Source organism: Burkholderia sp. HI2500, from assembly GCF_002223055.1.
GTDB lineage: Bacteria > Pseudomonadota > Gammaproteobacteria > Burkholderiales > Burkholderiaceae > Burkholderia.
Genome location: NZ_NKFL01000004.1, coordinates 1,362,584 through 1,420,254, shown reverse-complemented (window position 1 = coordinate 1,420,254; position 57,671 = coordinate 1,362,584). Strand labels below are relative to the sequence as shown.

Here is a 57,671-nt window from a genome sequence, read left to right as displayed (position 1 = left end):
CGCCCTGCGCGCCGGGCGCGGCGCCCCTCGAGGATCAGCAGCCCGAGCAGGTACGGCGCGCCGATCAGCGCGGTCAGCACGCCGGCCGGCACTTCGCGCGGCGCGACGACCGTACGCGCCGCGAGATCCGCCGCGCCGAGGATCAGCGCGCCGCACGCGGCCGCGAGCCACAGCCGCGTCCGGTGCCGGCGCGCGCCGAGCATCGTCGCGACGTGCGGCGCCATCAACCCGATGAAACCGACCGGCCCGACCGCCGCGACGGCCGCGCACGCGGCGAGCGTCGCGATCGTCAGTGCGAGCGGCCGGAGTGCCGCCACCGGCAGGCCGAGCGCGGCGGCCTGGTCGTCGCCGAGCGCGAGCATGTCGAGCGGTTTCGCGAGCCATGCGAACACGGGCACCGCGAGCACGCACCACGGCAGCAGCATCGACACTTCGCCCCAGCTCCGCCCATAGGTACCGCCGACGAGCCATACGACGAAGCGCGCGGGCTGCACGCTTTCCTGCGTGATCAGCCATTGCGCGAGCGTGGTCCACAGCGCGCCGATCACGATGCCCGTCAGCGCCACCGCGAGCGGCGCATAGCGATGCCGGTGATTCAACGCGAGCGTGACCGCGAGCGACAGCCCGCCGCCGATCAGCGCGGCCGCCGCGAGCGTCACATGACCCATCAGCGGCCACGTCGACAACGCGAACAGCGTGACGAGCCCCGCGCCCTGCGTGACGCCGAGCACTTCGGGGCCCGCGAGCGGATTGCGCACGACGCTTTGCATCGCGACGCCGCTCACCGCCAGCAACGCGCCGGCAAGCAGCGCGCACAACAGGCGCGGCATGCGCAGGTCGATCAGCATCCGCGCGAGCGCATCGTGGCCGGACAGCGCAGCGGACCAGCGCGCGATCGACAGCCACTCGGGGCCGGCCGACACGCCGACGAACACGATCAGCACGCCCGCCGCGACGAACAGGGCCGTGCGCAGCGGCCAGCCGAGCCGTTCGAGCCAGCCGACGAGCCGCGTCGAACCGCTGCCCGACGCGCGTTCGGCATCCGCGTGCAGCACGCCCGACCACGCGGCACCGCGCCGGATCATCGCGAGCATCAGCGGTGTGCCGACCAGCGCGATCGCGACGCCGGTCGACAGCGTCGCGTCGAGACCCGACGCGAGCACTGTACTGTCGGTGACGAGCACGAGCGCACCGCCCGCGAGCGCCGACAGCGGCACCAGCACGCCGAGCCGCGCGGCGCGCGCGCCGCGCACCTGGCGCAGCAGGTTCGGCGCGACGAGGCCGACATACGACAGCGGGCCCGCGATACTGACCGCCACGCTCGTGAACGCGACCGCGACGATCGTCGCGGCGAGCCGCGTCGCGTCGACGCGCACGCCGGCCGCCGCCGCCGCATCGTCGCCGAGCGTGAGCGGATTCAGCGGCCGGATCACGAACGGCAACGCGACGAGCGGCACGACGAGCCAGCGCGCGGCGAGCGCGAGGCCCGTCGCGCCCGGCTGGTAGAGGCTGCCGTTGGTCCACAGCGCGGCGCCCGCGATGTTCTGCTCGAAGAACGCGAGCACGAGCGTCGACAGCGCCGCGAACAGCAGCATGCACACGCTGCCGGCGAGCACGAGGCGCAACGGCGTCGCGCGCCAGCCGCCGGCCGCGACGATCGCGCCGCCGGCCGCGGCCAGCCCGCAGACGAACAGCAGCGGCACCGATGCGACACCCGCCAGCGCCGGCACGAGCATCGCCGCGAGCAGGCCGAGCTGGGCGCCGCCCGTCACGCCGAGCAGGTCGGGCGACGCGAGCGGATTGCGCGTGAGCGACTGGAACAGCGCGCCCGCGATGCCGAGGCAGCCGCCCGCGACGAGCGCGGCCGCGACGCGCGGCAGGTTGAGGTCGAACAGGAACACGTGCGCGAGCGCGGCGGCATCGCTGCCGGGCACGGCGCTCCACCACACGCGCAGATCGGGCGCGACGCGCAGCACCGCGAGCAGCGCGATCAACGTGACGAGGCCGAACGCGATCGCGCCGGCCCGGCCCGACGCCGTGCCCTTCCCCGCCGCCGCGAGGCGCTTGCGCATCGCGAACGTCGTCATACGGCGAGATCCCGGTCGAAGACGCCGGCCGCCTGCGGCGCGCCGTCGGTCGTCGGCCCGTAGGCCGGCACGCACATCGGCGCGCCCGTCTGCGGATGCGAAAGCTTCAGCATCTCGACGCCGAACGCCGCGCGCAGCCGCGCCGGATCGAGCATCGCGTCGGGCGTGCCCTGCGCGACGAGACGGCCCGCGCGCATCAGCACGATCTCGTCGCTGTACGCGGCCGCCTGGTTCAGGTCGTGCAGCACCCACACGATCGTCAGCCCGCGCGTGCGGTTCAGCGTGCGCAGCGCATCGAGGATGTCGAGCTGGTGATGGATGTCGAGATAGGTCGTCGGTTCGTCGAGCAGCACGATCGGCGCCTGCTGCGCGAGCGCCATCGCGATCCACGCGCGCTGGCGCTCGCCACCCGACAGCGCGCCGACGTCACGGTCCGCGTCGCCCGCGAGGCCGCTCGTCTCGAGCGCCTCGTCGATCGCCGCGTGATCGGCCCGCGACAGGCCGCGCAGGAAGCCGCCGTACGCATAGCGCCCGTACGCGACGAGTTCGCGCACGGTGAGGCCCGATGGAATCTGGTTGAACTGCGCGAGCATCGTCAGCTCGCGCGCGAGCGCGCGACGGCGAAACGCCGCGAGCGGCTGGCCGTTGACTTCGACATGGCCGGCACGTGCGGGCTGCAGGCCCGCGAGCGTGCGCAGCAGCGTGCTCTTGCCGCAGCCGTTCGGTCCGCACAGCGCGGTTACGCGGCCGGCCGCGATCGACAGGTTCAGCCCGTCGATCACGACATGGTCGCGATACCCTACCGACAGCCCGCGCGCGGCAAGCGCGGCGGTACTACGCGTCATCAATCCTCCGTTCGGCCGCGCGGGACCGTATAACTCTGCGCCATCGCGACGACGACCTTGCGCGGCCCCTCGAACGGGTCGCGCGCATGCGCGGTCAGCATGTTGTCGAGCATCAGCACGTCGCCCGTGCGCCACGGGAACACGATGCGCTGCTGGTCGAGCACGCCGCGGATCTCCGCGAGCGCGTCGGCTTCGAGCGGTTCGCCGTCGCCGTAATACACGTTGCGCGGCACGTTCTCGAGCCCGACCGCGTCGACGAGCGCTTCCTGCATGTCGTCGTCGAGCGCCGACAGGTGAAACAGGTTCGCCTGGTTGAACCACACGCGGTCACCCGTGCGCGGATGCCGCGCGACGGCCTGGCAGCGTTCGCGGGTGCGCAGCAGCAGCTCGCCGTCGTCGTCGGTGCGCCATGCGCATTCGATGCCGCGCGCCGCGCACATCCGCTCGACTTCGGCCGGCTCGTCGGTGCCGAACGACTGCTGCCACGGCAGGTCGAGCCCCTGCCCGAAATTGCGCACGTACAGCAGTTCACGTTTCTCGAAACGCGCAATCAGCGCCGGATCGAGCGCGCGATAGACGGCGCGGCTGTCCGCGATCGGCGTCGCACCGCCCTTCGGCGCGGCGAGCGCGCAGTGGAACCAGATCCGCAGCGGCCATTCGCGCGTATACGACTGCTCGTTGTGCAGCGGAATCGCGCGGTGCGGCGGGTATTCGGTCGACGTGTAGACCGCGCCCTCGACCTGGCTGCGCGGCGTCGATGCGTATTCATAGCCGATCAGCGGATCGCCGAACGATGCCGCGAACTGCTGGAACGCGTCGATCGACGGCACGTGAAAACCCGTGAACAGCACGCCGCCCGCCCGTTCGAGCGTGTCGGCCGCGATCTCGCGCGCCAGCGGCGCGACGTCGTCGATCGACATGCCGTCACTGCCGCGCGGCGACACGACGGTGGGCAGCCCCGGCTCGATACGCAGGTCGTCGAGCGTCGGCAACGAAAGCAGGGTCATGCAACGTCCTCTTCAGGTGGCGCGCCGGATCACGGCGCAGCGGGTCACGACGCGCGCGATGCGCGCTCGCCGTCCATCGCGCGGCGCAGGCTCGCGGGGCGCATGTCGGTCCAGACGGTCTCGATGTGCGCGAGACAGTCGGCTTTCGGGCCGCTCACGCCGATCTCGCGCCAGCCGGCCGGCACGGGCCGGAACGTCGGCCAGATCGAATACTGTTCTTCGTCGTTGATGACGACCGTGTAGACGAGGTCATCGGTGTCGGCGGAAGGCGTCGTGGCTTGCGTCATGATCGGAAATCGCTGAGGCGGTTGAAGGTGGCGAAGCGGCGGTTTCGGCCGCTCCTGTCTGATAGACGTTTGGCCGGCGCGGTTTTTTACCGGCGCCGTGCGCGGCCGCCCAGGAACACCGGGCACGCGACGCCGCGATGGCACGCGTCGAGGCATTCCGCGCAGTGGCGCTCCGCGTCGCGCACCATGAAATGCACGAGCGTCTGCGACACGTTCAGCGCGCGCGCCGCGGTCTGCAGCGTCTCCTCGCGCAGCCGCACCATCTCGAACGCCGCGCGGCTGCGCGCCGGCAGGTCGTCGAGCGCCGCCCACACGCGCCGCAGCGTGTCGCGCGTCAGCAGCGCGGCTTCCGGCGTCGGCTCGGGCGACGGCACGTCGAAGCCGTCGTCCTCTTCCGTGTGATAGACGTTCTCGAGGCTTTGCCGGCGGCACGCATCGATCGACGCATTGCGCACCATCCGCGTCACGTACGCGACCGGTTGGCGCACCGCGTCCTGGTTCGGAAATTCGACGAGCTTCACGAACACGTCGTGCACGACGTCCTCGGCGCGGCTCGCACAGCCGACGAAGCCGCGCGCGACATTGACGAGCATCGCCCGATGCGAGATCAGCACGTCCAGCAACGCACCCTGCGCACGGGGCTCCGCGGTGCGGCGCGCACGCGGCGGCCGGTCGGGATAACTGCCGAGGAACGGGTTTGCCGCTGCCGCCGCCGGTCGGTCGAGCACTTCCGCCATCGCCATCGATCTGCTCCGTCAAATTCCGAGATAGCGAAATTTAACGTAAACGCAAATCATTCTCAATACGATTACGAAATGACCCTTTCGGTTGTCAGGATTTGTCTGAACAATCGGCGGAATCGTTGGCGGGGCAGATGGGACGCATGCCGCCGGTCGTGGCAGGCGGCATCGACGTGTCTGTCCGGCGGATACGGCTGCCGCTGCTTTCACGGGGTTCCGACGAAACGCCTGGGGCGTCGTGTCATGCGCGGTAGCAACTTCTTACCACGTGAAATTTTGAGGGCCCGTACGATCGACGTGCCGTTTCCCCAGGGAGAACAAACATGAAATCCATCGTGCTATCCGCTGTCATGCTGGGCGCGCTGTCGAGCGTGATGCTCACCGGATGCGTCGCCTATCCGGGCCCGGCCGAAGTCACGATCGGCTGGCATGGCGATCGTTACTGGGACGGAAATCGCTACTGGGAGCGCCGCGACTGGGAGGCTCAGCATCGCGGCGGCCATGACGACCGCCGCGACGATCGCCGGGACGACCATCGCGACGATCAGCGGCCGCAGTGGTAACGCGCCGCCGCTCCCGTGACCCACTATTCAACGACAGGACCTCAAACATGAAGACGCTACTCAAGACCCTGACCGTCGCGGCGCTCGCCGCCGCCGTGCTCGTGCCGGCGATCGCCGAAGCCCATCCGCACCGCGTGTGTCACTTCGAGCATCACCATCACAAGGTTTGCCGCTGGGTGCGGTAAACGACACAAGGCGTCGGGGAACCGGCGCCTTGCTTCATCGCTTTACCTGATTGCGACCGTGATCGCTAGCGTGCGGCCGGCAGCAGCCGGCATTGCACCAGCCGCGCCGGGGTGACCGGCATGCGGCAGACATCTCGCTGCATCGCGGCGTTCGGCTTTGCCGCCAGCATGCGTGACATCGCCTTCGGCTGCGACGCCCGTACGCGCGATGCGTCCGCACCCGGGCTCGCCGGCCGCAATGCGCGCAGCGTCGCCGCATCGATGTGCACTTGCCAGAATTGCGGCCTCCCGTCGGGGTCGTCTTCGCGATAGCCCTGCCCCGTGATGGTCTGCCCATCAGGGCTCACGCCGATCACGCGGCTCAGATTCAGCGTGCCGGCCGACAGGCCGGCCGCTTCGAGCAACGCAACGAGGCTGCGCATGCCGCTTTGCGGCGTCCAGACGAAGACACGCGCGACACCGGTCTGCTCGTTGCTCGAGCCACCGATGACAATCTGCCCGTCCATACTGATCGACAACGCGTAGCTGCTGTCATCGCCTTCGAGAAAACCGAGCCGCTGGATGCTGTCGCCGCCGTTCGTCCACAGCACGGCTTCCGAATCGAGCCGTTGTCCATCCGGCGTGTCCACGAGAGTGCCGAGCGAGCCGGCGATCGTCCGTTCGTCTTCGGTCACGCCACGGGCCATATCCATTCTGGCCGCGCCCGCGTTGATCGTCGGCAACAGTCGTTCGCCGGTTCGTTCTGTCCAAAGGAGCGCGCGCGAACCATACACGCCGTCGACATTGCCGGCGAACCCGGTTGCAGCATTCCCGGACGAGGTCATCGCGAGCAGTTGCACGAGATAGTCGCCGCCCGGCGGCAACTCGCGGAAACCCCTCGGCTGGTCCCACATGAACCGTGCATTCCGGCCGCCTGTCGTCGTAAAACTGCCCGCCATCCTCGTGCCGGCGAGGTTCGCAACGTCGACCCTTGCGCCCCGGCCGGCCGTATCCGGAACGAGTTTCTGTGTGCGACCGTCGCCGGGCCATCGCACCGCCCATCGATCGAGGTTGCTGCTGTCCGCCTGGCGCGCGCTGATCGAGCCGCCGATTACCTGCCCATCGGCCGACACCGTCTGTGCCTGCGAGTCATAGGCGTTCGCCGGCGCGGCCAGCCGCTGCCAGCCCGTCGCGGCCGACCAAGAGAAGGCCATCGAGCCACCGGGCTGCGCTTCGCTCCAGTAGGAACCAATGATCGTCTTGCCGTCCGCACTGACGGCATTGCCGTTGTACTGCACGTCGCGCGGCCCGCCCAGGTCTCCAATCACCGTCAGCGAATAACCGCCGGCCGATACCGTCTGCGCGTGAACCGCGCTCATTGCCGACACGGCCAGCACGGCCGCGACGACACTGCGTCTCGGATGCATCCCCTTCTCCTCCGTCCGTACATCAATGAAAATTCAGTGCACGCAGCATGTTGCGCGGCGCACGCCGCTCACACCGCACCACGCTCAATACAGGAAAATCCGGATCGTGGCGGCTGCGTCAAACGGCCCGATCTTCGGTGGTCCGAACGACTTGAGCACCGCATCGAGCATCACGGTCTGATTCGCAACGTTGGCCGCAAACTGCGTGAGCGTGAACTGCTTGTTGAACTCGATCGCCTTGCCCTGACTATCCTCGAGGCCGATCCCGAAATTGCTGTTCGCTGCCGGCACCAGCAAACCGTTCTGTACGGTGCCCTTGGTCGCCTCGAAATAGCCGTCGACGCGAATCGGGATGCTGCATTTCTTCGTCAGCGACAACGAGAACCGCCGGCGCGGCACGGCCGGCAGGAAGCCATTGCCGGACGCCTGCACCTGACCGAAATTGACGATGCCGGGCTCGGGCGTCACCAGCACGTCGACGAGGCACGGTGTCGGCTTCAGGCGCGACAACCCGCTCAGCCGGTACTGAAAACTCGATCGGGCCGCGTTGAGGCCGTATTTGCCGTCGAACTGGAAGACCGCATAGATATCGTTCGGCGGCTGCATCCATTGACCCTTCTTGCGCACCACCACCTGATAGGTAATGCTGAGTGGCACCTTCTCGCAGCGCCCCCATGCAAAGTCCCGGGGCGAACACGGACCCACTTCGGTGGTGGTTTCCACGCGCGCGCCCAGCCCGCTACCCAGGCCGAAATAGTCCCGGCCACCATAGCGAATGCCGATTTCCAGTCCCCATGCGGCGGGATCCTGCATTCTCGGGTTCGCGTAGAAGTAAACCTTCTCGGAAAAGGCCAGTGCGTCCCCGCCGTAGTCCTTGTAGCAGTACCCCGTCGTCGTGCGCGGCGGCGATACCCAGATCACGTACCCGTCCTGCGCGTCCGTCGGATACGATGCGACGCCGCCGATCGGCTCGGTAAGCGAATCCGCGCCGCCGTCGCTCAGGCAGCGCAGCGCCCATGCCGGCTGCACCACCGCGATCAGCATCGCGAGCACGACCCAGCGCAGCCATGCCGCGAGCGGCGACAGGCGTTGTCTTGCGCCCCCGCTCATTTCTTCACGCTCTTGCAAGCCCCTGCCTCACACGCATACTCCACCGCCACCTGGCCACCGTAATCATCGACATGCGTGACGAACAGCGTCGACGGCGTCGCGGCCTTGAACGGCACGTCCGTCCTGCTCATCGGGCTCACCATCACCGGCTCCAGCGGCACGGGCGTCTTCTGCGCCCCCGAAGCCAGGTTGACGATCGTGATGTGATACGGCGTCGGATTGTCGAACACGAGCGTGTGCGCGGCCGAGTCGACCCGCAACGTCATCGGCAACGTCCAGTCCTCGTCACGCGCCGGCTGCACGGCCTTCGGGCGGTAGAACAGCTTCATCTGCGTATGCAGCGCGATCTGCAACGTGTTCGGCGTATCCGTCTTCGGCGGCACTTCGCGGATGTTCAGGTAGAACACCGTTTCGCGATCGGCCGGCAGCTCGGTGCCCGGCAGCTTCGCGATCCGCAGCACGTTGCGCTCGTTCGCCTCAACGCGCTGCAGCGGCGGCACGACCATCAGCGGCGACGTGATCTTGTTGCCCTTCGCGTCCTCGAGCCACGACTGCACGAGATACGGGTACGTCGCGCTCTTGTTGGTGATCGTGACGATCGCGGCCTGTTCGCCTTCGTTGAAGATCACGCGCGTGCGATCGGGCACGATCGCCGCCTGCGCGGCGCCTGCGAACAGCGCGCCGGCGGTCGCGAGCACGCACCATGCGCGCCGCGGAAAGGAAAGGGAGAAGGAATGTTTCATCGCGGGATCCGTGAATTCATCGTTCGACCCGTGCGGCCGCTGCATGCGACTCGCCGGGCGTCTGGCACGTCACCGGAATCGGCGTGCCTTCGAGTTGGAGCTGGTTCGGCAGCGTGTCGATCGTGCAGAGCGTGCGTTCGCCCGCACGCACCGCCAGCGTGGATTTCGGCTGAACCTGGGTCAGGAACGCCGCACCGCCCTCGCCGACGATGCCGAGTTCCTTGCCGTTCGCCACGTCCTGCACCGATGCACCGAACGGCAGCGGCTTGCCGGCCGGGTCGGTCAGCGTCAGGTACAGGTTGCTGCCGCGCGCGGCGGCAAACTTCACGAAGCCGATCGCGCCGTCGGTCAGCACCATGCGCTGGATCGGGTTCGTCACCTGCACTTCGAGCGGCAGCTTCTCGACGTTGACGGTCGCGTCGTACACGTTGTACGGCGAGATGCCGTCGAGCACCGCATAGCCGCGCGAATCGGTGTGCGAGAGCGTGCCGGACAGCGGCACGTCGGGCACGCCGTCGGTCGACACCAGCAGGCGCGTGTCGCCCGCATTGCCGTTCGCGTGCGCCGACACGCCGTATTGCGTCGCGACGAACGAACCGTCGACTTCGAGCGATGCCGCCGCATACGCATTGGCGAGCGTCGACGCCTGCGCGGTCAGCTGATACGCGGACGAGCGCTGGCGGTAGCTCGCGTTCGCCGATGCACGCCCGTCGGTCGCACCCGCGTTGACCTGGTAGGTACGGCCGTCCGGATCGTCGTAGATGTAGCCCGCGTTCACGCTCGTGCTGCCGCTGCCCGTCGTCAGGTTCGACGTGACGGTGTGACGGCCGCCGATCGGCAACGTCGCGGTGACCGAGACCTGGTTGCCGCTTGCACCGGCGCTCTGCGTGCGGAACGCCGACACGCTCACGTTCAGGTTGCGCAGCGTGCCGATCGAGAACGCCCGCGTGAGCGTGAGGCCGACGCGCTGCTCGTTCGCGCGTTCCCAGTAGGTCGTCTGGTCGTACGAGAAATAGGTCGAGGTATCGCCGAAACGCTTCGACAGCGTCGCCGAGTAGCGCTGCTTGCTGTTGGCGAGGCCGTACGCGGTCGGGTCGCCCGAGAACTGCGCGAAGTTCGTGTATTCGCGTTCGGAGAAGCGATAACCGAAGAAGCGCACGTCGGCATCGAGCCCGTCGAAGTGCTTCGAATAGTTGATGCGGTACGAGTTGCCGTTGCGCGTCGCGCCGTTCCACCACAGCTTCGCCCGCGCATGCGTGACGTCGGCCGACAGCGCGCCGAACGCGCCGAAATCGCGGCCCAGGCCGAGCGCGATCGACGTATAACCCGACGCGGCGATGAAGCCGCCGTACGCCGTGACGTCGAACGGCAGACCGTAGGCGATTTCACCAAAGCCGAAGAACGGCGTGATGCCGGCGCCGCCGAACTGGCGCGGCTTGCCGACGGCGGCCTTGTAGCGCAATTGCCCGGCGCGCGCGAGGAACGGCACGGCGGCCGTCGTCACCTGGAAGCGCTGCACGCTGCCGTCCTCTTCCTCGACCGCGACGTCGAGCGTGCCCTGCACGCTCGTATTGATGTTCTGCAGCGCGAAGGCGCCCGGCGACACGCGCGTCACGTACAACACGCGGCCTGCCTGCGACACGGTCACGGTCGCGTTGGTGCGCGCGACACCCGAGATCAGCGGCGCATAGCCGCGCAACGAAGGCGGCAGCATGCGATCGTCGCTGCGGATCGACGCGCCCGTCAACGCGAACGTGTCGAAGATGTCGGAAGTCAGGTAGTCGTCGCCGAACGTCACCGTCGACTGGATCGACGGCAACGCACGAAATGCGTAAAGCCGGCTGAAGCGGAACGTGCGGTCCGCGTAGGCCGTATTGCCCACGTTCGATTGCGCCTGGTAGTCGCCGCGAAAGCGCCATGCATCCCAGTTCGCGCCCACCGTCCCGTAGGCCTGGATCGAATTCGTCTGGCGGCCGCCCGTCCCGAAGTTGCGGTTCGTGTTCGCGATCACGCGATAGTCGAGCATCGCACCCGGAATCCCTTCGGACCAGCGCGACGGCGGCAGGTAGGTCGAATCGGTGAACTCGAGCGCGGCCTGCGGAATCGTGATCTTGAGCCGCCCGTCGCTTTTCACGTAGCGCACGGTCGCGCCCTCGATCGCGCCGAGGTCGACGCAACGTCCGCCCTGGAAGCGCGGCAGGTCCTTCAGGAGCGACGGCTTCAGCCCGAACTGCGCGACGAGTTCCGGCGGCAGGCACGGCTTGCCCGCCCCTGATGTATCGACGGCGATGAATTCGATCGCCTGCAGCCCGTAGAACAGGTCGTTGACCTGCACGTCGAGCATGTACTCGCCCGGCAGCGTGAAGTCCGCCTGCGAGAACTGCGACAGATCGACGTTGTTCGAACCGTCGATGTTCAGGAACGACGAATTGAATTCCGTCGCATGGCTCTGGCTGCCGACCACCAGCACGGAGACGCAAAGGAAGGAATGTCTGATTCGCACGCGGCGCTACCGGAAGTCCAGGAAGGGAGAAAAGGAGGAAAAGCGAACGAGGAAGGGTGCGCGCACCCTTCCCCGGCACGGCGGCTTACTGGTAGCGAACCGTGAAGTTCGCGACGCCTTCGGCGGTACCCGGCGTCACGCCGGCTGCGGTCGCTTCGTACATCGCAGCGAAGCGCGCGATGTTCGTGCCGTTCTGCAGCACGGTCGGCGCCTTTTGCTCGGCGCCGTTGTCGAGGTATTCACCCGACGCTGCCTGCAGGCGGATACCGACGTTGGTCGCCGAACCGATCGTCGCGAGCAGCTTCGGCTGGCCTGCGCTCGACGTGCCCGTGAACGTGAAGTACGCGTTCTGCGCGACGCTCGTGTCGCAGTCGGTCAGCTTGATGTCGAAGTTGGTCGGCGTGGACTTGTCGCCAGCCTGCTTGAACACGTTGGTCGGCACCTTGCCGAGGTTCACGGTCTGGTTGACCGAGCCCGAATCGATGCCGCATGCGCCCGCGACGATCTCGCCCGTGAAGTTGATCGTGCCGGTGCCCGCTGCGAAGGCCGAGGTCGACAGGGCCGCGAGTGCGACAGCGGTCAGGATGGATTTTTTCATGACGTTTCCCGTAAGGACTGCAAATGGAGTAGTTGACGTGGCGGACACAAACGGCAGCGCATGGTGGCTTCCGTCCGACACGAGGCGGCATTATCGAGATAATCGTGAAAGTTTTCTGTAAATCATTGTCAAATGCATCTGACAATGTCCGATTTACCCCTCTAAATCCACACTCTTTCCTGTCGATTTACAATCCTTCAACTTTTATCCGCAGTCCTTTTTTATTTTCCGGAAGCAATTGAAGATTAAGGAAATTTTCGATCGATAGCCGGAGCCGCCCCGCTCCACCTTGCTGGGATTGACTTCCGCGAAATCATCGTCGGAAAGGACAAAGCATTGTCCAATGCCGCCATCGTTGCAGAACGACAACGGCAATATCAAATCATTTTCAACAAACAGGAAATTAAACCGCGATTCAATCAATTCAATTTTTTCGCGCAAACGATTGCGGCAAGAATACAAACGTTTTACTGCGACACTTTGCCGCTCTCATTATTTCCAATATATTGATTAATTCGACCGTCAATTCCTGATCGTAAATCACATGCATGAGCGGTCGCCGGAACCCGTCGTCCGGTCCGTATCGCGGCAGCGCAGGAAGGAAAAATGGCCCGCACACGTTTGCGCGGAATCGCGACACGAGCGGTCGCACGACGAGGGCTGCCCCGGAACGCGCACGTGCGCGTTCCGGCAGGATGAAAACGTCCTGGCCAGCCTGTCAGTGAGGGGGAAGATATCGCCGGAACAGCGGTATGGATCGAAGAAAGCGGCAGCGGCACGTCGAAGCGTACCGCCGCCGTCATGCCGCCCGACGCGTTGTCGCGTCAGGCGACAGGCATCACGCGGATGCCGCGGCCTCCGCCGACGCCGGCGACCAGCCGCCGCCGAGCGCGCGGTACAGCGTGATCGCATTCGCGAGCCTGAGTTGCTTGAGCCGGATCAGCTCCTGCCCCGACTCGTACGTGCTGCGCTGCGCGTCGAGCAGTTCGAGATACGTCGCGACACCGCCCGCGTAACGGCGCTCGGCGAGCTTCAATCGCGCACCGTCGGCCGCATACACGTCCTGTTGCGCGGCAAGCTGGCGATCGATCCAGTCGCGCGCGGCGAATGCGTCGGCCACTTCGCGGAACGCGGTCTGCACCGTCTTCTCGTAATCGGCGACCGCGATGTGCTTGCGCGCGTTCGCGACGTCGAGGTTCGCCTGATTGCGGCCGCCCGCGAAGATCGGCAGCGTGAGGCGCGGCGCGAACGTCCACACGCTCGTGCCGCCGGCGAACAGGCTCGAGAACGCATCGCTGACCGAGCCGTAGTCGCTCGTCAGCGTGATGCGCGGGAAGAACGCCGCGCGCGCGGCGCCGATCTGCGCATTGGCGGCCTTGAGCCGTGCCTCTGCCTGCCGGATGTCCGGCCGCCGTTCGAGCAGCGCACTCGGTGCGCCGGGCGCGACGGGCGCGATCGACAGTGCGTCGAGCGCAGTGGTGTCATCCGGCACGTTGCGCGCGAAGTCGCCCGCGAGCAACTGCAGCGCCCGCACGGACTGCGCATGCTCGCGCTCCAGCGCGGCCTGCGACGCGCGCGCGGATGCCACCAGCATCTCGGCCGAGCGCAGCCCGATCGCGTCGCTCGTGCCGGCCGCATAACGCCGCTGCGTGAGCGCGGCCATGCGTTGGCGCGCATCCAGCGTGCGCTGCGCCAGCGCGAGTTGCTCGTGCAGCGAGCGCTCCGACACATACGCGCCGGCCACGTCGGCGATCACGCCGATGCGTACCGTGCGTTGCGCGTTGGCCGTCGCGAAATATTCGGCGAGCGCCGCGTCCGACAGGCTGCGCACGCGGCCGAACAGGTCGAGCTCGTACGCGCTGACGCCGACGCCCGCGCGATACAACCCGCTGATCGCGCTCTCGCGCACGACCGGGTCGTACTGGCGCGTACGGTCATAGCCCAGGTTCGCATCGACCGACGGCATCCGGTCCGCGCGCTGCACGCCGTACAGCGCGCGCGCTTCCTCGAGGCGGCCGGCCGCGACCCGCAGGTCGCGGTTGTTCGCGAGCGCCGCGTCGATCCACGCCTGCAGCGCGGCATCGGTAAAGTAGCTGCGCCAGTCGTCGAGCAGCGCGGCGTCGGCGGGCGACACCTCGGCCGCGGGCGCGGCACTGCCGTCGACCGGCGTATAAGTCGCCGGCACCGGCGCCGCCGGCCGCTCGTAACGCGGCGCGAGCGTGCAGCCGGCCAGCGCGAGCGCGGCGGCCAGCGCAACCTGGGCCCGCAGCGCGGCGCGTGCATTGAGCGCAAACATCATTGAGAACCCTCCATCGTCGCCGGCTGGGCCCCGCCGCGCCGGCGCGGGCCGACGTCGAACAGGCGGCCGACGATCACGAAAAACAGCGGGACGAGGAACACCGCGAGCACGGTCGCCGTGATCACGCCGCCCAGCACGCCGGTGCCGATCGCCATCTGCGCGCCGGACGCGGCGCCCGACGCGAACGCGAGCGGCAGCACGCCGACACCGAACGCGAGCGACGTCATCACGATCGGCCGCAGCCGCAGGCGCGCGGCCTCGAGCGCCGCGTCGACGAGCGACATGCGCTGCGCGACCAGGTCCTTCGCGACTTCGACGATCAGAATGGCGTTCTTCGCGGACAACCCGATCGTCGCGATCAGCCCCACCTTGAAGTAGATGTCGTTCGGCATCATCCGCAGCGTGACGCCGAGCACCGCGCCGATCACGCCGAGCGGCACGACCAGCATCACCGCGAACGGAATCGACCAGCTCTCGTAGAGCGCCGCGAGCGCGAGGAACACGACGAGCACCGACAGCGCGAACAGCATCGGCGCCTGCGCCCCCGACAGTCGCTCCTCGAACGACTGCCCCGACCACGAGAAGCCGGTGCCGGCCGGCAGCTTCCCGGCGAGCCGCTCGATCGCGGTCATCGCCTCGCCGCTGCTGTGGCCTGCCGCGGCCGAGCCGTTGATCGTGAACGACGGAAAGCCGTTGTAGCGCGTGAGCTGCGGCGGCCCGAGCGTCCAGTGCAGCGTCGCGAACGCCGCGAGCGGCACCATCTCGCCGCGCGTGTTGCGCACGCGCAGCTTCTTCACGTCGTCCGGATCGAGCCGGTGCAGCCCGTCGGCCTGAACGATCACGCGCCGCACCTGCGTGCCGTGCATGAAGTCGCCGATATAGTCGGAGCCGAACATCACCGCGAGCGTCGTGTTGATCTCGTCCATCGACACGCCGAGCGCGGACGCCTTCGCGCGATCGATGTCGAGCTTCAGCTGCGGCGCGTCCTGCGTGCCGGCGAACATCAGGTCGGTCAACGCCGGATCCTTGCGGCCCGTCTCGAGCAACTGCTCGCGCGCGGCGCTGAACGTCGCGTAGTCGAGCCCGCCGCGGTTCTGCAGCCGGAAGTCGAAGCCGCTCGACGAACCGAGATCGGGCAGCGCCGGCGAGTTCATCGCGAACACCGTCGTGTTCGGCGTGCTCGCGAAGCGCTCGTTGATGCGCGCGATGATCGCCTGCACGTGCGCGTCTTCGTTCTTGCGCTCCTTCCAGTTCTTCAGCGTGACGTAGATCATCCCGCCGTTCGGGCCTTCACCGTACAGGTTGAAGCCGCCGAGCGCGTACGTGAACGCGATCGGCTCATCGCGGCGGATGGCCGACTCGACTTCCCGCACGCTCTGCATCGTTTCCGCGAGCGGCGTGCCTTGCGGCCGGATCACCATCACCATGAAGTTGCCCTGGTCCTCGTCCGGCAGGAACGCGGTCGGCAGCTGCGTGAGCATCAGTGCCGCGGCGCCGGTCAGTGCACCGTAGACGACGAGCCAGCGCACCGGCTTCTTCAGCATCGCGCCGACGCGCGTCGCATAGCGCTGCGTCGCGTTCGCGACGAAGCGGTTGAACCAGCCGAAGAAGCCGCGCTTCTCGTGATGGTCGCCCGACACGGGCTTGAGCAGCGTCGCGCACAGCGCGGGCGTCAGCGACAGTGCGAGGAAGGCCGAGAAACCGATCGACACCGCGAGCGACAGCGCGAACTGCCGGTAGATGTTGCCCACCGCGCCGCCGAAGAACGCCATCGGCAGGAACACCGACGTCAGCACCACGGTGATCCCGATGATCGCGCCGCTGATCTGCTTCATCGCCTTGACGGTCGCGTCGTAAGGCCCGAGCCCCTCCTCGACCATCAGCCGCTCGACGTTCTCGACCACGACGATCGCATCGTCGACGAGGATGCCGATCGCGAGCACCATCCCGAACATCGTCAGCACGTTGATCGAGAAACCGGCCGCATACATCACGCCGAACGTGCCCGCGAGCGCGACCGGCACGACGAGCGTCGGGATCAGCGTCGCACGCAGGTTCTGCATGAACAGGAACATCACGAGGAACACGAGCACGCCGGCCTCGATCAGCGTCGTGACGACCTTGTTCATCGATACGCGCACGAACGACGACGTCTCGTACGGGATCTGGTACTTCACGCCCGGCGGGAAATACGCGGACAGCTCGTCCATCGTCGCGCGCACGCGCTTCTCGGTGGAGACCGCGTTCGAGCCCGGCGCGAGCTTGATGCCCATCCCGGTCGCGACCTTGCCGTTCACGTACGACGGATAGTTGTAGTCGTTGCCGCCGAACTCGATGCGTGCGACGTCGCGCAGGTAAAGCGCGGCGCCGTCGGCCTGCGTGCGCAGCGCGATCGCGCCGAAATCGGCCGGCGTCTTCAGCGGCGCATCGGCGAGCACGGTCGCCGCGATCGGCGCGCTTTCCGGCACCGCGGCGCGGCCGATATCGCCGATCGTCACGCGCGCGTTGTGCGCACGCACGGCCGATGCGATATCCGACGCGGTGAGGCCGTGACCGGCCATCTTCACCGGGTCGGGCCAGATCCGCATCGCGTACTCGGTGCCCCAGACCTGCACCTTGCCGACGCCCTCGACGCGACGCAGCGCCTGCACGACGTTCGCCGACGCATATTCGCCGAGCTGCACGGCGGTCATCCGCCCGTCGTCGGACGTCAGCGACACCACGAGCTGGATGTTGTCGGCGGCTTTCTCGACCTGGATGCCGTCGCGTCGCACCGGTTCCGGCAGCCGCGCCTCGACCGTCTTCAGCCGGTTCTGCACTTCGACGGCCGCGAGATCGGCGTTCACCCCCTGCTTGAACGTCAGGTACAGCGACGCCATCCCGGCGCTGCTGGTGGCCGACGTGTACATCAGCCCCGGCGCGCCGTTCATTTCGCGCTCGATCAGCGCGGTCACCGATTCCTCGACGACCTGCGCGGACGCGCCCGGGTACGTCGCATAGAGGCTGACGACGGGCGGTGCGATGTCCGGGTACTGCGCAACGGGCAGCGCGCGGATCGCGAATGCGCCGCCCAGCATGATGAAAATTGCGATCACCCACGCGAAGACGGGGCGATCGATGAAGAAACGTGCCATGGTGGTGTGGTGTTGACCAGTCAGGTTTGACGGGCGGCCGCCTGCGAAGCGGCCGCTGCCGGCACTGCCTTCGACGGCGGCGCCTGCTCGACGGGCTTGACGTCCGTGTCGGGCGCGAACTGCGCGGCGTTGTCGACGATCACGCGCTCGCCGCCCGCGAGGCCGCGCGTGATGCGCCAGTCATGGCCGCTCATCTGGTCGGCCGTGACCTCGACGTCCTTGACCTTGCCGTTCGTGCCGACGACCCGCACCGACGTGCGGTCGGCCGTGCGCAGCAGCGCATCGCGCGGCACGAGGATCGCCCGCTGGTCGACCGCCGTGTCGAGCGCGATCCGCACATACGCGCCCGGCAGCAGCTCGCGCTCCGGATTCGGGAACAGCGCGCGCATCGCGACGGTGTCGGTGGTCGGATCGACCGCGAGATCGCTGAACAGCAGCTTGCCCTTCAGCGGATACGCGGTGCCGTCGGCGCGCAGCAGCGTCACCGCGATGTCGTGCTGCGCGATGCCCGTCGCCCGCCCGCTCTTCACCGCGCGGCGCAGCGCGTCGACGTCGGCGGCCGGCTGCGAGAAGTTCACGTAGATCGGATCGAGCTGCTCGACGGTCGTGAGCGGCGTCGCCTGGTCCTGGCCGACGAGCGCGCCTTCGGTCACGAGCGCGCGCCGGGCGCGGCCCGCGATCGGCGCGGTGACGGTCGCATAGTCCAGCTGCAACTGCGCCCGCGCGAGTTCCGCCTTCGCGGACGCGACGTCGGCCTTCGCCTGCGTGTCGGCCGCGACGGCCTCGGTGTGGTCGCGTTCGCTCACCGCGCGGTCGCGCACGAGATCGTCGTAACGGCGGCGCTTGTCGCTCGCCGCGAGCGCGGCGGCCTGCGCCTTCGCGAGCGCGCCCTGCGCGGCGTCGCGCGCGGCCTTCAGCGGTGCGGGATCGATGCGGAACAGCACCGCGCCCTGCTTCACTTCCTGGCCTTCCTCGTAGGTGCGCGCGGTCACGATGCCCGCGACCCGCGCACGCACTTCCGCCTGCCGGTACGCGTCGAGCCGGCCCGGCAATTCGACGGTCATCGGCACGGCCGTCGGGCGCACCGTCACGACCGTCGCCTGCTTCGCGGCCTCCGCCGCGGCGTCCTTGTCGCCCTTTCCACATCCGGCCAGGGCCAGCACGGCCGCCAGCGCGAACGGCGCCAGTCGGTGGCGCAACAGGGAGCGATTGTTATTCATGTGTGACCTCGGATCGTTCGCCACCGATAAAATGCGGCGGCTCAGGGTGGCCGATTATAATCAGTCACGACTGATTAAATACGCGCCGCTTCAATCTGACCGCCACACTGTCTCAATAAAACGACAGCGAACTGTAAGGAATTTCAGGACATGGCCCGCAAGACCCGCGAAGAATCGCTCGCCATCAAGCACCGGATCCTCGACGCCGCCGAGCTCGTGCTGCTCGAGAAAGGCGTGGCGCAAACCGCGATGGCGGACCTCGCCGAGGCCGCCGGGATGTCGCGGGGCGCCGTCTATGGCCATTACCGCAACAAGATGGAAGTGTGTCTTGCGATGTGCGACCGCGCGTTCGCGCGCACGTCGGAAGGCTTCGACGCGGGCGAAGGGCTACCCCCGCTCGCCACGCTGCGGCGCGCCGCGTCGCACTATCTGCAGGAATGCGGCGAGCCGGGCCCGATGCAACGCGTGCTCGTGATCCTCTATACGAAGTGCGAGCAGAGCGAAGAGAACGGCGCGCTGCAGCGGCGCCGCATGCTGCTCGAATTGCAGATGCTGCGGATCACGAAGGCGCTGCTGCGCCGCGCGATCGCGGCCGGCGAAGTCGCCGCCGATCTCGACGTGCACCTGGCCGCCGTCTATCTCGTGTCGTTGCTCGAAGGCGTGTTCGCGTCGATGATCTGGACCAACCGGCTGCGCGGCAACCTGTGGAACGACGCCGAGGCCATGCTCGACGCCGGCTTCGACACCGTGCGCACGTCCGCCGCGCTGCGAAGCCGCGCGCACAAATTGCCGGACTGACGGAATTTGTCGTAATAAATGCTGATTTAACCCGATTTACCGCACTGCGAAACGAATGAGCTGACCCCCTTTAAAATTTTTAACGTTTCGCGGAACATCGGTAGACTGACGCTGTCATCTTTCTTTAGCGTCTTCGTGATAACCGGGTACGACCCGGCATGCACGCCGCCGTTCGAAGCGGGTCCGCCCCGCGCGTTGGGTCGAACGGAAACGATACAGGCCCCTGGCGGGGCCTGTTTTGTTGCACGCCCGCCGCCCGCCCCGTCGCTGCCCGACGGATGTGCCGCCGGTGGACCCTGCCCACACCCCCTTTGAACCGCTTTCCTGGATGTGGACACCTTGGTCAAGTCTGCCGCTACCCCTGATGCTTTCGCGCCCGGCCGCGCGCAGCGCATTGCGCGCGCGCTCGTGCCGGCCGCCGTGCTCGGCGCCCTCGCCGCACTCGGCCTCGCCGCGCTGCCGGCCGTGTCGCAACTGCCGGGCGCCGTCGATTCGGGCACGGCCGCGCTGCCGCAGCGCGTGCTGTCCGACACGCCGTTTCCCACCGCGCAGCATTTCGTGACGAGCGAGCTCGCCCGCACGATCGGCGAGCGCAACGATGCCGGCGAACGCAACGACCGCAGCCAGCAGCCGGGGCTGTTCGCGCCGCTCAGCGCGCACCGCAACGAGATGCTCGGCTACGCGAACCTGTTCCAGTTCGCGGCCCCTGAAAACCAGCACGGGATGCGCGCGGGCGACATCGAACTCACGCTGTCCGATACGCTGAACCATCTCGACGTGCCGCCCGAGGTGCGCATCCAGCTCGGCGATCTCGTCAGCGGCAAGGTCGCGATGCGGGCGAGCGCGCAGCGCGGCGACTACTACCGCGTCGCATTCAATATGAGCGACGGCACGCCGCGCCTCACCGCGCTCGAACTGCGCGTCGCCGGCCGCACGTTCGGCGCGATCTGGTTCCGCGCGCCGGGCGCCGAGCACGGCGCGTACTACGCGCTCGACGGCTCGCCGCTCGAAGCCGCCGCCTTCACGATGCCGGTCAAGTGGACACGCATCAGCTCGTTCTTCGGCGAACGCATTCACCCGCTGTCGCAGGCGATGGCGTTCCACACGGGCGTCGATCTCGCCGCGCCGAGCGGCACGCCCGTCGACGCGGCAGCCGACGGCGTCGTGTCGTTCGTCGGCACCGATCCGGGCGGCTACGGCCGCTACGTGATCGTCGATCACGCCGATGGGTACTCGACCTACTACGCGCATCTGTCCGCGTTCGCGCATGGCCTCAAGACGGGCGAGACCGTGAAGCAGGGTCAGCGCATCGGCTCGGTCGGGATGACCGGCGCCGCGACGGGCCCGCACCTGCACTTCGAGGTGCGCGTCGCGAACAATCCGGTCGATCCGCTCGTCACGCTCGCGAGCGCGCAGACGGCGCTGTCCGACATGCAGCTCACCGCCTTCCGCCAGGAAGCGGCGCAATGGCGCTTCCGTCTCGCGTCGATCCGTACGGCACCGTTCGCGTTCGCGCAGAACGACGGGCCGCTGTGGGGCGATTTCGCGACCGATTCATCGACGCTGCGCGCCGTCTTCAATACGCATTACTCGGCATCGTGATGCACGTGCTGCGCGCCGTTGCTCGACTCGCAGCGGCGCGCAGCAGGCCCCCCAACCTTCCTTGCCCCTGCGCGCCGGGCCTGACCTGCCTGACGTGCTGTCCGCTGCGCGGATTCAACGACACGCCATCTTCGGCCATTCGAAACGGCCGCGGCATGCCGCTATCGCGCGGGTTCCGTATACTCGGCCGCCGCGTGCGCCGCACGTTCCGCGCGCGGGCGCCGCGACAACAGCCAGCGGGCCCCACCGTCGAGCGACGTGCACAGCACCAGGTAGATCAGCGCGACGAACAGGAAGATCGGCGCCGGATACACCATCAGCCGGTTGTTCACCTGCGTCGCGACGAACGACAGCTCCGGCACGCCGACGATATACGCGAGCGACGTGTCCTTCACGAGCGCGACCCACTGGTTGACGAACGACGGCGTCATGATGCGGATCGCCTGCGGCAGCAGCACGTAGCGCACCGTCTGCCAGCGCGTGAGCCCGAGCGACAGCCCGGCCTGCCATTGCCCGTCGCCGGCCGCGACGATGCCCGCATGCACCGCGTGCGCGAGATACGCGCCGCCGATCAGCGCGAGCGCGCATACGACCGTCGCGAGCCCCGGCACGTCCATGTGCAGCAGCATGGGCATCAGGAAGTAGGTCCAGAAAATCAGCATCAGCACCGGAATCGCGCGGAAAAAGCCGATGAACGCGAGCAGCAGCACGCGCACGGGGCCGCGCGCGAGCGCCATCGCAACGCCGAGCGCGATGCCGAGCACGGCCGACGCGGCGGCCGACGCGATCGCGAGCAGCAGCGACAGCGCGGCGCCGCCGAGCGGCCCTTCCGGGAACGCGCCGACGAGCAGGTACGGCAGATTGGCGAACAGCAGCGAAAGGTCCATCGTCAGCGCCCCGCTCCCAGCCGGTCGCGCCATTGCGTGGCCGCATACGCGCCCGCTTCGATCGCGGCCACCGCCGCGACGTACAGTACGGTTGCCACGCCGAAGGCGGCGAACGTCTTGAATGTCTCGGTCTCGACCTGCCGCGATGCATACGACAGCTCGGCCACGCCGATCGCCATCGCGAGCGACGAGTTCTTCACGAGATTCATGTATTGGCCGAACAGCGGCGGCAACGCGATGCGCACCGCCTGCGGCAGCACCACGTAACGCAGCGACTGCATCGGCGTGAGGCCGAGCGCGGCCGCCGCATCGTGCTGCGCGCGCCGCACGCCGCGCAGGCCGGCTTCGCACTCCTCGGCGACGAACGCGGCGGTATAGGCGCTCAGCCCGACCCAGCCCGCGACGAATTCGAACGACGGCCACGCGAGCGTGAACGGGCCGATGCTCAACGCATGACGCGCGTTCAGCCACGTGATCCAAGGTTCGGGCAGCAGCGACGCGACACCGAAATACCAGAACAGCAACTGCACGAGCAGCGGCGTGTTGCGGAACGTGACGACGTACGCGGCCGCCACCGTGCGCGGCACCGTGCCGCGCGCATGCCGCATGACCGCGAGCAACAGCCCGCCGGCGGTCGCGACGACGGCCGACGCGGCCGCGAGGCCGAGCGTCAGCAGGAAGCCCTGCCAGAGCCAGGACAGGTATTTGGGAGCCAACCCGAGCATGCTGTGTTGAGGGCGCGAAGCGCGCGATCGGAAGAAAACGAAAAGCGCCGCGCGGCCGATGATGCTTTGGCCAGTCGCGGCGCGCGTGCGATGCGGATCAGGTCTTGTCGCCGATCCGGAAGATGCGCGTGAGCGGCGTCTTCGTCGTCGGCCCGAACCATGCGTCGTAAATCTGCACGGCGCGGCCGTTCGCCTCGAGCCCCTTCAGCGTGTCGTTGACGAAGCCGAGCAGGCGCGTCTCGCCCTTCGGCACGCCGACGCCCATGTAGTCGTTCGAGATCGTGAACGCCGGGATCTCGTAGTTCTGCTTGTCCGGCACGTTCGCGAGCAGTCCGATCAGCTTCGGGCCGTCCTGCGTGATTGCCTGCACGTTGCCGGCGCGCAGCGCGGCGAACGCGAACGGCGTGTCGTCGTACGCGACGATCGTCGCCTTCGGGAATTTCTCGCGCAGCGTGATCTCGTTGGTCGTGCCCTTGTCGGCGCCGACGCGCAGCGCGTTCAGCTGGTCGGCCGATTTCAGCACGCCCTTCTTCGCGAGAAACTGCTGGCCCGACGAGAAATACGGAATACTGAAATCGACCTGCTTCGCGCGCTCTTCGGTAATCGTGAAGTTCGCGAGCACGAGATCGACCTTGCCGGACGTCAGGAACGGAATGCGGTTCGCCGGATTGGTCGGCTGGAGCTGCAGCTTCACGCCGAGCTTGTCGGCGAGTGCCTTCGCGTAGTCGACGTCGAGGCCGACGATGTGATTGCTTTTGCCGTCGACATAGCCGAACGGCGGGTTGCTGTCGAACGTCGCGACGCGCAGCACACCGGCCTTCTTGATGTCGTCGAGACGGTCCGCATGCGCGACGGTGCCTGCGGTGATGAGCGCGGCTCCGACGAGCCACGTAGCGAGCGTGTGGAATTTCATGAGCACGACCTGATTTGTTATGAAGGCCGCCGCGGATCGCGCGGCGGCCCGGTTCGAGAAATATCGCAGCTCAGTGTTGCCGCGAAGCCGCTAACGTACCAGCGCATACCGCGAATCCGAACCAACAAATGGTGCTTTGCTCAGCGGGTTTCGTGATGAGGCCGGGCCGTGCGCCGCCTTCACGGAAACGTAAACGAAAATTCCGCGCCGCCGCCCGCATAGCCGGGCGCCAGCTCCGCATCCGCCCCGGTACGGATGTACTGCGCGCGCAGCGGCATCACGGCCATGTCGCCCGTGCGCTGCATCGGATACTCGATCGCCGCACCCGGCTCGCCGTACGCGATCCGCTCGCCGGTCAACCCGTTCGTCATCACGATGTTGAACCCGCGCGCGACCGTCTGGCCCGCCGGCGCGCTCAGTTGCAGCAGCGTCTTGTCCGGATTCGGCTGCGCAGCCTTGTCGCGGAAGCTGATCGACGGCTTTGCCGACGCCGCGCACTGGCTGAGCGCGATATCGAAACCGACCGGCCTCGACGTCGCGTTCAGGCTGGGAAATCGATTGATCGCGAAATTGCCGAGCGTCACCGGCACGATCCAGTTCGACGTGATCTCGCAGCGGTTCGGCACATGAATCTCGCACTCGCTGCCGATGCACACGTTGCCGACGCCGACAAAGGCCTTCATCTGCTTGCACAGATTGGGCGGCGTCGTCGACTCCGGCACCGTCACCGGGCTGCCGACCGACGCAACGCCTTTCGGGAAGTCGATCGCATAAATCGCGACGGTCGGATTGCCCGGCAGGTTCTTGACGACCAGCTTGCCCTGCGGCAACTGCGAAACCGGCTTGTCGAGTACCAGAAACTGCCGGAAGCGCATCATCCGCAAGTCGGCACCACCTGCGTTCGAGCGAATGAGGTCGTGCTTCGCGGTCACCATCGGATCCGCACCTTGCTGCAGCGTACGCTCGACGTCGTCGCCGGACACGCCGGCCCATTTGAAGCCGATGCCGTTGACGTTCGTCTGCGCGACGCCATTCGCGACGATACTGCCCGACGCCCAATGTGCCGCAGTCACGAGTTCATGCGCCGTCGGCGCCGTGCCGTACTTGAACGAGACCATGAGCGAAACGGTGCGTTGATACAGGATTGAATTTTGCGGTGTCGTACTCGTCAGCGGCGTCATCATGCGCCAAGGTGACGCCTCGATGTTGCTGAAACTGCAATCCAGCGCCGTTGCGCCACTGCTGCCTTGCGCCATGACGTGCGTGCCGAATGCCAGCACCAGGTATCCCGCCATCGCGAGGCGATGCATCGCCCGGCCGACTCGCCCCGGCCTGCGCCCTTGAATCGTCTTCATGCTGCCCTACCTTTGTATCGGCGGCGGGCGCCGGTCATGCTCGCCCGCCGCCTGTTGTATTACTCGATCACACCCAGATTGAGGCCGGCGATCTTCTGCAGCCCAGCCTCGCCGGATGCGATGCTGTTGCGGAAAATGCCGCGGTTGATGCCGACGAGGCCGCCGAAGGTCTGGGTCGACGATCCGTTGACCCGCCCGTTCGCGGCAGAGCGCTCGACAAGCCCCGCGTTCAGGCCGATCAGGCCGCCGAGCGTCGCGTAACACCCGGCGCCGACCGTCCCAGATGCCGACGCATCGCGCACCGCGCCGAGGTTTTCGCCGGCAAAGCCGCCCACCGTGCTCGACGAACCGCCCATCACGTTGCCGGTTGCCGACGCGGCCTCGATCGTGCCGGACGTCGCGTTGGTGCCGGCGAAACCGCCCACCGACGCACCGGCCCCGGCGGACACGTCGCCGCTCGCATCGACGTTGCTCAGTTCGGCCGCGTTGGTGCCGACGAAGCCGCCCGTCTTGCTGTAGTTACCGCCCGTCGTCTTGCCGCGCGCGACCGCATGAGCAATCTGGCCGCCGAGATGACTGCCGACGAAGCCGCCATTGCTGCCCTGACCGCCGCTCACCGTACCGTGCGCTTCCGCCATGTCGATGAATGCATTCGCGCCGAGGTTGATGCCGACGAAACCCCCCGTCGAACCGGTCGACGCGCTTGCGACGCCGCCCAGCGCCTTGCTGTCGGTCACCGTGCCCTGGTTCAGCCCGACAAAGCCGCCGATCGCTTGCGCATATCGGCCGTCGACGAATCCGCTTGCGCTCGACTTGACGATCTTGCCGGTATTGAGGCCGACGAGCCCGCCCGCCGTACCGCCCGAGCCGCCTGTCACACGCCCCAGCGCGGCCGAGTCGTCGATCGTGCCGAGCAGGTTCGCGCCCACGAGCCCGCCGACGTTCACGCCGGCAATATTGGCGCCCGATGTGGTCCCGCGACTCGTCGACCTCAGAATGTCGCCGCCCCGGTTCACACCGACGAGACCACCGATCGAGGCGAGATTCGATGCGCCGCCGAATACGGTCGCGTTGGACTCGCTGTCGGACACGATCCCGGCAAGCTGATCGACGCGGTTCTCGCCGACCAGACCGCCAACGGCATACGACATGCTGTTGCCCGACACGGATCCGGCAAACGACGCCTGGGAAATCTCGCCGCTGTTGATGCCGACCAGCCCGCCCAGTGCATTGCTGCGGTTGGCGCCCGCACTCACCTGCATGCCCGTCGCGGTCACGTTCGAGATCTTGCCGGCGTTTTCGCCGACCAGCCCGCCGATGGACACCGGACCGACGCCCGACGCGGCGCTGACGCGCAACGACTTCAGGTTGAGGTTGGCAAGGGTGCCCGTGTTGCGGCCGAACAGCCCCGCGTACGGATCGCTGCTCGTGATGGTGAGGTTGCTGATCGTGTTGCCGAGGCCGTCGAACACGCCGGAGAACGACGCGCCCGAACCGATGGTCTTGAACGTGGTGCACGAATAATAGGAACAGTAACCGGCGATGTTGTTGCCGAGTACGTACAGACCGTCGAGATTCGTATTGACGGCCTGCAGCTGCTGCAGGTTCTGGATCACGGTATAGCGATAGCCGTTCTACTCGAAGCCGGCCCCGGCCCCCGACAGCGTCACGGCCGCGCCGCCCGAGAGCAACTGCGCGACACCGTAGTCGAGCGTCAGCAGCGCATTCGTGCCGGTCAGCGCGATCGGCGCCGCGATCCGCACGTTCTTCCGTGCGTCGATGGCCACGCGCGCATTCGCGCCGGTTGCCCGCAGCGCACCGTTGACCGACACGTCGCCCTGCCGGCTGGCCAGCGTCAACCGGTTGCCACTGGCCCAGGTCACCGGCCCGTCGACCGACGTCCGGCCGCGTTCGGCGACCAGCTCGACATCGGTGGTCGCGAGATTGCGCGACAGCGTGTCGGCCACGATCGTCCCGGCCTGGTTCGCGCCTGCCGTGACCGACACGTCGGACGACGCGATGCGCCAGTTGCCGCCGCGACCGTTGGTCGCGCGCGTATCGACCATCGCACCGAGCGCCACCTTCACGTCGGCACCGCGCGTGACGACCGTGCCGCCGTTGCCCGGCGTCGTCGCGCTCGCGTTCAGCACGCCCGCGACGTTGACGGTGCCGGCGTCGTAACCGTCCAGCGAGATCCGGCCTGCCGTATTCCTGAGCGTGCGCGCCTCGATCGTGCCCTGGTTGTTGACCACCGTGCGCAGCACCGTATCGGCGGTCTTCGCGCTCATCAGCACCTGCCCGCCATCGGCTTTCAGCAACTGCTCGTTGCTGACCAGCGCGTTGACGATTCCCTGGTCGATCTGCACGCTGAGCAGCTTGCTGCCGTCGAAGTTCAGCGTGGCGTCGCTGCCCGCCGCCAGCGCGACGGTACCCATCTGTGCCTGAACGATCCCCCTGTTGAATACTCTTGCGCCGAGCAGCGCGATCGAGCCGCCTTCGCTCGCCACGAGATTGCCTGCGTTCTGCACTTCGCTCGGAGACTGGCCGGAGAACCGGAAGCGGCCTGCTTCGAAGTCTTCGTTCTTGATATCCAGCGTCGTCGCCACCAGGCCGCCGACATTGACCTGCGCGCCCTTGCCGAACAGGATGCCGTTCGGATTGACGAGGAACACGCGGCCGTTCGCGTCGATGTTGCCGTAGATCGCGCTGCCGTCCTGGCTGACGACCCGGTTCAGCGCGATCGACGTCACGGACGGCTGGTTGAACGTGACGCGCTGCCCCTTGTCGACGTTGAACGACTGCCAGTCCGTCACCAGCTTGTCGGTGTGCTGGTTGACCGACATCTGCTGCCCGTTGTCGTAGCGCAGAATGTCGGCCTTCCCGGACACGATGTTCTCGCCCGTCGGCAGCGCATGCACGGACGTCGCCGCGCTACCCGCAAGCAGTGTCGCCACCGCGACGACGCGCGCGCGCATCGTGGACTTGCCGTGCCGGCGTACCCGTTCGCCGACTGCCTGCCAAACGCCCTGCCTGGCGTTCCATACCAAAGCGTATGTCTTGTTCATGCTCGTTTTCCTTGTTGTGGTTGAAACCCTGTCGATGCCCCGACAGGACGGGTACTGCAAGCACTGACGGTCCGTCGGTCACGGCGGCGCGAACCGCGCCCGGTATTCGTTCGATGTGCCGCTATCGTCGACGGCGTCGAACACGATCTCGGCGTCCCCTTTCCCGTCGAGCTGCGTGCCGGCCGGAATCTCGGCCCGACCGAACGGCGCGACGTCCACCGCGCGGCTCGCCGACAAGACGGGTTCGCCGTTCAGCAGCACGCGCGTCAGCGTCACGTAGTACGGTGTGGGATTGGTGGCGACGATCGTGGCAGCAGCCTGCCGGTTCGCGCGCGTCCAGGTCAGTGCATTTGGCGCACGATCCGGATCGCCGGCCAGGCCGGGTGGTCGATACAGGAGCTTCATGCGCAGCCGGTAAGCGATGCGCAGGGTGTTGTCGTGCGTCGGCACGGCCGGCGGCACTTCGAGCACATTGATCCAGAAACAGGATTCCCGGTCAGTCGGCAAATCGCCGCCGATGGACTGCACGCGAATCGCCAGCGGCCGAGCCGGATCGAGTCGCACGAGCGGCGGCGTCACGACGAACGGCACGCGCAGGCGGTCGGGATCGGCATTCGCGTCGCCCACGTCGAGCCACGCCTGAACCAGGATCGGCTCAGCGCCACCGTTGCGCGCGAGGATCGTCAGCGCACGCGCATCGCCGGGATAGACGAAGCGGGTGCCGACCACGGACAGCGCCGCGTGGCCGGTGACTGCGCCGACGCTCGCCGCGCAAGCCACCACCGCCGCGCGCACGATCCTCGCAGCGCGGGTCGTGGCGACGGCTCGGCACGACGATCGGATAACCACCGGTGCGGGAAGGAAATCGTGACCGTGCATCGAACTATTGCCCCTCGCCACGGCCTGGAGCGAGCGGCGCCGTCACGGGGATCGCACGGCAGACGCGCGTCAGCGTCACGTAGCCGCGCGCGGTCCGCTCCTGCGGCGACACCGAGTAGTCGATCACGCACTGCTGATCAGCACGCGTGCCCCATTCGACGCGAATTTGCCCGTCGTCGTCGGCGCTGCGCGCCAGCAGGAGACTGCCCTGCCCGACCGCGCCCAGCATGGCGCCGGTGCGGGTATCGAGCGCACGCGCCGCGAACGGCAACGGCCGGCCGTCCTCGGTCTGCGCGTCGATCAGCAGCGCGCGCGCCTTCAGCGTGTCGTACGACAGCATGACGACCGATCCCGAGCGCGGCGCGACGCTGCGCGATGTCGTCTTGAGTTCGACATCGTCCGGAATATCCTTCGGATCGAGGTCGACCTGGTTGAGCTGATACGGTGTGAGGCTCGGCACGATCGCGTAGCCGAACCGGTTGACGCGTGCGTTCGTGTTCGCCACCAGGGCGCCGCGCGCGTGCGGCGCGTGCACGACGCCGATCGTCTCGCTCAGGGTTGGCGCGAGCGTCAGGCCGCCCGGGTGCAGCACCACGGCGCCCGCCGCGTTCGCAGACGCCTGCTGATAGTCGCGCCCGAGGCCGATGTTCGCCGACACCGACGCAACCGGCAGTTGGTAGCCCACGCCGAAACTGCCCGACGACGCGCGGTTGTTGCCGTCGTAGCTCGACGACAGCGAGTACGATCCATCGCTGCGCTCGCCGAAACGCCCGGCCAGGCTCGCCGTGGCGCTCGTGCCGTTGCTGCTGTCACGCGTCATCAGCGTGCTGAAGATCGGCGCGCGCCGCGAGTCGCGTCCGAGCGGAATCGAAACGTTCACGCTGACGAGCGTGCTGCCCGCCCCGCCGCCGGACGACGCGTAACGGGTGGACAGGTTGCGCACGCGCTGCACCGACGCGGTCACGGTCGCATCGCGCCATTGCGTGCTGTAGCCGAGCGTGAAGCTGAGCGATTGCCCGCCTCCCGCCCAGTAGCTGAGCGCCGATCCGTTCGCGTAGACGCTGCCCGATCGCCCGATCTGCTGACTCACGTTGAGATCGACCCGATTGCGCAGCCGCGCGAATGCCTCGGCGCCCACGCGCTGATCGCTCCGGCCGTTCAGTACTAACGCATCGCGCAGGCCGAGATAGCCCTTGGTCGAGTAGCGATACGCGAGCAGCGAAAAGTTCGTGCCGCTATTCGGCAGGTTCTTGCTGTAAGACACCCGAATACTCGAACCGCTCAGGCGCTCGCTGCCTGGCGGCTGGGTTCGCGCGATCGTGACGTCTGCGGCGAAGCCGCCGATCGGCGTATTGAGCCCGACGCCCATCAGTACCGACTGGTAGCGGTTTGCAAACGCGGCGCCGCCATAGGCCGTCAGTGCATTGTTGACGCCGCGTTGCACCGTGAACTGGCCGACGTACTGCGTGCCGATGTCGCCACCGAGCTCGATCGCCCGGCCCGCCATCGCGCTGAACCGTGTGCGGCCGGGACGCAGCAGCTGGACCGTCGTCGCGAACGGCACCACGAAGCTGCGTGTCTCGCCGTTGGCCTCGGTCACTGTCACGTTCAGATCGCCGCCGTAGCTCATCGCCTGCAGGTTGTCGATCGCGAACGGCCCCGGCGCGACCGTCGTCTCGTGAACGAGATAGCCGCGTTGATGGATCGTCACCTTGGCATTCGACTGTGCGACGCCACGCACGACCGGCGCGTAGTAGCGCTGCTCGTCGGGAAGCATCCGGTCGTCGCTGTCGATCTGTACACCGCGGAACGACACGGCGTCGAACAGCGCGCCGCTGGTCGAACTCTCGCCGGCCAGCAGTTGCGCGTGCCAGTCGGGCAAATCGGTTTGCGCGTAGATGTAGCCGCGCTGGTAGCGGGCACCCCCGCGCTGCGACCACGTGAGGTTGCCGTTGTGGCGAATCCGGAACCGTCCGGCGCTGGCCGCCATCGAGAGCCCCGTGTAGAGCTGCGAGGATTCGTAGCCGCCCGAACGCGTCGAAAATACACTGGCGTTGTAGCTCAGCAGCGCGGCCGGCACACCGTTCGTCCAGTTCGCCGGATCGACGTAGCTACTTTGACTGGCGACGCGCATGTAGAACTGCGGCACCGTCAGATACAGCTTCTGCTCCGCCGCGTCGAACGACAATGCGGCCCCCGGTACGTAGCGGGAAGGTGTGTCGCAGATCAACCCGTCGGGCAGCGGATTCGGCGGCTGGCTGCCGTCCTGGCCCCGTGCGCTCCGCTCGAGGTCGACACCGGCGCGCTGCAACAACAGCCGGTCGTAGCAAGGCTGCACGTCATCGCGCGCATCGTGGCGGAACGTGATCTCTTCCACGCCGCGCCACTGCCCGTTGACGATCAGGTCTGCACGATGCTGCCCCGGCACGACGGCGTTCGGACGTTCGAACGGCGTCGTATCGATCGGCCCGCTGTCGGGGCCGTGCATCAGCATCGAATCGTCGAAATGCGTCTTGCCGGTTGCCGGCGATGCGCCGGTGGTCTCGCGGCGCGCGTCGTCCCGCACGACCGTGTCGACGGTATCCGCGACGGCATTCGCCCCCGACGCCATCGCGACCGACGCAAATACCGAAGCGACTGCCAGCAGGCACGGCCGCTTCGGCAGCCGCGGGGCGAGGTCCGGCGCGCATGAATAATAAAAACCTGCTGAACTGCGCATGTGGATACATTAATTTCGCATACCGAATCGATAATGCGGATCGGTATGCCGGGTCGTGCCTGCTGGATGCGTTGCGTGAAAAAACTGCTCAGTCGGTCAGTTTCTTTGTTATCGTGCTGCGGCCGCCGTAGTCGTCGATGGTCATGTAGCGCACGGTCGTCGGGCGTTGCGACGGCATGACGCCCGGCAACGGAAAGCGCTGGGCACCGAACGGCTCGACCATCCCGCCACCGGCCTCGACGAAAGCGCCGCCAACCTCGCCCTCGACCTTGCCGAACGACACGTAATACGGCGTCGGATTGGACACCTCGAGCGCGACCGGGTGCCTGCCCGCATGCGCCGCACCGTCAGCCACCTTCCAGACCAGCTTGTTCTCCGCCATCCCGACGTCGTTCGCCAGCGCCGAGGGCCGGTAGAACAATTTGATACGGGTTCGGAAGGCAAAGCGCAGTTGGTTGTCCGCGTCTTGCTGCACCGTCGGCACCTCGAGCACATTCAGCCAGAACACCGATTCGCGATCGGTGGGCAGCGACGCCTGCATGTTCGTGATGCGCAATACGGCGCCCCGCCCGGCTTCGACGCGCACCAGTGTCGGCGCAACGACGAACGGCGTGCGCATCTTCTCGGGCGGAACGTCGACGCGACCATCGTCGATCCAGCTCTGCGCGAGCACCGGTTCCGTACCGGAATTTTCCATCCGGACCGTCACGTCGCGAGCCCGCTCGGGAAAGATCACGCGGGTACCGTTCAGCAGTAGAGCCGCCTGCGCCAGCGTGGCGCAGGCAGCCCACGCCACGACACCGGCCACGACTCTTGGATAAGGAATCCGAATTGACAATGTCATGACGTGTAATGGGAACGAGACCGATCAGTGATAAGCGAGTATGTACCGGATGAACGAGTTACCGGAACCGGTCTTGATGCCAGCCGGCAAGGCCGTCGACACGTATGCCGCCTTGTAGGTCAGGGTCGCGGTGTTGTTCGCGACGGTCGCGATCTGCGGGTCGGTCTGCGGCGTGCCGAGCATGATCTTGCCGTTCTTGGTGTTACCCGCGTCCTTGATCTGGATTTCGATCCCCTCCGCCGGCTTGGTGCCGATGAGCTTCAGGTTGCCGGTCGACGGGTTGATGTTGACCGACACCGGATCGAACTCCATCACGACCTTCGTGCCGTTGGTACAGCCCGTATTGCCGCCGATCTTGACACTGAACTCGACGTCATTCGACGTCTTGCCGATCACGTCGAACATGGCCGGGTTGATGCGATCGCCAAGTTGTACCTCTTGCCGATTGCTGGAGCCAGGTGCCTGGCCGTTGACGTTGCAGGTCACGTCGGAGATGCTGCCGTAGAAGGCCAGCTCGCCGTCGAACGCGTGGGCAAGCGACGGTACCAGCGCAGCGCTGGCGATGCCTGCTGCAACGCAACCCCGAAGCAAGTTCATTTTCATCTTTGGAATTCCTCTCAAATGAATGATTTTTCGAAAACAGTCCGATCGACTCAGGAATTTCCGGAGGAGCTCAAATTCCCGAAATACAGATCGCATCGCGCCTTCTCGAATAAATGAATTTTTATCCCGAAAAACGACGACATCGCAATTCTATTGGCCCGTAAATTTTTCTCAAATAGTACGAGTAAGAAATATGAACTCCTTTTATCCTCCCCTCGGGTGACGACGATCGCGACCGGCAGGCCTGGTTCATCGAACTTGAGCTGCAAGCAGGATGCACGTACCACTGGCGATTCGGTATCGCGCATCGTACAGACTCCTGGAAATTAACAATTGATTGGATTATTTCTAATCCAAATGGCCATGTGAACCAGATAATATTGACAACCCGCCATTTATCAGCGTTAAAAATAAGAAAAGTCCGATCCCCGCTTTCGAACATGAGTGGGCCGCGCAAGATCGCGCATCGACATGTTGCTCGGGTTTTCGAATTCGACTTCTCGTCACGGCGTCGCATTTCACCGAGAACGCGGGAAGTCAAATCGCACACGAACCGGCTGCATGCGACGCCGCTTGCGGACAGGAAACTGTTGGCGTATGGAAGGGGTGAAGACCCGTCGCTTCGCGACGAGATGCGCGTTGCCGCACAGGCCCGGAGCGCGGCACCGCGCCGTGTCCTGCCGCTACATCACCCGACGAGCGCGGTCGCCGCCTCGTCGATCAATGCTGCGACCGCCACCGGCTTCGACACGAGCGACGCATGGCTTGCATCGAGCGTGATGACCTTGCGCGCGTCCATCCGCGCCGACATCCGCTGCTGGTTCTCCGGCGCGATCATCCGGTCTTCGCTCGAGATCTGGTACCACGACGGTTTCACGCGCCAGGCCGGCGCGTGAATGGTGTCCGCGAAGGTGCTCGCCCCCGGCGCCTTCTGCGTGACGGCCGTCACGAGCGCTTCTCTTCTTGACATGGCATGTCATCAAACCGTCACCGGCCCGGCCGATCAGGACCGTCGCGCGGACATGCAGCAGCCAGCACAGGCGAGCCGACGGGCGCGACCAATTCCGCCGAGACCGGCGTGAGACGCAGCGCACCAAAAAAGACGCCCGCTGCAAGCAGCGGGCGCGAATCCCAGTCAAGGAGGTGTCACACGAACTACAGGCCCAGATTAAGGAATTCGCCCGTCCTGGACAACGAATCGATTTCAATATCGATATGACGGGATTCGCTCACGCCGGCACCTCCCGCGTCGAGCAGTGGATGCCGCCGCCGCCCGACGCGATGCCGAGGATGTCGACCTGCACGATCGACCGGTTCCCCGCATACGGCCGGATCGCGGCAACTGCAGCCGCATCTGCCGCCGCGTCGTTGAACTTCGGCATGACGATCGCACCGTTGCAGGCGTAGAAATTGATATAGCCGGCCGCGAAATTCGTCATCTGCCGGTCGGTCAGGCTGGTGCCGGCCGACGTGCCGAAATTGACCGGCGGCACCAGCTCGACGATCTGCAGCGGCCGGCCGTTCGCATCGGTCTGGCCGGAGAGCCGTTGCCGGTTCGCGTCCGTCAATGCGCGCTCGCCGGTCGAATTCGACGCGTCGTAACAGCACGCGACCACGCCGGGCGCGAGAAAGCGCGCGTAGAAGTCGACGTGCCCGTTCGTGATGTCGGTCTCGCCGGCCGGGGTCGCCGCGCCGCCGGCGCCGCCCGCGCCGCTGCCGCGCGGATAGGTCGCCGTACCGGGCAGCCAGATGATCTTCCGCACGCCGAGCGTGCGCTGCAGTTCGGCGAGCACCGTGTCTTTCGCCGTCGGCAGCAGCGTCGCATTCGCAATCACGCCGTTCGGGATGTCGAACAGCTGCGGATTCCGGTTCACGTGCAGCACGGACGATTCGGTGAGGATCGCCGTCGCCTCGCCGTCGAATTCGATCGCGCCGCCTTCGAGCGTCAGCGTGCTGCGGATCAGGCTCGCGCCTTTCCGCTGCGCCATCCAGCCCGCCACCACGTTGTCGCGACTGAACGGCTGGAAGAACTTGCCCGCCTTCGACCGGTTGCTCGCGGCCGCGACTTCCGGCGGGACCGTCGCGCCGGAGCGCATCCCGGCGCCGTCGGTGTTCGCGTTGCCCCAGCCGTTGAAATTGAAGTCGACCGCATTCAGCGCATCGCCGTTCGTCGTATCCCTGACGAACAGGCACCCCGTGTCGCGCACCCAGAAATCGTTGAAGCCGTCGGCGAGCGGCACGAGGTTGATCCCGCCGGCTCCCGCGGCGCGCGCCGCATAGCGCGCGTGCAGGTCGGGGTTCGCGACGCTCGCGGTCGCGAGCAGCGCGCGGGCCGCGTCGAGATCGGCCGGCAGCACCAGCATGTCGACCGGCTCGGTTGCGCCGATCGCTTTTGCGACGTCCATCAGGTCGGCCCGCACGCGGTCGATGCCTGCATCCGTGCTTTGCGGCGTGACGGGCATCCAGATGCCATCCGCGCCGGAAGCGAAAGCCATGTAGGTCGATGCGTGCGGCGCATCTTCGGCCGGCAGCCGGTACTTGACCTGCCGCGTCGACGGCGTCGTGCCAGATGTCGTGCCTGGCGACGTGGAAGCCGCGCCGGATGCACCATCGCCACCGCCACCGCAAGCGGTCAGGCTGCCCAGCAGCGGCACGCCGAGAAAGGCGGCCGAATATCGGATGAAGCCGCGCCGGCCGTTATCGGGTGTGCGCTGCATGCGCTTGCCGGTGCTCGCATGGGTACGTCGTTTCGTCATGTTTCAACTCCTTTGTGCGGTCGGCGCGCACGCGTGCACGCCGGCTTCCGTCTCGCAAGACGGACTCCGCATTGTTTTCAGTAGTCCGGAATGAACTGCTGCCTGCTACGGTCGTACGGGCCGGTCACACATGCCGGCCCGCGGCCGTGCTCAGGCCGGCTGCTGTTGCGTCGTGCAGTGGATGCCGCCGCCGCCCGCGGCGATGCCGTCGATGTTCAGCTGGATGATCTCGCGCCCCGGAAACAGGTCGACGAGCGTGTCGCGCGTATTGCGGTCGGCGCGGCTGTCGCCGAACGCCGGCGCGATCACCGCGCGGTTGCACACGTAGAAGTTGATGTAGCCGGCCGCGAACTCATCGTTCTCGTATTGATGCCGGACGGACTTCGGCCCCGGCAGCACGACGACCTTCAACGGGCGGCCCTTTGCATCGGTGGATTTCCGCAGGATCTCCAGATGCTGCCGCGTCACCGCGTGGTCGTATGAAGACGGATCGGTATCGAGCCCGGCCACCACCACACCCGGGCTCGTGAAGCGCGCATAGAAGTCGGTATGCCCGTCGGTGATGTCCTTGCCCGCGATGCCCGGCAACCAGATGATCTTCTTCAGCCCCAGCAGCCGGCTCAGCTCCGCCTCGCACTGTGCCTGGCTGACGCCCGGATTGCGGTTGCGGTTGAGCACGCAGCTGCGCGTGATGATCGCCGTGCCCTCGCCGTCCACCTCGATGCCGCCGCCTTCGAGCACCAGCCGCGTGTCGAGCAGCCGCGCACCGGCGCGCTCCGCCACGAACGGCGCGACTTCCGCGTCCTGGTCGTGCTCCTGCTTGTTGCCCCAGCCGTTGAAATTGAAGCTCACGCCGCCGAGCTGGCCCGACGCGTTCTTCACGAACACGGGCCCCGTGTCGCGCATCCACAGATCGTCGACCGGGTGCTGGACGAGCTCGACCGATGAACCGCACAGCCGCGATGCGATCGCATAGTCCTGCTCGCGCACCAGCATCTTGAGCGGCTCGTGCGCGGCGATCGCCTTCGCGATCGCGGCCAGGTTCGCGCGCGCAACGGGCAACAGCCGCGCGCCCCAGATGTCCTCGCTCGGGCCGAACGCCATCCAGGTCGCCGTGTGCGGCGCGCCCTCGTCCGGCATGTGCCAGGTTGCGCCCTGCTGCGCGTGCGCGGCGCGGCCGAGCACCCCCGAGCGCGCCGGCGGCCAGCGCCGCCCCCGATACGGACAGGCCGCGTTGCAACAGTTGACGTCTCGTTGTCATGGCATTCCTCTTTCGCTTGCCGGTTGCTTCGTTTGCTTCGGTTGTTTCAATCGTTCGGCGGCTTCGTGATGCGCGGTCACGGCCGCGCCGTCTTGAAGCCGAGCCAGGTCCGGCCTTCCACACGCATCGCGGCCGGCGATTCGGCGATCGGCGTGAACAGCGTGCGCCGCGTCGCCTCGTCCGGATAAATGCCGGGATCGCGTACCAGCGCCAGGTCCATCAGCTTCAGCGCGCCCTGGTTCGCATTCGCGTAGCGCGTCGAATTCGAGATCCTCGCGATCACGTCCGGACGCAGGATGTAGTTGATGAACGCATGCGCGTTGTCCGGATGCTTCGCGGAGGCCGGGATGACCATCGCGTCGAACCACATCAGGGTGCCGATCCGCGGAATGTCGTACACGACGTCGCGTTTCGGATCGCGCGCCTTCGCCTTCTGCGCGGCCAGGTTGATCGCGCCGGAGAAGCCGACCGTCACGCACAGCTCGCCGTCGATCAGCTCGTTGGCATCGGACGAATTGACGAACTCGCGGATGAACGGCCGGATCTTCATCAGCATCGCCTGCGCGGCTGCATAGTCCTGCGCGGACGGGTGCATCGGATCGCGGCCGACATAGCGCAGCGCCAGCGGCAGCACGGTGCTCGCGGAATCCTGCAGGCCCAGCCCGCACTTCGCGGCGACGCGCGCCGCGATCTCCGGCTTGAACAGCAGGTCGAGGCTGTCGGCCGGCATGTCCTTGCCGAGGATCGCGCGCACCCTGGCGCGGTCGTAGCCGACGCCCACGGTGCCCCACATGTACGGCACGCCATACTGGTTGCCCGGATCGGATTGCGCCATCTGCTTCAGCAGCGACGGATCGAGATACTTCAGGTTCGGCAGCCGGTTCTTGTCGAGCTTGCGAAACACGCCGGCCTGGATCTGCTTGGCCATGAAGTCGTTGGTCGGCCACACGAGGTCGTAGCCGCTGTTGCCGGTCAGCAGCTTCGACTGCAGCGTCTCGTCGCTGTCGTACGCGTCGTAGCGCACCTTGATGCCGGTTTCCTTCTCGAAGCCGGCCAGCGTATCCGGCGCGAAGTAATTGCTCCAGTTGTACAGGTTCAGCACCTTCTCTTCGTCGGCGCGGGCCGTGCCGGCCAGCACGCACAGCGCGAGGCCCGGCACCACGAAGCGCAACCCTCCTTTCCGTTTCATCGGGCCTCCCTCATCGATAACACGACGACACGCCGTCGCTGGTCAGCAACGTGCGGTACATCTCCGGGCGGCGATCGCGGAAAAAGCCCCACGATTGCCGGTCGGCGCGGATCGCGTCGAGATCGAACGTGTGCACGAGCACGGCTTCATCGGTGCGGTTCGCCTCGGCCCGCTTCTCGCCGGTGTGATCCGCGATGAAACTCGACCCGTAGAACACGCCCGTGAGCCCCTGCTGCGCCGGATTGCCGTTGCCGAAGCCGACTTCGCGGCCGATCCGGTTCGCGGCCACGACCGGCACCATGTTGGCGGCCGCGTGGCCCTGCATCGTGCGCTGCCAGTGGCCGGACGAATCGAACGCACTGCTGAACGGCTCCGAGCCGATGATGGTCGGAAAGCACAGGATCTCGGCGCCCATCAGCGCGAGGCTGCGCGCCGTTTCCGGATACCACTGGTCCCAGCAGATGCCGATGCCGATCCGGCCGAAGCGCGTGTCCCACACCTTGAAGCCGGTGTCGCCCGGCGTGAAATAGAACTTCTCCGTATAGCCCGGCCCGTCCGGGATATGCGTCTTGCGATAGACGCCGAGCACGCGCCCGTCCGCGTCGGCCACGGCGATCGAGTTGTACGCGGCATTGCCCGCGCGCTCGAAGAAGCCGATCGGCAGCACGACGCCGAGCTCGCCGGCCAGCGCCGCGAAACGGGCGATCTGCGCGTTGCCTTCGAACGGCTGCGCAAGCTCGAGATGACGCACGTTCTGGTCGAGGCAGAAATACGGCATCGCGAACAGCTCCGGGCACAGCACGAGATTCGCGCCCTGTGCGGCGGCCGCGCGGACCAGGCGCTCCGCGGTGGCCATGTTGTCTTCGAGATTCCAGCTGCCCGACGCCATCTGGACGGCGGCGACGGTAATGTGTTTGGACGGCATTGCGATTGCTCCTCGGTCGAACCGGAAACCGCTGACGAAACGTCGCTCAGTTCGCGACGCACGGCTGCTGCTGCGTCGAGCAGTGGATGCTGCCGCCGCCGACCGACAACGTCGGGATCGGCAGCATCTCCACGTTGCGCCCGGGAAACGCGCGACCGAATGCCTCGCGCGCGGCCTGATCCTGCTCGACGCCGAACGCGGACACGATCACTGCGCCGTTCACCAGAATGTAGTTCGCGTAGCAATCGCAGTAGCGCTCGGAGCCGAAGCGTTCGGTGACGATCGGCGACGGCAGGTCGAGCAGCTCGAAGCGACGCCCCGCCGCGTCGGTCGCCAGCTCCAGCGCGCGACGGTTTTCCCGCATCACGTGAAAATAGTCGCCCTGCTCCGGCAGCGCGGTCTGGCACAGCATCCGGCCGGGTGCGATGAACGATGCGATGCCGTCCACGTGCCCGTTCGTCTCCACTTCGTCGGGATTGCCCGGCAGCCAGATGATCTTCTCGACGCCCAGCATGCGGCGCAGCTCAGTTTCGATTTCCGCGCGGCTCAGGTGCGGATTGCGATTCGGATGCAGCAGGCAGCTCTCGGTGGTGACCAGCGTGCCCTGCCCATCGACGTAGAACGCGCCGCCCTCCAGCACCAGGTGCGAATTGAAGATCTCGGCGCCGGCCGCGCGGGCGATGTCCTGCCCGGCCTGCTGGCAGCCGTCGTACGGCTGGTACTTCTCGCCCCAGCAGTTGAAGCGGAACACGGCCGCGCCCAGCCCGCGCTGTTCGCTCACCAGGAAGACCGGCCCGCAGTCGCGCAGCCAGTTGTCCTCGGCCGCGACCGGCAGCACGTCGACGCTCGCGCCGACCATCTCGCGCGCGGCGTCGGCCTGGCTGTGGTGCGCGGCCACCACGCAGCGCTGGTAGCGGGCGATCGTCCGCGCAACCAGCGCGAATTCGCGGCACACCTGCGCGTAGTGGCTCCCCCACAGATCCTCGCGATCGTGGAGAACCGGCCATCCGAGCCACGTGGCATCCATGGATTCCCATTCCGCGGGCATCCGGTAACCGCGCTGGCGAGCATCAAAGCGACCCATCGTTCAGCCTCCGTTGTGATTGATGGCCGATTGTGCGTCAGGTTAAACTTGATGAATATTGATATTTCTTGGCCGAATCAATCAATCTGCCTCATACCTCGATGCAACGCGTTCCTTCCTTGAAACTGCTGACCGGCTTCGAAGCCGCGGCCCGATTGGGTAATTTCTCGCGCGCGGCCGACGAGCTGCACCTGTCGCAATCGGCGATCAGCCATCAGATCCAGCAGCTCGAAGCGCAACTCGGTCAGCCGCTGTTCCGCCGGCGCGGCCGCGGCGTCGAACTGACCATCGCCGGCGAGGTCCTGCAGCGCAGCGTGCAGCGCGCGATGGACACGTTGCGTGGCGGCCTCGACCGCATCGCGACCTACCTGAACCCGGGGCTCGTCGTGCTCGTGTGTCCCGCGCCGTTGCTGCATGGCTGGCTGCAGCCGCGCCTCGAGCAGTTGCAGCACGCGCTGCCCGACCTGTGCCCGCTGCTGTCGACCGACGAAACCGCGCGCTACGTCGACGAGATCGACGTCGACATGACGATCGGCACGCGGCCGATGCTGCAGCCCGGCCTGCTCGATATCCCGTTCATGCGGGACGAATGGGTGACGGTGTGCGCGACGCCGCTGGCGGAACAACTCGAACGCGTGCCGCGCGACGCGCACCCGCAGCACGTGGGCGTCATCTGTCTCGAAGCCAGCCTGACCGACGAGCGTCTCGCGACGGTGTTTCGCGAGCAGCTGTCGGCATTCCGGATGCATGCGATCTACGACGACCAGCGGCTCGTGCTGGACGCCGTGCTGCGCGGCCGCGGCATCGCGTGCCTGCCGCGCCTCGTCGCGCAGGCAGGCATCGACCAGCGCACGCTGACCGTGCTCGCCGATTACCCGCGCCTGCCCGGCACCACGTGGTGGCTGTCGCGCATGGAAGGCCCGTCGCGCTCGCCGATCGTCGAGCGGATGTTCGAATGGCTGGTCGAGCAAGGTAGCCTGTCGAGCGCATCCGATCCGGCGTCCGACCACGCGACGCCTCCGCCCGCGTAATCGCATGCCGCAAAAAAAACGTCCCGCCGGATGGCGGGACGTTCGTCATGATGCGAATGCGCTCGATGCGCACACTGCGCAGCCGATCACGGCTCGTGACGCAGATACCCTTCCTTGCTCGGATCGCGCATCCGCCACGACACGAGCAGCGAGATCGCGCACAGCACGGTCACGTACCAGTAGAAGGTTTCCTCGCTGCCGATCGACTTGAACCACAGCGCGACGTACTCGGCGGAACCGCCGAAGATCGCGTTCGCGACCGCATATGACAGGCCGACGCCCATCGCGCGCACTTCCGGCGGGAACATCTCGGCCTTGATCAGCCCGCTGATCGACGTGTAGAAGCTGACGATCGCGAGCGCGACGGTGATCAGCACGAATGCGGCCACCGGGCTCGTCACGTCCTTCAGCGCATGCATCAGCGGCACCGTGCCGATCACCGCGAACGAACCGAACAGGATCATCGACGTGCGGCGGCCGATCTTGTCGGACAGCGCGCCGAACACCGGCTGCATCAGCATGTAGACGAGCAGCGCGACGGTCATCACGTTGCTGGCCGTCTTCGCATGCATGCCGGCCGTGTTCACGAGGTACTTCTGCATGTACGTCGTGAACGTGTAGAAGATCAGCGAGCCGCCGGCCGTGAAGCCGACCACCGTGAAGAACGCGCCCTTGTGCTGCCACACGCCGCGAATCGTGCCCGCGTTTTTCTTGTCGCGCGATGCGGTCGTCGACGTCTCGTCGAGCGACTTGCGCAGGTACAGCGAGATCAGCGCGGCCGCCGCGCCGACCACGAACGGAATGCGCCAGCCCCACGCCTTCAGTTCGTCGGCCGACAGCGTCTGCTGCAGGATCACGAGCACGAGCAGCGCGCACAGCTGGCCGCCGATCAGCGTCACGTACTGGAACGACGCGAAGAAGCCGCGACGGCCCTTCAGCGCCACCTCGCTCATGTAGGTCGCGCTCGTGCCGTATTCGCCGCCCACCGACAGCCCCTGGAACAGCCGCGCGATCAGCAGCAGCGCCGGCGCGAGCGCGCCGATCTGCGCATAGGTCGGCAGCACCGCGATCACGAGCGAGCCGCCGCACATCATCAGCACCGAGATCATCATCGCGTTGCGGCGGCCGTGGCGGTCGGCGATGCGGCCGAACAGCCAGCCGCCGATCGGGCGCATCAGGAAGCCGGCCGCGAACACCCCGGCCGTGTTCAGCAGCTGCGTCGTCGTGTTGCCGCTCGGGAAGAACGCCGGCGCGAAGTACAGCGCGCAGAACGAGTAGATGTAGAAGTCGAACCACTCGACGAGGTTGCCCGACGAGGCGCCGACGATGGCGAACACGCGCCGCCGGGTGTCATGCGCGGACAGCGCAGCTTGGTCGGTCTGGACGTCCATGGATTGGTCAGTTCCTTTTAGTGCTTTCTGGGCGAGACGGCTGGGGGCCGCCGCGTGCGATCGTACGTGGCACCGGTTCCGGCGCACGGCGCTATGGAATTTTAGCGAAATGTAAAGTAACGGGCTCTCCGGGTTCGTCCGGATGTAGAAAATTTTTCTCCTGCCACGCGTTCGTCATATGAAAACGCCAGCCGCAAGGCTGGCGTCCGATGCAAACTTTCTGCTGGCGACGTTCAGATCCGCACCTCCGGCGGCACGTAGCGGCACTCGTAGCGCTTGCGCACGGTGCCGGCCTCGTCGACGCTTTCCAGGAACACGTCGAATTGCCAGAGCCGCGCCATGTGCTTGAGCACCTCGTCGCTGTCGTTCGACAGGTGGCGGTTGTCGGTCATGAAGTGGCGCAGCGTGAGACTGCGATCCCCGCGCGTATTCACCGCCCACACCTGGATGTTCGGCTCACGGTGATGGATGTCGTACTGCCGCGACAGCGCCTGCCTCACGTACTGGTAGCCCGAATCGTCGTGGATCGCCGACACCTCGAGCGAATCGCGCATGTCGTCGTCGAGCACCGAGAAGAGCCGCATGTCGCGGATCAGGCTCGGCGACAGGTACTGCGCGATGAAGCTCTCGTCCTTGAAGTTGCGCATTGCGTAGTGCATCGCCGGCAGCCACGGGGTGCCCGCGATCTCCGGAAACCACTTGTAGTCCTCTTCCGTCGGCGCTTCGCAGATCCGCCGGATGTCGCTCATCATCGAGAAGCCGAGCGCATACGGGTTGATCCCGCTGTAGTACGGCTTCGTGACGGGCGGCTGGTAGACCACGTTGCTGTGTGAGTGCAGGAATTCCATCATGAAGCTGTCTTCCAGCTTCCCCTGGTTGTACAGCGTGTTCAGCAGCGTGTAGTGCCAGAACGTCGCCCAACCTTCGTTCATCACCTGCGTCTGCCGCTGCGGGTAGAAATACTGGCCGATCTTGCGCACGATGCGGATCACTTCCCGCTCCCACGGCTCGAGCAGCGGTGCATTCTTCTCCGCGAAATACAGCAGGTTCTCCTGCGGCTCGGGCGGATAGCGGTCTTCCTGCTCTTCCATCAGCTCGGGCTTCTTGCCCGGCAGCGTGCGCCACAGTTCATTCACCTGCGACTGCAGGTACGCCTCGCGCTCGCGCCGCAGCGCGGCTTCCTTCGACAGCGAAGGCTTCTGCGGCCGCTTGTAGCGGTCGACGCCGTAGTTCATCAGCGCATGGCACGAATCGAGCAATTCCTCGACGCGATCGAGGCCGTAGCGCTCCTCGCATTCCGCGACGTAGTTCTTCGCGTACACGAGATAGTCGATGATCGCGTGCGCGTCGGTCCACAGCCGGAACAGGTAATTGCCCTTGAAGAACGAGTTGTGCCCGTACGCCGCGTGCGCGATGACGAGCGCCTGCATCGTCATCGTGTTCTCTTCCATCAGGTACGCGATGCACGGGTTCGAGTTGATGACGATTTCGTACGCGAGCCCCATCTGGCCGCGACGGTAGCTCTTCTCGGTCGACAGGAAATGCTTGCCGAACGACCAGTGACGGTAGTTGACGGGCATCCCGACCGACGCATACGCGTCCATCATCTGCTCGGCGCTGATCAGTTCGAGCTGGATCGGGTAGATATCGAGCTCGTATTGTTCGGCAACCTGCGAGATGTGCGTGTCGTATTCCTCGAGCAGTTCGAACGTCCAGTCGGACGGGCACGGCAGCGGCTTGCGTTCGGCAACGTTCATACGCGCTTCCTTTCGCCCGGAGCCGGGCAAGTCGGCGGCCGGCGGCGGTGGTTCGGCCTGCCCGCGTTGCTGCGATGCGGCAGGGCCGGCCGTGTCGTCGCCGGAAGGGCGCGGCGCATAGCCGCGCGACTCGTTGTGCAGATGGCGGGTCGTCATGACATTTCCACCTGCTTTTCGAACAATTCGCGAAACACCGGGTAGATGTCGGCAGCCGATTCCACTTTTTTCATCGCGAGGTGCGGCTGAGACAAGGCCAGTTGCGCGTATTCCAGCCACAGGTTCTGCTCTTCCGGCGCGACCTGGATATACGCGAAGTAACGCGTCTTCGTGAGGATATCCTCTTCCAGGATTTTGCGACACTTGGGCGAATCGTCAGTCCAGTTGTCGCCGTCGGACGCCTGCGCGCCGTAGATGTTCCACTCGGTCGGCGAGTAGCGCTCGTTCATCACCTTGCGCATCAGCTCGAGCGCGCTCGACACCACCGTGCCGCCGCTCTCGGTCGAATGGAAGAAGGTGTCCTCGTCGACTTCCTCGGCTCGCGTGTGGTGACGGATGAACACGACCTCGATGCGCTCGTAGTTCCGCTTGAGGAACAGGTAAAGCAGGATGAAGAAGCGCTTCGACAGATCCTTGCGCTGCTCGTCCATCGAGCCCGACACGTCCATCAGGCAGAACATCACGGCCTGGCTCGACGGTTGCGGCTGCTTCACGCGGTTGATGTAGCGCAGGTCGAACGGATCGATGAACGGAATCCGCCAGATGCGCCCCTTCAGGTGATGGATCTCGGCCTCGAGCACCGCGATCTCCGCGCGCCGGTCTTCCGGATCGCTCTTCATCGCCTCGAGCTGCGCCTCGAGTTCGCGCAGCTCGTTGACGAGCGGCGAGCCGAGCGCGATGCGACGCCCGAGCGCGCTGCGCAGCGAACGCACGACGTCGATGTTGTTCGGCGTGCCTTCCGCCGACCAGCCCGCGCGCACGTTCTTCCAGCTCGGCACCGTCAGCAGGTGCGTCTTCACGAGGCGCGGCAGTTCGAGATCGTCGAAGAAGTACTGCATGAACTCGTCGCGCGACAACTCGAACACGAAGTCGTCCTGCCCTTCGCCCTCGTTGCTCGCCTGACTGCCTCCGCCGCCCGAGCCACCCTGCGGACGCGGGATCTTGTCGCCGCGCACGTAGTCCTCGTTGCCGGGGTGCACGTATTCACGACGTCCGCCAGGGGCGTGCCGAAAATTCGGCTCCGCGATGTCCTTGCGCGGAATCGTGATGCTTTGCGTGCTCTGGATATCCTTGATGCTACGGTCGCGCACCGCGTCGGACACGGCACGACGAATGTAGTTCTTGACGCGACGCAGAAAGCGTTCGCGGTTGGCGATACTCTTGTTCTTGCCGGCCAGCCTGCGGTCGATGATTTGATGAAGCACTCCCGGTCTCCCGCTCGAAAGTCGATATGCCGGGACGCTCGCCGCACATGCCGTCTCCCGTCATGCGGGCGGCGTCTCTGAAAACACCCGTACGGCGACGCCGTACGGGCGCGGTACCGCGCGCGTCATGACGACTTGCGCACGCGCAGGTACCAGTCGCAAAGCAGCCTCACCTGCTTCGGCGTATAGCCCTTCGCGACCATCCGGTTCACAAAGTCCTCATGCTTGCGCTGCTCCTCCGCCGAACCCTTGGCGTTGAACGAAATCACCGGCAACAGTTCCTCGGTGTTCGAGAACATCTTCTTCTCGATCACGACGCGCAACTTCTCGTAGCTCGTCCACACGGGGTTCTTGCCGGCATTCGCCGCCCGCGCACGCAACACGAAGTTCACGATCTCGTTGCGGTAATCCTTCGGATTACTGATGCCGGCCGGCTTCTCGATCTTCTCCAGCTCCGCGTTCAGCGCGGCGCGGTCGAAGCTCTCGCCCGTGTCGTGATCGCGGAATTCCTGGTCCTGGATCCAGAAGTCCGCATACGTGACGTAGCGGTCGAAGATGTTCTGGCCGTACTCCGAATACGACTCGAGGTACGCCGTCTGGATCTCCTTGCCGATGAATTCCGCGTAGCGCGACGCGAGCACGTCCTTCACGAAGGACAGGTACTTCTGCTCGGTTTCCGGCGGGAACTGCTCGCGTTCGATCTGCTGTTCGAGCACGTACATCAGGTGCACGGGGTTGGCCGCCACCTCGCTCGAATCGAAGTTGAACACGCGCGACAGGATCTTGAACGCGAAGCGTGTCGACACGCCCGTCATCCCTTCGTCCACGCCCGCGTAGTCGCGGTATTCCTGGTACGACTTCGCCTTCGGATCGGTGTCCTTCAGGTTTTCGCCGTCATACACCTGCATCTTCGAGAACAGGCTCGAATTCTCCGGCTCGTGCAGGCGCGACAGCACCGAGAACTGCGACATCATCTTCAGCGTGCCCGGCGCGCAGACGGCTTCGGCCAGCGACGAGTTGCGGATCAGCTTCTCGTAGATCTTGGTCTCTTCCGACACGCGCAGGCAGTACGGCACCTTCACGACGAAGATCCGGTCGAGCAGTGCCTCGTTGTTGCGGTTGTTGCGGAACGCCTTCCACTCCGACTCGTTCGAGTGCGCGAGGATGATCCCGTCGAACGGAATCGCGCCGAAGCCCTCGGTGCCCTTGAAGTTGCCTTCCTGCGTGGCGGTGAGCAGCGGGTGCAGCACCTTGATCGGCGCCTTGAACATTTCGACGAACTCGAGCAGCCCCTGGTTCGCCAGGCACAGGCCGCCCGAGTAGCTGTACGCGTCGGCGTCGTCCTGCGCGTACTGTTCGAGCTTGCGGATATCGACCTTGCCGACCAGCGACGAGATGTCCTGATTGTTCTCGTCACCCGGCTCCGTCTTCGCGATGCCGACCTGCCGCAGGATCGACGGATAGCGGCGCACCACGCGGAACTGGCGGATGTCGCCGTTGTATTCGTGCAGCCGCTTGACGGCCCACGGACTCAGGATGTTCTTCAGGTAGCGGCGCGGAATGCCGTACTGTTCCTCGAGGATCGGACCGTCTTCGTCGTAGTCGAACAGCCCGAGCGGCGATTCGTTGACGGGCGAACCCTTCAGCGAATAGAACGGCACGCGCTCCATCAGTTGCTTCAGACGCTCGGCGATCGACGACTTGCCGCCGCCCACCGGGCCAAGCAGATAGAGGATCTGCTTCTTCTCTTCGAGCCCTTGCGCAGCGTGGCGGAAATAGGCGACCACCTGCTCGATCACCTCCTCCATTCCGTAGAACTCACGGAATGCGGGATAGACCTTGATGACCTTGTTCGCAAAGATCCGCGACAGGCGCGGGTCGTTGCGGGTATCGATGTGTTCAGGTTCCCCGATTGCTTCCAGCATGCGTTCACCAGCCGTCGCGTACGCGGATGGATCGTTCTTGCAGAGCGCGAGATACTCCTCCAGCGAGAGCTCTTCCTCTCGCGTTTTTTCGAAGCGGTTCGCGAAGCTGCTGTAAATATCCATGCTACCTCCCTCGCCTGAGTCTGAAGACGTGCCTGCCTTCGTACGACTGCGCAGAAGCAAGCGCGTTCGAATTCATCCTAAACCCTTTCTTATTTTTTTTCACGAACTCTTCGTATGAAGTTCGTCATTCTCGACAACACCGCTTGGACAACACATTTCGTCGTTTTACAATCGACCTCCCGAGCCGCAGAAACTGCATCCGGCGCGTCTCGTCGAACAACGGAACGTCTTGTGTGTTGGACACCGCCGACGTCGTCGCTTCTCCCCTTCATCCCTATACGTTCGAGCGGTCGTTTTCGACGACACGTTGCGCGCGCCGTTACAAATTTTTTTCGCAGCGCCCTTACGGAAATACCCGTACGACGGATGCGGGAACATGACGCACCACATGCGCACGCATCCTTCGATGCACGTTTCACCCGGCATGCGACGTGGCACGATCGTCATTCATGCCGGTCGCCTGTCACATTTCTTCCGTCGCGGAAACGACGACGCCCGCATGTCGCGGGCGTCGTTCGTCACCAAATGGGGATAGATGCGCGGCGCGCGCGAATCAGAAGGTTTCCCAATCGTCCGCGTCGGCGGTAGCGGCCGCTTGCGCGGGTGCTGCAGAAGCCGCGACAGGCCGGCGTACCGGCGCCGCTGCGGCGACGCGTTTCGGGGGTGCGTCGCGCTCGTCGCGCGCAGCAACCTGGACGGGCACCGCCACCGTTGCGGCGGCCGCACGCGGCGGGTGACGCACGGCAACCGGTGCCGCGACACCCGGGCGAGCCTCGTCTTCATTGAGCTGGAAGACCGCTGCCGTTTCACGCAGGCGCCCGGCCTGTTCGTCGAGCGATTGCGCGGCAGCCGCGGCTTCCTCGACGAGCGCCGCATTCTGCTGCGTGACCTCGTCCATCTGCGCGACCGCGCGCGCCACCTGGTCGATCCCGCCGCTCTGCTCCTCGGACGCCGCCGCGATCTCGCCCATGATGTCCGTCACGCGCTGCACCGCACTGATCACGTCGCTCATCGTGCGCCCTGCTTCGTCGACCAGCGTGGAACCCGAGCGAATGCGCTCCACCGATGCGTCGATCAGCACCTTGATCTCCTTGGCCGCGGTCGACGAACGCTGGGCCAGGCTGCGCACCTCGCCCGCGACGACCGCGAAACCGCGGCCTTCCTCGCCCGCCCGCGCCGCTTCGACTGCGGCATTCAGCGCAAGAATGTTGGTCTGGAACGCGATTCCTTCGATGATCGCGATGATGTCCGCGATCTTGGCCGAGCTGTCGTTGATCTCGCCCATCGTGCCGACCACCTGCCCGACCACCGTATTGCCCTTGTTTGCAATCTCCGACGCGTTCGCGGCCAGCGAACTCGCCTGGCGTGCATTGTCCGCGTTCTGCTTCACGGTGCCGGTCAGCTGCTCCATGCTCGACGCGGTTTCCTGCAGCGCCGCGGCCTGTTCCTCGGTGCGCGACGACAGGTCGATGTTACCGGCCGCGATCTGGCGCGCCGCGGTCGCGATCGACTCGCTGCCGCCGCGCACGGTGCGCACCGTGTCGACGAGCCCGCGCTGCATCTTGCCGAGGCCTTCGAGAAGCTGGCCCATCTCGTCACGGCGATCCACGACGATCGGCCGGCGCAGGTCGCCGGCGGCAATCGCGTCGAAATGCGCGAGCGCGTCGGCAATCGGACGGCCGATCGCGCGGCTCAGCGTCAGCCACGACACCACCGCGGCGGCAAGGCCGGCCGCCAGCGCGGCGATCGCCAGCACGCGCACCGTGTCGAACGCCGATTCCGCACGGTCGAAGCCGGCTTGCGCATCGGTGAACTGGAAGTTGCGCAGCGCCTCGCTCGCCACCGAGAGGTCGTTGTAGCTCGCCTGGAGCTGCTTCGCGCCTTCGCCGATCCGGTCGGCCTGATTCGCTCCGATCACGCTCGCGAACGCGTCACACGCGTGCTGCAACGCCTGCCGCTTCGCGGCGACGTCCTGTGCGAGCCGGTCTTCCTCCGGGCCGCGCGGCAACGCGAGGTATTTCTGCCACCACGTGTCGGACTGCGCGCGCATCGCGCGGCTTCGTTCCACGGCCGCCGCCGAGTCCGGCGTGCCGGCCAGCAGCGCCCCACGGTCGAGCGCAAGGCGTTCGCGCGCGGCGTAGATCTCGGCCACCGAAACGTCGACCGCGCTGGGCATCTGGTTCGTGAAAACGTCGCGCGTCGTGTCGTTCGCGCGCGTCATGCCGTACACGCCAAGCGCACCGATCACCCCCAGGAGCACCGCCAGAAACGCCATCGTGAAACCGATGCGCGCACGAATCGTCAGGTTTTTGAACACCATCATCCTTCCTGTGTTGCGTCGTGATGGACGGGACGGGCCCGTCGCGTCGAAGCATTGCTTCACTTGGTGCATTTACGACCATGCACCGCACAACTTGATGGTGTTTCCGCTATTTTTTCGAATTATTCGTCTGTTTATTACAAACAGCTAAATGAAAAATGCGTGTTTCAGCGTGTTTTGGAAGCCAGGGATGGGCGGCGCTCCGCTGCCGGCGCGCGTCGCAGGTGGGCGGCCGGCCGTCGTTTGCAACGTACCGGCCGAGATGCTTGATCAGGCCCTATTCGGCCAGTTCGGCCAGCGTGGGAATCGACGGCTGCGCGCCCGCTCGGGTGACCGACAGTGCCGCGGCGCGTTGCGCGAAGCGGATGGCCGTATCGACGTCCGCGCCGGCCGCGAGCCGTGCGGAAAAGCCGCCGATGAAGGTATCGCCGGCCGCCGTCGTGTCGACGGCCTGCACGGCAGGCGCCGGATAATGCCGCGCCGCGCCATCGGCCGTCAGCGCCAGCACGCCGCGCGCGCCGAGCGTCACCAGCACGTTGCGCGCGCCGCCTGCCTGCAGCACGCGCGCGGCGGCTTCCGCCTCCGCCGGGTCGCGCACCGGCAGTGCGGTCAGCGCGGCGGCCTCGACCTCGTTCGGGATCAGGTAATCGACGAGCGGCAGCCAGCCGTCCGGCAGCGGTGCGACAGCCGGAGCCGGATTGAGCACCACGGTGCGGCCGAGCCGCCGCCCGGCCGACAGCGCCGCGAACACCGCGTCCGGCGGCGTCTCGAGCTGGCAGATCAGCACGTCGGCCGACGCCAGTGCGGCCTCGTGCCGGGCGACCGTCTCGGTCGTGACCTCGCCGTTGCCGCCCGCGACGATCACGATCGCGTTCTGGCTCGCATCGTCGACGACGATCAGCGCGACGCCGGTCGACGCCGACGCGCTCGTCGCGAGCCCCGCACAGTCGATCCCCTCGGCTTCGAGCCCCGTGCGCAGGGCCGTGCCGTGCGCATCCGCGCCGACGCAGCCGATCATCGCGACCTGCGCGCCGAGCCGGGCGGCCGCGACGGCCTGGTTGCCGCCCTTGCCGCCCGCCGCCTGCGCGAACGCATGACCGGCGAGCGTTTCGCCCGGCAGCGGCAGGCGCGGCGCGCGCACGACGAGATCCATGTTGAGGCTGCCGACCACCGTCACGCGGCCGGTGCCTGCCGCGGGCGCCGTCATGCGCGACCGCCGGAGGCCGGCGGCTCGCGATAGACCGCCGTCGATTCGCGCAGCACGAGGCGCGGCGACACGACGCGGCGGCGGCTCGGCACGGCGGTCGAGCCGCCGCCGATGCGCTCGATCAGCGTCTGCGCGGCCATTTCGCCGAGCGCGCGCACCGACTGGCCGACCGTCGACAGGGCCGGATACGTGTAGCGGGAGAATTCGATGTCGTCGAACCCGATGATCGAACAGTCGTCGGGCACGCGCATGCCGCGCTCGGCCGCCGCGCGCAGCGCGCCGACGCCCATCAGGTCGTTGCCCGCGAAGATCGCGCTCGGCCGCACCGATTCGAACAGCCGCGACGCCGCGTGATAACCGCCGAGGCACGAGAAGTCGCTTTCCGCGATCGCGCCCGGCACGATGTCGACCCCGCGCTCGGCCATCGCGCGGATGAAGCCATGCACGCGCATGGCGCTGACCGCCGTGTCGGTCGGCCCCGTGATGCAGCCGATCTTCGCGTGCCCGAGCTCGAGCAGGTGACGCGTCGCCAGGTACGCACCGCGCTCGTGGTCGATCTGCACGAGGTCGGCCGCGAGCCCCTCGATGTTGCGGTCGACGACGACGAGCGGCGCGTGGATATCCGCGAGCGTCTGAGCGAGCACCGCATCCTCGCCGGCCGATGCGACGATCAGCCCGTCGATGCGCTTTTCCTGCAGCACGCGCAGGTAGTTGCGCTGCTTGACGGGATCGTCGTCCGAGTTGCAGAAGAACACGCAATAGCCATTGGCCGCACACTGGTCCTCGATCCCGCGCGCAAGCTCGGCGAAGTACGGATTCGTGCTGTTCGGCACGACAAGGCCGATGGTCGCCGTCGCACGCGCCTTCAACGAGCGCGCCACGGCCGACGGCACGTAATTCAGCTCGCGGATTGCGCCCTCGACCTTCGCACGCACATCCGCGGACACCGGCCGCGAATTGTTCACCACGTGCGAGACGGTCGTAAACGACACGCCCGCCATGGCCGCCACATCCTTGATCGTCGCCATTTCCCGTTTCTCTCTGGTCTGTTCTGTCTGTCTTTCTACCGCACGCGGGTGCGCCGGCTGCGATACGTATCGAGCACGACCGCCACCACGATCACCGCGCCGGTGATGATCCGTTTCGTCGGCTCGTTCGCACCGATCTGCGCCAGCCCCGCGGCCAGCACGGAGATGATCAACACGCCGAAGAACGTGCTGATCACCGAGCCGCGCCCGCCCATCAGGCTCGTGCCGCCGATCACGACGGCGGCAATCACCTGCAGTTCGAGACCGACGCCCGCATTCGGGTCGGCCGCCTCGAGCCGCGAAATCTGGAACAACGACGCCAGCCCTGCGAGGGCGCCCATCAATGCGAATACGAGAATTTTATACGGCCTCGGGTTAACCCCTGCAAGTCGGACCGCTTCTTCGTTCGTGCCGATCCCGACGAGATAGCGTCCGAACACGGTGCGCGTCAGCACGAACTGGGCCGCGATCATCACCGCGACCGCGATCAGGAACGCCGGCGAGATGCCGAGCGTGATCGGGTTCGACAGGAAATCAAACGCGTCGCCGATGTAGGCCGTGCGCGAATTCGTCAGCTGGTATGCGAGGCCGCGCGCGGCCTCCAGCACGCCGAGCGACACGATGAACGACGGGATCCGCCAGCCGACGGTAACCGCGCCGGTCAGCGCACCCGTCGCGGTCGCGACCGCGATGCCGATCAGCGCGGCCGGCAGCGGCCCCCACTGCCATTTCAGCGCGGCGACGCTGACCATCGACGCGGCGAGCGCGAGCACCGAGCCGACCGACAGGTCGATCCCGGCGATGATCAGCACGAAGGTCATCCCGACCGACATCACGACGAGATCGGGAATCTGGTTCGCGATCGTGCTGAACGTATCGTAGGTCAGGAAATGCGAGCTCAGCACCGAAAACAGCGCAATCATCGCGGCGAGCGCACCGGCGAGCCCGAGGTAGTTCGACAGGCCGAGCCGCGTGCCGGACAGCGTGCGCGCACGGCGCCCCGTCACGTCCTGCTGCGCGCCTGCGTCGGTCGGGGTTACGGGAGGCTGGGTCATTGCGGTCGTCCTGTATTCGAAGTGCCGCGAGCAGCGCCTTGCGCCTGCCCCGCGTCCGGATGCTGCGCGCCGCCCGGCGGCGTCTCGCGGCCGAAGCCGGCGAACGCCGCGGCCAGCAGCGCATCCTGGGTCCAGTTGCCGCGCTCGAACACGGCGGTCATGCGCCCGGCCGACATCACGCCGATCCGGTCGCAGATCAGCATCAGCTCGCGCAGGTCGCTCGACACGACGACGAGCGCGCGGCCTTCGCGCGCGAGCGCGCCCATCAAAGTGTAGATCTCGAACTTTGCGCCGACGTCGATCCCGCGCGTCGGCTCGTCGAACAGCAGCACGCCCATGTCGCGTGCGAGCCAGCGGCCGATCACGACCTTCTGCTGGTTGCCGCCCGACAGCTCGCCGACCGCCTGCGTCGCGCCGTGCGTGCGGATCCGCAGCGCGTCGATCTGCTGCTCGGCGAGCGCCGTTTCGCGCGCGCCGTCGACGATCCCGCCGCGCGCGAGCCGGTCGAGCTGGCCGAGCGACACGTTCGCGGTGATCGACTGCGTCAGCAGCAGCCCTTCGCCCTTGCGATCCTCGGTGATCAGCGCGATGCCCTGCTTCACCGCCTCGACGGGCGAACCGATCCGCACCGGCTTCGGCGGCTGGCCGATCGCGATCGTCCCCGCGTCCGGCGCATCCGCGCCGTAGATCAGCCGCAACAGCTCGGTACGTCCCGCACCGATCAACCCAGAAATGCCGAAGATCTCGCCCGCGCGCACCTCGAGCGACACGTCGCGCACCGCCGTCCCGCGGCTGAGGCCCGACACGACGAGCCGCGGCGCGCCGATATGACGCTCGCCAAGATCGATGTGCTCGCCGATCTCGCGCCCGACCATCAGCGTGACCAGCCCGTCGGACGTCGTCGCCGCCATGTCGCCCGCATGGACGAGCCGGCCGTCGCGCAGCACTGCGACGCGCTCGGCGACCCGCGCGAGTTCCTCGAGCCGGTGCGAGATGTAGACGATCGCGACGCCGCGCGCCTTCAGCCGGTCGATCTGCTCGAACAGCAACTCGACTTCACGCGCGGTCAGCATCGCGGTCGGTTCGTCGAGAATCAGCACACGGCAGTCGCCGATCAGGTTGCGTGCGATCTCGACCATCTGCTGGTGGCCGATGCCGAGCGCGCCGACCGGCGTATCGGGATCGACCGCGTCGAGCCCGACCTGCGCCATCGCGGCCCGCGCATCGTCGCGCAGCCGCGCGCGATCGATGATCCCGAAGCGCCGCGGCAGGCGGTTCAGGAACAGGTTTTCGGCGACCGTCAGTGTCGGCAGCAGGTTCAGCTCCTGCATCACCATGCGCACGCCGAGTGCCTCGGCCTGCGTCCGGCTCGCCGGCGCATACGGCATGCCGCCGAGCTGCATCGTGCCGGCGGTCGGCTCGACGAGCCCGCCGATGATCTTCGACAGCGTGCTCTTGCCGGCGCCGTTCTCGCCCGTCAACGCGAGCGCGTGGCCCGCCTCGAGCGTCAGCGTGACGTCGGCGAGCACGGGTTCGGCATAGGTCTTGCCGACGCCGGAGACGGACAGCACGGGAGCGGCTGCGCGGGAGGGTTGGAAAGTCGGGTCCATCGCGATCCTGGTTGCGGCCGCGCGCACGCGGCGCGCGGGTGTGACGCTCACAAGTGCATGTGCATGCAGTGGCCGTGATCGCGCTCACCCCGGATAACGGCCGCCGCGCCCGATTCTTGAGGGCGGCGGCCGCATCGGGGCCGCGTCACTTCGTCACGAGATCCACCGGCGTCTCGACCACGCCCGACATGTCGGCCTGCTTGCGATGCTCCGCAATCGCCTTGAGCGCCGTGTCGATACCGAACACGGCCTGCTTCGCCGCGTACTGATCGGCGGTCGCGAGCACGCGGCCGTCCTTCAGCATCGGCTTGATCGCGTTGATGTTGTCGTAGCCGACCACGAGCACCTTGCCCTGCTTGCCGGCCGCGCGCACGGCCGACACGGCGCCGATCGCCATGTTGTCGTTGCCGCACAGCAGCGCCTTCAGGTTCGGGTATTCGTTGAGCATCGCGGCGGCGACCGCATTGCCCTTGTCGATCTCCCATTCGCCGGACTGCACCGACACGACCTTCATCCCGCCCGCCTTCATCGCGTCCTGGAAGCCGGCCGTGCGCTGCTGCGCATTGGTCGTCGTCGACACGCCTTCGACGATGCCGACCTGGTCGCCCGCCTTCAGCCGCTTCGCGAGGTAATCGCCGATCTTGCGCGCGCCCTTGCGGTTGTCCGGGCCGACGAACGGCACGTTCAGGTTCTTCGATTTCAGCACGTCGGGATCGAGCCGGTTGTCGATGTTCACGACGACGATGCCGGCGTCGACCGCCTTCTTCACGACCGGCACGAGCGCCTTCGAATCGGCCGGCGCGAGCACGATCGCGTCGACCTTCGACACGATCATCTGCTCGACGATGCGGATCTGGTTCGCGGTGTCGGTTTCGTCCTTGATGCCGTTGGTGATCAGGTCGAACTGGCCCGCGTTGTGTTTCTGGTATTCCTTCGCGCCCGTTTCCATCGTCAGGAAGAACTCGTTGGCGAGCGACTTCATCACGAGCGCGACCTTCGGCTTGGCTGCCGATTGCGCGTGGACGGCCGGTGCGGCGGCGACCGCGACGGCGGCGAGCGCGGCGGTCAGGAAGCGACGGCGAAAGAGGACATTCATACTCATCTCCTGGCGACCGGCCCCTAAGGGCCGGACTATTGTTCGACTGTTGTTTTAATGTGAGCAAACGTTTGCGCCACACTACCCGGGCAATGGCCATCGATGCTGCTGTCGGTACCACGGAATGGAAGCGAGGCAGACGGCCGACTGCCTGGCGCGTGCTGTCGTTTACGCGCCGCCGCCGGCGGGACGCCGGCGGAGTGAAGGCTATGCTGTACCGATTCGCGTCGGTGTGCAACCTGTCTGATCAATATTTAAGGGTTTATTCGGAGCGCGAGTCACGCCGGGCCCCGCGGCGCCGGTTCGTCCTCATCGGCCGACGGCGGCTCGCCGAAGCGGTTTGCATGCGGCGTGCCGGCGATGAAGCCGTTCATCACGAACAACGCGAGCGCGCCGACGATCGGCACGAACAGCAGCAGCATCCACCATCCCGACTTGTCGATGTCGTGCAGCCGCTTCACGCCGACCGCAATCGACGACCACACCGCGACGACCGCGATGACGACGGCCACCAGCATCACCAGCGGCGGCAGATCGTCTTCCGGCGCACCGCGGGAACCCGCATCGAAAATCGCGCTGAGCACCGTGGAAACCAGCGCGTAGATCCACCACGGCAGGCGCTCGATCCGGCCTTCGAACGAAAAGAGAAGCCATTTCAGATTCATTGTTTACCTCTTCGTCACGCGTGTTGCGTGCTGCGCGGTAGGTCTCCGAGCGTGCCGGGACCGGCGATCCATGTGCGTTGTTTCTTGAAGGCGGACGGGCTGCCGGCTTTGCCTTTCGCACTTCGTTCCGGTGTTTCGCGTTGCATCGCTGGTGCGATCCGGCCGGCAGGATGGCGACCAACGGACGGCCCGAGCGCACGTCACCCGGCATTCACGCGCATTGAATCACATTTGCCGGCCAATGGATCGCTCGATATGGCAGATGGCCGAACCCGAAACGAGGCGTACACGCGCACCCTCTTGTTCTTGTCGTTGGGTCGGCAAGCGAATACATGTCGTTCGCCGCGCGCGGCGAAGAATCGGACGGAAACCGCGATGGCGGTCGATGATACGGTGAGTCGAATCACCCAGGCAGCGGCAAATCGCCTGCCGCTGCCCAATACATGACGACCCGCGCCGGTATGTCGCGCCATCCGCGGTGAGCGCGCGGATGACGCGCGACGCGCTGCCGTCAAACGGCTTCGCGCAACAGCCCCGCGATTTCCGCTTCGTTCAGATGCGGCGCGAACATCTCGATCAGCCGGTACGCATACGCGCGCAGGAACGCGCCCTTGCGCAGCCCGACCCGCGTCGTACTCGCTTCGAACAGGTGCTGCGTATCGAGCGCGACGAGCCCCGTGTCGCGCTGCGGATCGTAGGCCATCGCCGCG

46 protein-coding genes and 1 pseudogene (2 of these 47 running past the window's edge) are annotated in these 57,671 nt (G+C 66.6%); 5 read left to right on the top strand and 42 right to left on the bottom strand.

Annotated elements, in window-relative coordinates; all coding sequences use genetic code 11:
- From fhuB to CFB45_RS09360, 5 genes are all read right to left on the bottom strand, one after another.
- A protein-coding gene (gene fhuB / locus CFB45_RS09380) for a Fe(3+)-hydroxamate ABC transporter permease FhuB (RefSeq protein WP_089425382.1) crosses the window boundary here: on the bottom strand, positions 1-2,087 show its 5' portion. It extends 4 nt beyond the left edge of the window; only the first 2,087 of its 2,091 coding nucleotides appear in the window; the start codon lies at positions 2,085-2,087; its stop codon lies beyond the left edge, outside the window.
- Positions 2,084-2,932, bottom strand: a complete 849-nt coding sequence (locus tag CFB45_RS09375; protein WP_089425381.1) for an ABC transporter ATP-binding protein — start codon at positions 2,930-2,932, stop codon at positions 2,084-2,086. Before CFB45_RS09375 ends, fhuB begins: the two co-directional genes overlap by 4 nt.
- Complete coding sequence (locus CFB45_RS09370; RefSeq protein ID WP_089425380.1) at positions 2,932-3,939, bottom strand: TauD/TfdA family dioxygenase; 1,008 nt, start codon at positions 3,937-3,939, stop codon at positions 2,932-2,934. The genes CFB45_RS09375 and CFB45_RS09370 overlap by 1 nt, the downstream gene beginning before the upstream one ends.
- 44 nt (positions 3,940-3,983) lie before the next feature.
- Positions 3,984-4,226 (bottom strand): MbtH family protein, encoded by a 243-nt coding sequence (locus CFB45_RS09365; protein WP_011351933.1) that lies wholly within the window; start codon positions 4,224-4,226, stop codon positions 3,984-3,986.
- An 86-nt stretch (positions 4,227-4,312) separates the two neighbouring features.
- A complete protein-coding gene (locus CFB45_RS09360) occupies positions 4,313-4,969 on the bottom strand; it encodes an RNA polymerase factor sigma-70 (RefSeq protein WP_089425379.1) in 657 nt (218 codons plus the stop codon).
- 320 nt (positions 4,970-5,289) lie between these two features.
- Between CFB45_RS09360 and CFB45_RS09355 the strand changes: the two genes are divergently transcribed.
- Both CFB45_RS09355 and CFB45_RS38985 read left to right on the top strand, forming a co-directional pair.
- Complete coding sequence (locus tag CFB45_RS09355; RefSeq protein WP_046545673.1) at positions 5,290-5,529, top strand: hypothetical protein; 240 nt, start codon at positions 5,290-5,292, stop codon at positions 5,527-5,529.
- 47 nt (positions 5,530-5,576) lie between these two features.
- Complete coding sequence (locus CFB45_RS38985; RefSeq protein WP_163008971.1) at positions 5,577-5,714, top strand: HHHH-motif protein; 138 nt, start codon at positions 5,577-5,579, stop codon at positions 5,712-5,714.
- A gap of 65 nt (positions 5,715-5,779) precedes the next feature.
- Here CFB45_RS38985 and CFB45_RS09350 read toward each other — a convergent pair whose 3' ends face one another.
- From CFB45_RS09350 to CFB45_RS09310, 8 genes are all read right to left on the bottom strand, one after another.
- Positions 5,780-7,090 carry a calcium-binding protein gene (locus tag CFB45_RS09350; RefSeq protein ID WP_254600238.1) on the bottom strand — a complete coding sequence of 437 codons (1,311 nt, stop codon included), beginning with the start codon at positions 7,088-7,090 and terminating at the stop codon, positions 5,780-5,782.
- Between the two features lie 114 nt (positions 7,091-7,204).
- Positions 7,205-8,230 (bottom strand): fimbrial protein, encoded by a 1,026-nt coding sequence (locus CFB45_RS09345; protein WP_089425377.1) that lies wholly within the window; start codon positions 8,228-8,230, stop codon positions 7,205-7,207.
- Complete coding sequence (locus CFB45_RS09340) at positions 8,227-8,973, bottom strand: fimbrial biogenesis chaperone (protein ID WP_089425920.1); 747 nt, start codon at positions 8,971-8,973, stop codon at positions 8,227-8,229. The genes CFB45_RS09345 and CFB45_RS09340 overlap by 4 nt, the downstream gene beginning before the upstream one ends.
- A 16-nt stretch (positions 8,974-8,989) precedes the next feature.
- Entirely contained in the window at positions 8,990-11,443 is a 2,454-nt protein-coding gene (locus tag CFB45_RS09335) for a fimbria/pilus outer membrane usher protein (protein WP_089425376.1), read from the bottom strand.
- 118 nt (positions 11,444-11,561) lie between these two features.
- Positions 11,562-12,074, bottom strand: coding sequence for a fimbrial protein (locus CFB45_RS09330; RefSeq protein WP_089425375.1), 513 nt, complete (start codon positions 12,072-12,074; stop codon positions 11,562-11,564).
- A gap of 838 nt (positions 12,075-12,912) precedes the next feature.
- On the bottom strand, positions 12,913-14,370 hold the full coding sequence (locus CFB45_RS09320) for an efflux transporter outer membrane subunit (RefSeq protein ID WP_089425373.1): 1,458 nt from the start codon (positions 14,368-14,370) through the stop codon (positions 12,913-12,915).
- On the bottom strand, positions 14,370-17,507 hold the full coding sequence (locus tag CFB45_RS09315; protein WP_089425372.1) for a multidrug efflux RND transporter permease subunit: 3,138 nt from the start codon (positions 17,505-17,507) through the stop codon (positions 14,370-14,372). The genes CFB45_RS09320 and CFB45_RS09315 overlap by 1 nt, the downstream gene beginning before the upstream one ends.
- Positions 17,508-17,527: 20 nt before the next feature.
- Positions 17,528-18,727, bottom strand: a complete 1,200-nt coding sequence (locus tag CFB45_RS09310) for a MexX/AxyX family multidrug efflux RND transporter periplasmic adaptor subunit (RefSeq protein WP_089425371.1) — start codon at positions 18,725-18,727, stop codon at positions 17,528-17,530.
- Positions 18,728-18,877: 150 nt separating this feature from the next.
- On the opposite strand from CFB45_RS09310, the gene CFB45_RS09305 reads away from it, so the two are divergent.
- Positions 18,878-19,525, top strand: a complete 648-nt coding sequence (locus CFB45_RS09305) for a TetR family transcriptional regulator (RefSeq protein ID WP_089425370.1) — start codon at positions 18,878-18,880, stop codon at positions 19,523-19,525.
- Between the two features lie 339 nt (positions 19,526-19,864).
- Entirely contained in the window at positions 19,865-21,127 is a 1,263-nt protein-coding gene (locus tag CFB45_RS09300) for a M23 family metallopeptidase (protein WP_089425369.1), read from the top strand.
- Between the two features lie 161 nt (positions 21,128-21,288).
- Here the strand turns inward: CFB45_RS09300 and CFB45_RS09295 are convergent, their stop codons facing one another.
- From CFB45_RS09295 to CFB45_RS09225, 17 genes and pseudogenes are all read right to left on the bottom strand, one after another.
- Complete coding sequence (locus CFB45_RS09295; RefSeq protein ID WP_089425919.1) at positions 21,289-22,014, bottom strand: amino acid ABC transporter permease; 726 nt, start codon at positions 22,012-22,014, stop codon at positions 21,289-21,291.
- Between the two features lie 2 nt (positions 22,015-22,016).
- Positions 22,017-22,739, bottom strand: coding sequence for an amino acid ABC transporter permease (locus tag CFB45_RS09290; protein WP_089425368.1), 723 nt, complete (start codon positions 22,737-22,739; stop codon positions 22,017-22,019).
- A gap of 97 nt (positions 22,740-22,836) precedes the next feature.
- Positions 22,837-23,652: an ABC transporter substrate-binding protein gene (locus CFB45_RS09285; RefSeq protein ID WP_089425367.1), complete on the bottom strand. Its 816-nt coding sequence runs from the start codon at positions 23,650-23,652 to the stop codon at positions 22,837-22,839.
- A 179-nt stretch (positions 23,653-23,831) separates the two neighbouring features.
- Positions 23,832-25,007 carry a fimbrial protein gene (locus CFB45_RS09280; protein WP_089425366.1) on the bottom strand — a complete coding sequence of 392 codons (1,176 nt, stop codon included), beginning with the start codon at positions 25,005-25,007 and terminating at the stop codon, positions 23,832-23,834.
- A gap of 59 nt (positions 25,008-25,066) precedes the next feature.
- Positions 25,067-26,623, bottom strand: coding sequence for a GLUG motif-containing protein (locus CFB45_RS39405; RefSeq protein ID WP_256978189.1), 1,557 nt, complete (start codon positions 26,621-26,623; stop codon positions 25,067-25,069).
- Positions 26,624-26,641: 18 nt separating this feature from the next.
- A complete protein-coding gene (locus CFB45_RS39400; RefSeq protein WP_256978187.1) occupies positions 26,642-28,072 on the bottom strand; it encodes a two-partner secretion domain-containing protein in 1,431 nt (476 codons plus the stop codon).
- Positions 28,073-28,150: 78 nt separating this feature from the next.
- Positions 28,151-28,867 carry a fimbrial biogenesis chaperone gene (locus CFB45_RS09270; RefSeq protein ID WP_256976595.1) on the bottom strand — a complete coding sequence of 239 codons (717 nt, stop codon included), beginning with the start codon at positions 28,865-28,867 and terminating at the stop codon, positions 28,151-28,153.
- A gap of 88 nt (positions 28,868-28,955) precedes the next feature.
- Complete coding sequence (locus CFB45_RS09265; protein WP_256978186.1) at positions 28,956-31,670, bottom strand: fimbria/pilus outer membrane usher protein; 2,715 nt, start codon at positions 31,668-31,670, stop codon at positions 28,956-28,958.
- An 88-nt stretch (positions 31,671-31,758) separates the two neighbouring features.
- Entirely contained in the window at positions 31,759-32,478 is a 720-nt protein-coding gene (locus CFB45_RS09260; protein ID WP_256978184.1) for a fimbrial biogenesis chaperone, read from the bottom strand.
- 60 nt (positions 32,479-32,538) lie between these two features.
- Complete coding sequence (locus CFB45_RS09255) at positions 32,539-33,117, bottom strand: fimbrial protein (RefSeq protein ID WP_089425363.1); 579 nt, start codon at positions 33,115-33,117, stop codon at positions 32,539-32,541.
- 50 nt (positions 33,118-33,167) lie between these two features.
- Complete coding sequence (locus tag CFB45_RS38280; protein ID WP_144025189.1) at positions 33,168-33,425, bottom strand: hypothetical protein; 258 nt, start codon at positions 33,423-33,425, stop codon at positions 33,168-33,170.
- A 380-nt stretch (positions 33,426-33,805) separates the two neighbouring features.
- Positions 33,806-34,087 (bottom strand): annotated as a pseudogene (locus tag CFB45_RS09250) (alpha/beta fold hydrolase); the annotation flags it as partial.
- Between the two features lie 259 nt (positions 34,088-34,346).
- Positions 34,347-35,873, bottom strand: coding sequence for an agmatine deiminase family protein (locus CFB45_RS09245; protein ID WP_089425362.1), 1,527 nt, complete (start codon positions 35,871-35,873; stop codon positions 34,347-34,349).
- A 150-nt stretch (positions 35,874-36,023) separates the two neighbouring features.
- Positions 36,024-37,058, bottom strand: coding sequence for an agmatine deiminase family protein (locus CFB45_RS09240; RefSeq protein ID WP_256978183.1), 1,035 nt, complete (start codon positions 37,056-37,058; stop codon positions 36,024-36,026).
- 152 nt (positions 37,059-37,210) lie between these two features.
- Positions 37,211-38,323 carry a polyamine ABC transporter substrate-binding protein gene (locus CFB45_RS09235; protein ID WP_089425361.1) on the bottom strand — a complete coding sequence of 371 codons (1,113 nt, stop codon included), beginning with the start codon at positions 38,321-38,323 and terminating at the stop codon, positions 37,211-37,213.
- 10 nt (positions 38,324-38,333) lie between these two features.
- A complete protein-coding gene (gene aguB / locus CFB45_RS09230) occupies positions 38,334-39,248 on the bottom strand; it encodes an N-carbamoylputrescine amidase (RefSeq protein WP_089425360.1) in 915 nt (304 codons plus the stop codon).
- Positions 39,249-39,294: 46 nt separating this feature from the next.
- Positions 39,295-40,296: an agmatine deiminase family protein gene (locus tag CFB45_RS09225; RefSeq protein WP_256976651.1), complete on the bottom strand. Its 1,002-nt coding sequence runs from the start codon at positions 40,294-40,296 to the stop codon at positions 39,295-39,297.
- A gap of 137 nt (positions 40,297-40,433) precedes the next feature.
- Between CFB45_RS09225 and CFB45_RS09220 the strand changes: the two genes are divergently transcribed.
- Positions 40,434-41,363, top strand: coding sequence for a LysR family transcriptional regulator (locus CFB45_RS09220; protein ID WP_089425358.1), 930 nt, complete (start codon positions 40,434-40,436; stop codon positions 41,361-41,363).
- Between the two features lie 86 nt (positions 41,364-41,449).
- Here the strand turns inward: CFB45_RS09220 and CFB45_RS09215 are convergent, their stop codons facing one another.
- The 12 genes from CFB45_RS09215 to CFB45_RS09155 form a co-directional block, all read right to left on the bottom strand.
- A complete protein-coding gene (locus tag CFB45_RS09215) occupies positions 41,450-42,754 on the bottom strand; it encodes an MFS family transporter (RefSeq protein WP_089425357.1) in 1,305 nt (434 codons plus the stop codon).
- 233 nt (positions 42,755-42,987) lie between these two features.
- Entirely contained in the window at positions 42,988-44,667 is a 1,680-nt protein-coding gene (locus tag CFB45_RS09210) for a SpoVR family protein (RefSeq protein WP_089425356.1), read from the bottom strand.
- Complete coding sequence (locus CFB45_RS09205; protein ID WP_039358726.1) at positions 44,664-45,932, bottom strand: YeaH/YhbH family protein; 1,269 nt, start codon at positions 45,930-45,932, stop codon at positions 44,664-44,666. Before CFB45_RS09205 ends, CFB45_RS09210 begins: the two co-directional genes overlap by 4 nt.
- Positions 45,933-46,057: 125 nt before the next feature.
- Positions 46,058-47,980 (bottom strand): PrkA family serine protein kinase, encoded by a 1,923-nt coding sequence (locus tag CFB45_RS09200; RefSeq protein WP_011351905.1) that lies wholly within the window; start codon positions 47,978-47,980, stop codon positions 46,058-46,060.
- Between the two features lie 553 nt (positions 47,981-48,533).
- Positions 48,534-50,300 carry a methyl-accepting chemotaxis protein gene (locus tag CFB45_RS09190; protein WP_089425916.1) on the bottom strand — a complete coding sequence of 589 codons (1,767 nt, stop codon included), beginning with the start codon at positions 50,298-50,300 and terminating at the stop codon, positions 48,534-48,536.
- Between the two features lie 277 nt (positions 50,301-50,577).
- Entirely contained in the window at positions 50,578-51,507 is a 930-nt protein-coding gene (rbsK, locus tag CFB45_RS09185; RefSeq protein ID WP_089425355.1) for a ribokinase, read from the bottom strand.
- The gene (locus CFB45_RS09180; RefSeq protein ID WP_039358736.1) at positions 51,504-52,535 is read right to left on the bottom strand and encodes a LacI family DNA-binding transcriptional regulator; all 1,032 of its coding nucleotides are present in this window, start codon (positions 52,533-52,535) and stop codon (positions 51,504-51,506) included. The genes rbsK and CFB45_RS09180 overlap by 4 nt, the downstream gene beginning before the upstream one ends.
- A gap of 35 nt (positions 52,536-52,570) precedes the next feature.
- Positions 52,571-53,590: an ABC transporter permease gene (locus CFB45_RS09175; RefSeq protein ID WP_089425354.1), complete on the bottom strand. Its 1,020-nt coding sequence runs from the start codon at positions 53,588-53,590 to the stop codon at positions 52,571-52,573.
- On the bottom strand, positions 53,587-55,200 hold the full coding sequence (locus tag CFB45_RS09170) for a sugar ABC transporter ATP-binding protein (protein ID WP_089425353.1): 1,614 nt from the start codon (positions 55,198-55,200) through the stop codon (positions 53,587-53,589). The genes CFB45_RS09175 and CFB45_RS09170 overlap by 4 nt, the downstream gene beginning before the upstream one ends.
- A gap of 145 nt (positions 55,201-55,345) precedes the next feature.
- Complete coding sequence (locus tag CFB45_RS09165) at positions 55,346-56,296, bottom strand: sugar ABC transporter substrate-binding protein (RefSeq protein WP_089425352.1); 951 nt, start codon at positions 56,294-56,296, stop codon at positions 55,346-55,348.
- Between the two features lie 278 nt (positions 56,297-56,574).
- The gene (locus tag CFB45_RS09160; RefSeq protein WP_089425351.1) at positions 56,575-56,961 is read right to left on the bottom strand and encodes a DUF805 domain-containing protein; all 387 of its coding nucleotides are present in this window, start codon (positions 56,959-56,961) and stop codon (positions 56,575-56,577) included.
- A gap of 511 nt (positions 56,962-57,472) precedes the next feature.
- Positions 57,473-57,671, bottom strand: partial view of a CysB family HTH-type transcriptional regulator gene (locus tag CFB45_RS09155; protein ID WP_006484201.1) — the 3' end only. 728 nt of this gene lie beyond the right edge of the window; 199 of the gene's 927 nt are visible here — the last part of the coding sequence; its start codon lies beyond the right edge, outside the window; the stop codon is at positions 57,473-57,475.

What these genes read in the sequence shown, in the direction of transcription:
- CFB45_RS09280 (WP_089425366.1), bottom strand. Translation starts at nt 25,007, where the DNA reads ATGAAGACGATTCAAGGGCGCAGGCCGGGGCGAGTCGGCCGGGCGATG.
- CFB45_RS09180 (WP_039358736.1), bottom strand. Translation starts at nt 52,535, where the DNA reads ATGGCGACGATCAAGGATGTGGCGGCCATGGCGGGCGTGTCGTTTACG.
- CFB45_RS09265 (WP_256978186.1), bottom strand. Translation starts at nt 31,670, where the DNA reads ATGCGCAGTTCAGCAGGTTTTTATTATTCATGCGCGCCGGACCTCGCC.
- CFB45_RS09165 (WP_089425352.1), bottom strand. Translation starts at nt 56,296, where the DNA reads ATGAATGTCCTCTTTCGCCGTCGCTTCCTGACCGCCGCGCTCGCCGCC.
- CFB45_RS39400 (WP_256978187.1), bottom strand. Translation starts at nt 28,072, where the DNA reads ATGAACAAGACATACGCTTTGGTATGGAACGCCAGGCAGGGCGTTTGG.
- CFB45_RS38985 (WP_163008971.1), top strand. Translation starts at nt 5,577, where the DNA reads ATGAAGACGCTACTCAAGACCCTGACCGTCGCGGCGCTCGCCGCCGCC.
- CFB45_RS09175 (WP_089425354.1), bottom strand. Translation starts at nt 53,590, where the DNA reads ATGACCCAGCCTCCCGTAACCCCGACCGACGCAGGCGCGCAGCAGGAC.
- CFB45_RS09320 (WP_089425373.1), bottom strand. Translation starts at nt 14,370, where the DNA reads ATGTTTGCGCTCAATGCACGCGCCGCGCTGCGGGCCCAGGTTGCGCTG.
- CFB45_RS09235 (WP_089425361.1), bottom strand. Translation starts at nt 38,323, where the DNA reads ATGAAACGGAAAGGAGGGTTGCGCTTCGTGGTGCCGGGCCTCGCGCTG.
- CFB45_RS09200 (WP_011351905.1), bottom strand. Translation starts at nt 47,980, where the DNA reads ATGGATATTTACAGCAGCTTCGCGAACCGCTTCGAAAAAACGCGAGAG.
- CFB45_RS38280 (WP_144025189.1), bottom strand. Translation starts at nt 33,425, where the DNA reads ATGCGCGATACCGAATCGCCAGTGGTACGTGCATCCTGCTTGCAGCTC.
- CFB45_RS09225 (WP_256976651.1), bottom strand. Translation starts at nt 40,296, where the DNA reads ATGCCCGCGGAATGGGAATCCATGGATGCCACGTGGCTCGGATGGCCG.
- CFB45_RS09370 (WP_089425380.1), bottom strand. Translation starts at nt 3,939, where the DNA reads ATGACCCTGCTTTCGTTGCCGACGCTCGACGACCTGCGTATCGAGCCG.
- CFB45_RS09375 (WP_089425381.1), bottom strand. Translation starts at nt 2,932, where the DNA reads ATGACGCGTAGTACCGCCGCGCTTGCCGCGCGCGGGCTGTCGGTAGGG.
- CFB45_RS09305 (WP_089425370.1), top strand. Translation starts at nt 18,878, where the DNA reads ATGGCCCGCAAGACCCGCGAAGAATCGCTCGCCATCAAGCACCGGATC.
- CFB45_RS09295 (WP_089425919.1), bottom strand. Translation starts at nt 22,014, where the DNA reads ATGGACCTTTCGCTGCTGTTCGCCAATCTGCCGTACCTGCTCGTCGGC.
- CFB45_RS09345 (WP_089425377.1), bottom strand. Translation starts at nt 8,230, where the DNA reads ATGAGCGGGGGCGCAAGACAACGCCTGTCGCCGCTCGCGGCATGGCTG.
- CFB45_RS09355 (WP_046545673.1), top strand. Translation starts at nt 5,290, where the DNA reads ATGAAATCCATCGTGCTATCCGCTGTCATGCTGGGCGCGCTGTCGAGC.
- CFB45_RS09190 (WP_089425916.1), bottom strand. Translation starts at nt 50,300, where the DNA reads ATGGTGTTCAAAAACCTGACGATTCGTGCGCGCATCGGTTTCACGATG.
- CFB45_RS09210 (WP_089425356.1), bottom strand. Translation starts at nt 44,667, where the DNA reads ATGACGACCCGCCATCTGCACAACGAGTCGCGCGGCTATGCGCCGCGC.
- CFB45_RS09290 (WP_089425368.1), bottom strand. Translation starts at nt 22,739, where the DNA reads ATGCTCGGGTTGGCTCCCAAATACCTGTCCTGGCTCTGGCAGGGCTTC.
- CFB45_RS09340 (WP_089425920.1), bottom strand. Translation starts at nt 8,973, where the DNA reads ATGAAACATTCCTTCTCCCTTTCCTTTCCGCGGCGCGCATGGTGCGTG.
- CFB45_RS09170 (WP_089425353.1), bottom strand. Translation starts at nt 55,200, where the DNA reads ATGGACCCGACTTTCCAACCCTCCCGCGCAGCCGCTCCCGTGCTGTCC.
- CFB45_RS09365 (WP_011351933.1), bottom strand. Translation starts at nt 4,226, where the DNA reads ATGACGCAAGCCACGACGCCTTCCGCCGACACCGATGACCTCGTCTAC.
- aguB (WP_089425360.1), bottom strand. Translation starts at nt 39,248, where the DNA reads ATGCCGTCCAAACACATTACCGTCGCCGCCGTCCAGATGGCGTCGGGC.
- CFB45_RS09310 (WP_089425371.1), bottom strand. Translation starts at nt 18,727, where the DNA reads ATGAATAACAATCGCTCCCTGTTGCGCCACCGACTGGCGCCGTTCGCG.
- CFB45_RS09255 (WP_089425363.1), bottom strand. Translation starts at nt 33,117, where the DNA reads ATGAAAATGAACTTGCTTCGGGGTTGCGTTGCAGCAGGCATCGCCAGC.
- CFB45_RS09245 (WP_089425362.1), bottom strand. Translation starts at nt 35,873, where the DNA reads ATGACGAAACGACGTACCCATGCGAGCACCGGCAAGCGCATGCAGCGC.
- CFB45_RS09330 (WP_089425375.1), bottom strand. Translation starts at nt 12,074, where the DNA reads ATGAAAAAATCCATCCTGACCGCTGTCGCACTCGCGGCCCTGTCGACC.
- CFB45_RS09160 (WP_089425351.1), bottom strand. Translation starts at nt 56,961, where the DNA reads ATGAATCTGAAATGGCTTCTCTTTTCGTTCGAAGGCCGGATCGAGCGC.
- CFB45_RS09220 (WP_089425358.1), top strand. Translation starts at nt 40,434, where the DNA reads ATGCAACGCGTTCCTTCCTTGAAACTGCTGACCGGCTTCGAAGCCGCG.
- CFB45_RS09285 (WP_089425367.1), bottom strand. Translation starts at nt 23,652, where the DNA reads ATGAAATTCCACACGCTCGCTACGTGGCTCGTCGGAGCCGCGCTCATC.
- CFB45_RS09315 (WP_089425372.1), bottom strand. Translation starts at nt 17,507, where the DNA reads ATGGCACGTTTCTTCATCGATCGCCCCGTCTTCGCGTGGGTGATCGCA.
- CFB45_RS09215 (WP_089425357.1), bottom strand. Translation starts at nt 42,754, where the DNA reads ATGGACGTCCAGACCGACCAAGCTGCGCTGTCCGCGCATGACACCCGG.
- CFB45_RS09360 (WP_089425379.1), bottom strand. Translation starts at nt 4,969, where the DNA reads ATGGCGATGGCGGAAGTGCTCGACCGACCGGCGGCGGCAGCGGCAAAC.
- rbsK (WP_089425355.1), bottom strand. Translation starts at nt 51,507, where the DNA reads ATGACGGCGCCCGCGGCAGGCACCGGCCGCGTGACGGTGGTCGGCAGC.